Annotated in this window: 53 protein-coding genes, 2 tRNA genes and 1 riboswitch (1 of these 56 cut by a window edge); of the genes, 21 read left to right on the forward strand and 34 right to left on the reverse strand. The window is 27.1% G+C overall.

All coding sequences use genetic code 4. From position 1 onward, the window contains the following. Positions 1-148 precede the first annotated feature (148 nt). The 5 genes from JXZ91_RS00755 to JXZ91_RS00775 all read right to left on the reverse strand — a co-directional run bounded on the left by JXZ91_RS00755 (position 149) and on the right by JXZ91_RS00775 (position 8488). On the reverse strand, positions 149-4876 hold the full coding sequence (locus JXZ91_RS00755) for a hypothetical protein (protein WP_205851105.1): 4728 nt from the start codon (positions 4874-4876) through the stop codon (positions 149-151). A 224-nt stretch (positions 4877-5100) separates the two neighbouring features. Then, a complete protein-coding gene (locus JXZ91_RS00760; RefSeq protein ID WP_205851106.1) occupies positions 5101-5844 on the reverse strand; it encodes an ATP-binding cassette domain-containing protein in 744 nt (247 codons plus the stop codon). Positions 5845-5879: 35 nt separating this feature from the next. Then, positions 5880-6848, reverse strand: coding sequence for a lactate/malate family dehydrogenase (locus JXZ91_RS00765; protein ID WP_205851107.1), 969 nt, complete (start codon positions 6846-6848; stop codon positions 5880-5882). Beyond that, on the reverse strand, positions 6841-8163 hold the full coding sequence (locus JXZ91_RS00770) for a glucose-6-phosphate isomerase (protein ID WP_205851108.1): 1323 nt from the start codon (positions 8161-8163) through the stop codon (positions 6841-6843). The genes JXZ91_RS00765 and JXZ91_RS00770 overlap by 8 nt, the downstream gene beginning before the upstream one ends. Next, entirely contained in the window at positions 8153-8488 is a 336-nt protein-coding gene (locus tag JXZ91_RS00775) for a S1 domain-containing protein (RefSeq protein WP_205851109.1), read from the reverse strand. Before JXZ91_RS00775 ends, JXZ91_RS00770 begins: the two co-directional genes overlap by 11 nt. Positions 8489-8584: 96 nt before the next feature. Next, a riboswitch (TPP riboswitch) is annotated at positions 8585-8674 on the forward strand. Between the two features lie 37 nt (positions 8675-8711). Between JXZ91_RS00775 and cypl the strand changes: the two genes are divergently transcribed. Together cypl and JXZ91_RS00785 are read left to right on the forward strand one after the other, a co-directional pair. Next, a complete protein-coding gene (gene cypl, locus JXZ91_RS00780) occupies positions 8712-9821 on the forward strand; it encodes an ABC transporter thiamine pyrophosphate-binding lipoprotein p37/Cypl (protein WP_205851110.1) in 1110 nt (369 codons plus the stop codon). Between the two features lie 8 nt (positions 9822-9829). Then, positions 9830-11482 (forward strand): ABC transporter permease, encoded by a 1653-nt coding sequence (locus JXZ91_RS00785; protein ID WP_241006048.1) that lies wholly within the window; start codon positions 9830-9832, stop codon positions 11480-11482. Between the two features lie 50 nt (positions 11483-11532). On the opposite strand, the gene JXZ91_RS00790 is transcribed toward JXZ91_RS00785, so the two are convergent. From JXZ91_RS00790 to dnaA, 9 genes are all read right to left on the reverse strand, one after another. Beyond that, positions 11533-11608: transfer RNA gene (locus tag JXZ91_RS00790), tRNA-Lys, on the reverse strand. Between the two features lie 6 nt (positions 11609-11614). Beyond that, a tRNA-Leu gene (locus tag JXZ91_RS00795) sits at positions 11615-11701 on the reverse strand. Between the two features lie 109 nt (positions 11702-11810). Beyond that, positions 11811-12593 (reverse strand): 16S rRNA (adenine(1518)-N(6)/adenine(1519)-N(6))-dimethyltransferase RsmA, encoded by a 783-nt coding sequence (gene rsmA, locus JXZ91_RS00800; protein WP_205851112.1) that lies wholly within the window; start codon positions 12591-12593, stop codon positions 11811-11813. Position 12594: 1 nt separating this feature from the next. After that, positions 12595-13356 carry a TatD family hydrolase gene (locus JXZ91_RS00805; RefSeq protein ID WP_205851113.1) on the reverse strand — a complete coding sequence of 254 codons (762 nt, stop codon included), beginning with the start codon at positions 13354-13356 and terminating at the stop codon, positions 12595-12597. Continuing rightward, a complete protein-coding gene (mtnN, locus tag JXZ91_RS00810) occupies positions 13356-14051 on the reverse strand; it encodes a 5'-methylthioadenosine/S-adenosylhomocysteine nucleosidase (protein ID WP_205851114.1) in 696 nt (231 codons plus the stop codon). The genes JXZ91_RS00805 and mtnN overlap by 1 nt, the downstream gene beginning before the upstream one ends. Positions 14052-14180: 129 nt before the next feature. Continuing rightward, complete coding sequence (rpmB, locus tag JXZ91_RS00815) at positions 14181-14378, reverse strand: 50S ribosomal protein L28 (protein WP_205851115.1); 198 nt, start codon at positions 14376-14378, stop codon at positions 14181-14183. Between the two features lie 76 nt (positions 14379-14454). Then, positions 14455-14670 carry an RNA-binding S4 domain-containing protein gene (locus tag JXZ91_RS00820; RefSeq protein ID WP_205851116.1) on the reverse strand — a complete coding sequence of 72 codons (216 nt, stop codon included), beginning with the start codon at positions 14668-14670 and terminating at the stop codon, positions 14455-14457. Next, a complete protein-coding gene (dnaN, locus tag JXZ91_RS00825; RefSeq protein ID WP_205851117.1) occupies positions 14670-15767 on the reverse strand; it encodes a DNA polymerase III subunit beta in 1098 nt (365 codons plus the stop codon). The genes JXZ91_RS00820 and dnaN overlap by 1 nt, the downstream gene beginning before the upstream one ends. Positions 15768-15793: 26 nt before the next feature. Then, positions 15794-17155, reverse strand: a complete 1362-nt coding sequence (dnaA, locus tag JXZ91_RS00830) for a chromosomal replication initiator protein DnaA (protein ID WP_205851118.1) — start codon at positions 17153-17155, stop codon at positions 15794-15796. 351 nt (positions 17156-17506) lie between these two features. Between dnaA and rpmH the strand changes: the two genes are divergently transcribed. Genes rpmH through yidC form a run of 3 tightly spaced genes read left to right on the forward strand, consistent with a single transcriptional unit; the run spans position 17507 to position 20062 of the window. After that, positions 17507-17653, forward strand: coding sequence for a 50S ribosomal protein L34 (gene rpmH / locus JXZ91_RS00835; protein WP_205851119.1), 147 nt, complete (start codon positions 17507-17509; stop codon positions 17651-17653). A gap of 47 nt (positions 17654-17700) precedes the next feature. Continuing rightward, complete coding sequence (gene rnpA / locus JXZ91_RS03135; protein WP_205851120.1) at positions 17701-18030, forward strand: ribonuclease P protein component; 330 nt, start codon at positions 17701-17703, stop codon at positions 18028-18030. After that, complete coding sequence (gene yidC, locus JXZ91_RS00845) at positions 18017-20062, forward strand: membrane protein insertase YidC (protein WP_205851121.1); 2046 nt, start codon at positions 18017-18019, stop codon at positions 20060-20062. Before rnpA ends, yidC begins: the two co-directional genes overlap by 14 nt. 43 nt (positions 20063-20105) lie before the next feature. Here the strand turns inward: yidC and JXZ91_RS00850 are convergent, their stop codons facing one another. Next, a complete protein-coding gene (locus JXZ91_RS00850) occupies positions 20106-20519 on the reverse strand; it encodes a hypothetical protein (RefSeq protein ID WP_205851122.1) in 414 nt (137 codons plus the stop codon). A 95-nt stretch (positions 20520-20614) separates the two neighbouring features. On the opposite strand from JXZ91_RS00850, the gene JXZ91_RS00855 reads away from it, so the two are divergent. The 4 genes from JXZ91_RS00855 (at position 20615) to nrnA (JXZ91_RS03575) (ending at position 24424) form a co-directional block, all read left to right on the forward strand. Next, positions 20615-21619 carry a nicotinate phosphoribosyltransferase gene (locus JXZ91_RS00855; RefSeq protein ID WP_205851123.1) on the forward strand — a complete coding sequence of 335 codons (1005 nt, stop codon included), beginning with the start codon at positions 20615-20617 and terminating at the stop codon, positions 21617-21619. After that, complete coding sequence (locus JXZ91_RS00860; protein WP_205851124.1) at positions 21619-22269, forward strand: hypothetical protein; 651 nt, start codon at positions 21619-21621, stop codon at positions 22267-22269. The genes JXZ91_RS00855 and JXZ91_RS00860 overlap by 1 nt, the downstream gene beginning before the upstream one ends. Positions 22270-22473: 204 nt before the next feature. Continuing rightward, positions 22474-23451: a bifunctional oligoribonuclease/PAP phosphatase NrnA gene (gene nrnA, locus JXZ91_RS03570; protein ID WP_205851125.1), complete on the forward strand. Its 978-nt coding sequence runs from the start codon at positions 22474-22476 to the stop codon at positions 23449-23451. Then, positions 23438-24424, forward strand: coding sequence for a bifunctional oligoribonuclease/PAP phosphatase NrnA (gene nrnA, locus JXZ91_RS03575; RefSeq protein ID WP_205851126.1), 987 nt, complete (start codon positions 23438-23440; stop codon positions 24422-24424). Before nrnA (JXZ91_RS03570) ends, nrnA (JXZ91_RS03575) begins: the two co-directional genes overlap by 14 nt. A gap of 95 nt (positions 24425-24519) precedes the next feature. On the opposite strand, the gene JXZ91_RS00875 is transcribed toward nrnA (JXZ91_RS03575), so the two are convergent. Further along, entirely contained in the window at positions 24520-24750 is a 231-nt protein-coding gene (locus JXZ91_RS00875; protein WP_205851127.1) for a Smr/MutS family protein, read from the reverse strand. 2 nt (positions 24751-24752) lie between these two features. Beyond that, the gene (gene mutM, locus JXZ91_RS00880; RefSeq protein ID WP_205851128.1) at positions 24753-25577 is read right to left on the reverse strand and encodes a DNA-formamidopyrimidine glycosylase; all 825 of its coding nucleotides are present in this window, start codon (positions 25575-25577) and stop codon (positions 24753-24755) included. A gap of 43 nt (positions 25578-25620) precedes the next feature. On the opposite strand from mutM, the gene JXZ91_RS00885 reads away from it, so the two are divergent. Then, entirely contained in the window at positions 25621-26088 is a 468-nt protein-coding gene (locus tag JXZ91_RS00885; RefSeq protein WP_205851129.1) for an L-threonylcarbamoyladenylate synthase, read from the forward strand. A 1-nt stretch (position 26089) separates the two neighbouring features. Further along, complete coding sequence (locus JXZ91_RS00890; RefSeq protein ID WP_205851130.1) at positions 26090-26542, forward strand: RpiB/LacA/LacB family sugar-phosphate isomerase; 453 nt, start codon at positions 26090-26092, stop codon at positions 26540-26542. Positions 26543-26637: 95 nt separating this feature from the next. On the opposite strand, the gene JXZ91_RS00895 is transcribed toward JXZ91_RS00890, so the two are convergent. The 10 genes from JXZ91_RS00895 to gmk form a co-directional block, all read right to left on the reverse strand. Next, positions 26638-27915: a DUF2130 domain-containing protein gene (locus JXZ91_RS00895; RefSeq protein ID WP_205851131.1), complete on the reverse strand. Its 1278-nt coding sequence runs from the start codon at positions 27913-27915 to the stop codon at positions 26638-26640. Positions 27916-27935: 20 nt separating this feature from the next. Beyond that, positions 27936-29318: a DUF2179 domain-containing protein gene (locus JXZ91_RS00900; protein WP_205851132.1), complete on the reverse strand. Its 1383-nt coding sequence runs from the start codon at positions 29316-29318 to the stop codon at positions 27936-27938. Positions 29319-29434: 116 nt separating this feature from the next. Then, positions 29435-29797, reverse strand: a complete 363-nt coding sequence (gene rplT / locus JXZ91_RS00905; RefSeq protein WP_373422507.1) for a 50S ribosomal protein L20 — start codon at positions 29795-29797, stop codon at positions 29435-29437. 24 nt (positions 29798-29821) lie between these two features. Next, positions 29822-30010, reverse strand: coding sequence for a 50S ribosomal protein L35 (gene rpmI, locus JXZ91_RS00910; protein WP_205851134.1), 189 nt, complete (start codon positions 30008-30010; stop codon positions 29822-29824). A gap of 1 nt (position 30011) precedes the next feature. Beyond that, the gene (gene infC / locus JXZ91_RS00915) at positions 30012-30695 is read right to left on the reverse strand and encodes a translation initiation factor IF-3 (protein WP_241006051.1); all 684 of its coding nucleotides are present in this window, start codon (positions 30693-30695) and stop codon (positions 30012-30014) included. Positions 30696-30819: 124 nt separating this feature from the next. After that, entirely contained in the window at positions 30820-31467 is a 648-nt protein-coding gene (locus tag JXZ91_RS00920) for a ribulose-phosphate 3-epimerase (RefSeq protein WP_205851135.1), read from the reverse strand. Between the two features lie 8 nt (positions 31468-31475). Then, positions 31476-32324 (reverse strand): ribosome small subunit-dependent GTPase A, encoded by an 849-nt coding sequence (gene rsgA, locus JXZ91_RS00925; protein ID WP_205851136.1) that lies wholly within the window; start codon positions 32322-32324, stop codon positions 31476-31478. A 33-nt stretch (positions 32325-32357) separates the two neighbouring features. Further along, positions 32358-33368, reverse strand: coding sequence for a serine/threonine-protein kinase (locus tag JXZ91_RS00930; protein ID WP_205851137.1), 1011 nt, complete (start codon positions 33366-33368; stop codon positions 32358-32360). Between the two features lie 4 nt (positions 33369-33372). After that, positions 33373-34119 (reverse strand): PP2C family protein-serine/threonine phosphatase, encoded by a 747-nt coding sequence (locus JXZ91_RS00935; RefSeq protein ID WP_205851138.1) that lies wholly within the window; start codon positions 34117-34119, stop codon positions 33373-33375. Between the two features lie 6 nt (positions 34120-34125). Then, complete coding sequence (gene gmk / locus JXZ91_RS00940) at positions 34126-34749, reverse strand: guanylate kinase (protein WP_205851139.1); 624 nt, start codon at positions 34747-34749, stop codon at positions 34126-34128. A gap of 298 nt (positions 34750-35047) precedes the next feature. On the opposite strand from gmk, the gene JXZ91_RS00945 reads away from it, so the two are divergent. From JXZ91_RS00945 to JXZ91_RS00985, 9 genes are all read left to right on the forward strand, one after another. Then, entirely contained in the window at positions 35048-37105 is a 2058-nt protein-coding gene (locus JXZ91_RS00945; protein WP_205851140.1) for an MYPU_1760 family metalloprotease, read from the forward strand. 143 nt (positions 37106-37248) lie between these two features. Next, on the forward strand, positions 37249-38457 hold the full coding sequence (locus JXZ91_RS00950; RefSeq protein ID WP_205851141.1) for a hypothetical protein: 1209 nt from the start codon (positions 37249-37251) through the stop codon (positions 38455-38457). A 112-nt stretch (positions 38458-38569) separates the two neighbouring features. Beyond that, a complete protein-coding gene (fmt, locus tag JXZ91_RS03580) occupies positions 38570-39424 on the forward strand; it encodes a methionyl-tRNA formyltransferase (RefSeq protein ID WP_205851142.1) in 855 nt (284 codons plus the stop codon). After that, the gene (locus JXZ91_RS00960; protein WP_205851143.1) at positions 39414-40073 is read left to right on the forward strand and encodes a uracil-DNA glycosylase; all 660 of its coding nucleotides are present in this window, start codon (positions 39414-39416) and stop codon (positions 40071-40073) included. The genes fmt and JXZ91_RS00960 overlap by 11 nt, the downstream gene beginning before the upstream one ends. A gap of 208 nt (positions 40074-40281) precedes the next feature. Beyond that, positions 40282-41658 (forward strand): M17 family metallopeptidase, encoded by a 1377-nt coding sequence (locus JXZ91_RS00965; RefSeq protein ID WP_205851144.1) that lies wholly within the window; start codon positions 40282-40284, stop codon positions 41656-41658. A gap of 12 nt (positions 41659-41670) precedes the next feature. Then, positions 41671-43047, forward strand: a complete 1377-nt coding sequence (locus tag JXZ91_RS00970; RefSeq protein WP_205851145.1) for a M17 family metallopeptidase — start codon at positions 41671-41673, stop codon at positions 43045-43047. Positions 43048-43106: 59 nt separating this feature from the next. Next, positions 43107-44066, forward strand: a complete 960-nt coding sequence (locus JXZ91_RS00975; protein ID WP_205851146.1) for an ABC transporter ATP-binding protein — start codon at positions 43107-43109, stop codon at positions 44064-44066. Between the two features lie 7 nt (positions 44067-44073). Next, the gene (locus tag JXZ91_RS00980) at positions 44074-45951 is read left to right on the forward strand and encodes an ABC transporter permease (RefSeq protein WP_205851147.1); all 1878 of its coding nucleotides are present in this window, start codon (positions 44074-44076) and stop codon (positions 45949-45951) included. Positions 45952-46037: 86 nt separating this feature from the next. Then, positions 46038-46904 carry an ECF transporter S component gene (locus JXZ91_RS00985; RefSeq protein WP_241006053.1) on the forward strand — a complete coding sequence of 289 codons (867 nt, stop codon included), beginning with the start codon at positions 46038-46040 and terminating at the stop codon, positions 46902-46904. Between the two features lie 41 nt (positions 46905-46945). Here the strand turns inward: JXZ91_RS00985 and gyrA are convergent, their stop codons facing one another. Both gyrA and trmB read right to left on the reverse strand, forming a co-directional pair. Further along, positions 46946-49696, reverse strand: coding sequence for a DNA gyrase subunit A (gene gyrA, locus JXZ91_RS00990; RefSeq protein ID WP_205851148.1), 2751 nt, complete (start codon positions 49694-49696; stop codon positions 46946-46948). A 127-nt stretch (positions 49697-49823) separates the two neighbouring features. Next, a complete protein-coding gene (trmB, locus tag JXZ91_RS00995; RefSeq protein ID WP_205851149.1) occupies positions 49824-50429 on the reverse strand; it encodes a tRNA (guanosine(46)-N7)-methyltransferase TrmB in 606 nt (201 codons plus the stop codon). Positions 50430-50588: 159 nt separating this feature from the next. On the opposite strand from trmB, the gene JXZ91_RS03585 reads away from it, so the two are divergent. Beyond that, complete coding sequence (locus JXZ91_RS03585) at positions 50589-51203, forward strand: DUF402 domain-containing protein (RefSeq protein ID WP_205851150.1); 615 nt, start codon at positions 50589-50591, stop codon at positions 51201-51203. A 37-nt stretch (positions 51204-51240) separates the two neighbouring features. Here JXZ91_RS03585 and JXZ91_RS01005 read toward each other — a convergent pair whose 3' ends face one another. The 5 genes from JXZ91_RS01005 to JXZ91_RS03590 all read right to left on the reverse strand — a co-directional run. Beyond that, on the reverse strand, positions 51241-52263 hold the full coding sequence (locus JXZ91_RS01005) for a variable surface lipoprotein (protein ID WP_205851151.1): 1023 nt from the start codon (positions 52261-52263) through the stop codon (positions 51241-51243). Positions 52264-52422: 159 nt separating this feature from the next. After that, positions 52423-54618, reverse strand: a complete 2196-nt coding sequence (ftsH, locus tag JXZ91_RS01010; protein ID WP_205851152.1) for an ATP-dependent zinc metalloprotease FtsH — start codon at positions 54616-54618, stop codon at positions 52423-52425. Positions 54619-54696: 78 nt separating this feature from the next. Next, on the reverse strand, positions 54697-55635 hold the full coding sequence (tilS, locus tag JXZ91_RS01015; RefSeq protein ID WP_205851153.1) for a tRNA lysidine(34) synthetase TilS: 939 nt from the start codon (positions 55633-55635) through the stop codon (positions 54697-54699). A gap of 4 nt (positions 55636-55639) precedes the next feature. Then, positions 55640-56194, reverse strand: a complete 555-nt coding sequence (pth, locus tag JXZ91_RS01020; RefSeq protein WP_205851154.1) for an aminoacyl-tRNA hydrolase — start codon at positions 56192-56194, stop codon at positions 55640-55642. 1 nt (position 56195) lies between these two features. Then, positions 56196-57671: the 3' portion of an ATP-dependent DNA helicase gene (locus tag JXZ91_RS03590; protein WP_205851155.1), read on the reverse strand. The gene runs 795 nt beyond the window's last position; only the last 1476 of its 2271 coding nucleotides appear in the window; the start codon falls outside the window, past its right edge — the gene reads right to left on this strand; its stop codon occupies positions 56196-56198.

The raw sequence follows: 57671 nt of genomic DNA on the forward strand, positions 1-57671 counted from the left end.
AATAATTTTAGTATCTAAAATAAGTGTAATTTTAAACAAAATCAAAAACTACATATTTATGTAAATATTTTACTCTAAATATATTTTATTAGAAACCTAAACTAAAAATTGACCCAGTTAAACTGGATCAAAATTTATTAATTATAATTTAGACATTATATGTCTTGCCATTGTGAATAAAACTAATTCCTAGTTGATATAAATTATCTGAACTAGGTGCAAATTCTCGATGTATATTTTGTTTAATATCTTCCAGTATTTTTGCTTCAGCGGCTTTTTTGTCAGCATTAGATTTTTTGTTTCATTCAGTGTGGAATTTTGGTTTGTTTTTATTAAATCAATCTTTTAATTGTCTAATCATATAATCAAATTCAAATTTAGGACTTTCATTATCAATAATTCTATCAAATTCTTTTTCAGCATCAGGAACTACTTGTTTAATGATTTGTAAACTGTTGTAATATTTCATGAATTCATTTAAATTATTAAAGTCTATTAACTTAAGATTAAAATTATTTTGTTCTTTGGCAATTTGATATTTTAGTCCTTGTCTTCTTGATTTTAAAACATTAAGTGTTGCTTTATTAGCTGTTAATCTTAAATAATTAGCATCAGCAATAAATTTTTTGTTTTCAAAAATTAATAATTGTAAATCTTCTCAATTTCTATATGGCAATTTGTTTTCATTGTCTTCTGGATATTGTAAATATAAATGTGCTAAAATATGGTGTAAAAAATTATTTGAAGTCAAATTTCCAAATACTTGTGCTAAAAATTTATTATGAATATTATAGTTAATTGAACCCATAATTTGATAAACATCAATGTTTATATCTTTAGCTAAGCTCTTTAAATTATATCAAAAGATATTTATTGAATTCATGCCTTTAAAACCGTTGATTTTTCTTTCAATTTCTAATTTAAAGCCTTCAATACCAATATATAAAGTTAGTTCCCCTAATTTATCATCCGGATCCCAATCAGAAAAATTCATTTTAAATTTAGAATGTTGATTTTTAATTTCGATATTTTTCTTAATTGTTTCAGGACCATAATTTGAAGCGTAATTTTTAGGACCTTTTCAGGTTACTTGGACATTTTGTAATGAATCTACCATTTTAATAATATCTTCAATGTGTTCTAATAGTTCTTTTGTGCCAAGTTCAATATCTGCATGTTTTTGTTTCAAGTCATCAAAAGTTTTATATTCTTCTCTTGAAAGATTCAATTTTCCTTTAAAGGCATTTACCTTATCTCTTTGTTCGAAAACTTTAATCTTTAAAGTATCTTTTTTATCAATAGTAGTTTTAATTTCATTTAGTTTTTGTTTGTATATATCTAAATTGTTTTCAAGAACTCTGATCTCATTTCCAAGCTTTGCTTTAATTTTTTGGATTAAGGCATTATTATCATCAATTATTCCATTAATCTCTGTTGGAAGACTTTCTTTATCTAAAATTTCATTTATTTCTTGATTTGTTTCTTTTGATTTTTTGGTATCTTCAACAAATTTATTTCATTGTTTTAAAAGATTATCTAAATTTTGGTTTTTTGTTTCTAGTGCACTTTTATTATCAGATTGTCTTCCTAGATTACCAACTAATTGAGTCTTTATTTCAGCGATTTTATCTATAATTTTTTGTTTTAACGCATCAATTGTTTGTTTTAAAACAGTATTTAATTCTTGAATTTTTGCGTTTATTTTAGCAAATATTTCATTAATTTTATTTATACCCGAAGTATATTTGAAATTATTTAATTCGGTTTGTAGAGCTGTTGATTTTGCAGAATTACTTCGATATTGTTTTAAAGTTTCTAAACTCTCTTCCATTTTTTGAGAATTTTTTTGATTTAGTGCTTCAGTTGCTTGAGCAAGTTTTAAATTAACTTCTTTTTCAAAATTTTCAAGTGCTAAATCAAGTGCAGCCTTTTTATCATCATATTCTTTTTTAAAAATAGTATTTTGATTGTCAAAACCTAATAATTTAGTTTTAAAATCTTCAAATTTTTCATTAGCTTCAGAATTTTTTAGAATTGCATTAGTTTCATTATTAGTTTTAAAAGTGTTGGCATTATCAATTGCTTTTTTGAATGCTTCAATAGATTCTTCTCAAGCTTGCATTCCCAATGTTTTTTTGGCTTGAACATTATTTTGAGCATTAGTTAATTTTAGAAGTTCAGCATCAACTAAATTCTTAAAATCAGTTACATCTTGTTTTTCTTTTTCAAATTTATCATTAATGCCTTTTATTTTATCTGTGATTCTTCTTCTTATATCATTAGCCTCTTGAACTTTGGCTACATTATTATAAGATGTATTATTAATTTCAACTAAAGCTTCTTGAATTGTTTTTAAAGCTTCATTGTATTCATCTTTGGCTTGGTTTTGTTTAGTTTTATCAGTACCAGCTGCATCTAAAGTTTTATCAGCTGTCTCTTCTTGTTTTGTAGCAGCAGTCATTTTATTTATAATGCTTTGTTCAATGGCTTGTCTTTTAGCATCTGCTTGATCAGCTACATTTTCAGACTGTTCAATTAAGGTTTTAAGTTCGCTTAGTTTTCCTTTGATATTTATATTGCCTGCATAACCAGGGTTTGCTTTTTGGGTTTCGTATACAGTTTTGGCTCCTGGAATAGCATTTCTTAAGCGACTTGAATTTAGTTCATTATATTTTGTAGCCTTTTCAAGAGTCTCTTTTAAAGGTTTTAGAATATTTATTTGGTCTTGAAGAGCTTTTATAATTGTGCTTTCATTATTACCAACTAGTTTATTTTTAATTTTAGCTAAAGCTGCATCAATTAGCTTAATTAATGCATCTGAATCATCTTTAATTCTCTTATAATCGCTAAGCTCTGAAAAATTAAATGATTCTTGTGCTAATTTCTTTGTTTCTTCTAACTTATTTTTTAATTCATTAATGCTGCCATTGTCAGATGAATTAAGAATTTGATCAATTTTTGAATTATTCTTATTTCAATCATTATTAGCAGTGTTATATTTCAATTCTACTCGATCTCTTAAGTCCGAGTTATCTTTATTTAACTGCGCATATCAAAGTTCAGAAGAAGCAATTTTTTGATCTAAAATGTCCAGCTTATTTTTAACTGCAGCCGCTTCATTTCTTCAATCATTTTTTAGATTGCTTGATAACAATTTAGCATCTTTATTTACCTTGTCTAGGGTTGTTAATGCGGAAACAGAAGTATCATATTTTCCTTTTGCATTCATTGCAGCTGTTAAAGCTTTGTTTATTTTTTCAATCTCATCATCAATCGATTTAATGCTTTCTTTTTGAATACCTTCTAAAAGTTTTTTTAATTTTTTATCTAATTCAGCATCTTTTGTTTCTGCATCTTTGATTTTTGGTTTTAAATCTTTTGTTAAATCATCTGAGTTTTGATCTTTAGCTTCTTTTTCAATTTTTTTAGCTTCTTCTGTCGCTTTTTTAAGATTGTCTTTTGCATCTTTTACATCTTTGGCATCATTGCCTTTTAAAGCATCATTAGCTTTATCTAAAGCTTCCTTTAATTTTTCATCTGCTTGTTTAAGCTTATCTTTTAAATCTTTTTCTTTTTGTTCTTTATTTTTTAAATCTTCTTCAGCTGTTTTTAGAGTTTCCTTAGCTTCTTTTATTTTCTTAGATAAAGAATTGTTATCGTCTTTAAGATCTTTTTTATCTTTGTTTTTTTCAAGAAGTTCTTCTGATTTTTTAATTTCAGCATCTAAAGCGTCTTTAGCTTTTTTAATTTGTTCCTTATCTTTTGATTTCAAAGCATCTTGTGTATCTTTTTGGCTTTTATCTAATTTTTCAATTTGTTTTTTAATTTCTTCTTTTTGTTTCTTTAAATCTTCAAGTTTCTGTTTTAAAACTTCTTTGTGATTATTAAGATCAACTAGAGCTGCATCAATAATTCCTTTAGCCATAGGTAAGGATAATTCTTGCGCTCTTTTTGAATTTTTTAAACCTATTTTTTCTAATAAATCGATATCTCTTAAGGCTTCTTCTAATTCACTAATTGTATTTAAATCCTTAGTTCTATTAATAAGTTCTTCAACTTGTTTTTTGAATCTATTAGCAAAATCATTTAATTCCGCTTTTTCTTTAGCTTCATCTTTTGCAACTTCTAATTTTGCTTTAAGAGATTTGATTGCCTCTTTTGCTCTTTCGATTGCTTGATTTACTAAAGCTTCAGTTTCTTTATCATCTAAAGTTTTAAGTTTTTGAACTAAAACATTAGCCTTATCAACTAATTTTTCCAAAGCTTCAATAAATCCTTCAAGTTCTGCTTTTGTAATGGCACTCTTAGATTCTTCAATCTTTTTATCTATTTCTTTAATTAGTGCTTCAGCTTCTTTTTTAAGGTCAGCTTTTTGTTTATCTTTTTGCTCTTGTTTTGTTTTAGCTTGCTTTAAAGCTTCTTTGGCTTTATCTAAAGCATTTATTAGAACATTTTTATCAGATTTAAGTTGATCAACTTTAGCTTGGTTGTTATTAATGTTGACAATATTTTTGTCAACTATTAAAACTACTTTATCACCAATTGCAATGTGCTTTTCTAGTTTTTTGATTTCGTTTTGTAAATCATTATCACTTAAACTAGGGTCAAGCACATTTTTTGAACCAGCATCTAAAATCTTAATCAATTTTTCAATTAGTTTTCTAAGTGCTTTATAGTCTTCATCTTTATTAGCATCTAGTTTATCTAGGTCTTCAACTTCTTTATCAGTTATTTTGCCAGTGTCAGCATTTTTTTGGTTTTGCCTTGATTTTTCCTTATTTGACAAAATAATTTTGGTTACTACAGCTGTTACTAATGCTGAAGTAACAATTGTACCTAGCGCTATTGCTATTTTTATTTTTTTTGAACTATCCATAATTTTCTCCATATTCGTAATTTATAAGTTTATATTATAGCGCTTTTCATATATATATATATATATATATTGGGCATTTTGGGACAATTTCTGTAAATATTTTGCTTTTTTGAGATATTTTTGGATATTTTTTATGAAATAGAACAAAAAATAAACACATCCCTTAATTAGTAAAATAGCACTATAAAGGATGTGTGCACTAATAAAAAGACATGTTTTATAATTTATGATTCGTATAGTTTTTCAATTTGCTTCTGACTTAAACTTTTCGGGTTTCCAATTTTTAATATTTTGCCTTCTTTTATAAAAATATAAGTGTCGAAAAATTTTTGAATAATATTTAAATCATGTATATTAACTAAAACTGTTGTTTTAAAGTCTTTATTTATTTCTTTTAAAAGGCTCATTATATCTTTAGACGTTTTGATATCTAGATTAGACGTGGGTTCATCTGCTAAAATCAATTTCACATTTTTTAATAATAGTTTTGCAATTTCTACTCTTTGTTTTTGACCACCAGAAAGTTCAGAAATTTTTGTATATGCTTTATTTAATAAATTTAATTTATCCAAAACTAAAAAAATTTCTTCTTTCTGTTTTTTTGATAATAATTTAAAAAAACTTAAAAAAGCATTTTTATATTTTGGATAAAAATGTAAGATGTTTTCATAAACATTTAAATAATCAATTAAATTTGGTTCTTGTGATAGATAACCTGTGTTTAAAAGTTGATTTTTTCATTCTTTTTTAGTATAGTCATCTATATTTGTATCATTAATTAATAGTGAGCCATTCTTAGTTTCTAATTGTTTTAATATAGCATTAAAAATGGTGGTTTTTCCTGCCCCTGATTTTCCGATTATAGCTATCATTTGACCAGGTTCAATTGTAAGTGAAACATTATCTAAAATTAGTTTACTATCTTTTTTATAAGTAGCTGAATAGTCTTTAAATTCAATTTTAGTCATAGCTAAAATTATAATATAAAAAAATAAGCATATGCTTATTTAAAATCGGGTTTTATTTCTAGATTCTTTAAAACTTGAATAACTGTTTCTTTCATTTCTTTTGAATAACTATCAAAAATTATTTGTTCATCTAATTCTAGTCTTATTTTAGGCAAATGTCTATAGCCATTTTTTCCTAAAATCACAGGTAAACCAAAATATATACCGTGGTTTGAATACTCTTCAGGTAATCTAACCCCCAAAGAATAAACAGCTTGTCTATCTGTTAAAATTGCTTGTGTAATTTCTGCTAAATTCTCACCAATTCCAAAGTTTGTAATACCTTTACCCGTAATTATTTCAAATGCTTCGTCTTTTACTTTCTGATTTAAATTGTCTAATCATTCCCTTGTGATAGTTCCATTAGCTAATCAGTCTTTTAATGACCCTAAACCTATACGCATTTTTGAAAATGGTATTAAACATCTTGAACCATGTTCACCAATTACAAATCCTGTAATTGAACCAGCTTTAACATTTATTTTTTCAGATAAAAATTTCTTCATTCTTGCTGTTTCTAAAATGGTTCCTGAAGAAATAACTTTTGATGCTTCAAATTTTGTTACTTGTTGATAAACTGATGCCATAATATCTACAGGATTAGAAGCAATAATTGTAACCCCTTTAAAGCCTGAGTTTTTAACATCTAAGGCAATTTGTTTAATTAATTTTGCATTATCTGTTAATAATTCTAATCTATCCTTTAGTACACCTTCCTTTGGTTTTACTGAAGCTGTAATAACAATTATTTCTGCATCACTTAAATCTTTATATGTACCCGCTTTAAAAGTTGAACCATTATTTGTCATTGAACACGCTGCATCGCTTAAATCCTTGGCTTGTGCTTTAGCATAATCAACAAAAGCATCAACTAGAATGTAATCAGCTTCTATTCATTTGTTTAATGAAGCATATAAAAATGCTGATCCTACTGCTCCAACTCCTATAATTCCAATTTTAGTCATTCTTTTTTCCTCCCATTAGTTCTGTAAATTTCTTAGATAATTCAATATTGTAAGTTCTTAGTCCATCATCTTCGAATGGATCTATTTCCATTAAATATGCCGACATGATTGCAGCACGGTGAATAAATGTAACTAATCATCCTAAGGTTTTTGCTTCTGTATCTTGAATGTATATTTTAATATTAGGGACTTCATATGTAAAATGGTTATCTGAAACTACTTTATTTAAAGTATTGCCAATTTGATTATATGTTTGTTTAACCAAATAACTAAATTCATCATCCTCAAAATTATTATGAAAAGCAATACTGTAATCTATTAAAGAGTTTTTTAAAAGTATTTGAGTTTCAATAATCTTGCCTTCTTTTTCAGAAAAAAAGTGTGAATTAATTTTTGCATCAGAAGGGTATACACTATTTCTGACAATTAAACCTCTATTTTTTCGATAAGAAGTTGCATTTAAATACATTGCAAATAGTCTTGATAAATCACAATGACTGTTTGAATTAACTACAATATTTTCATATTTCCATTGTGCTTTTTTAAGTGCCAACCTTGCCACAGCATAAAAGTAAGCAGAATTATTTTTATTTAATGGCATTGTTGAATAGAATTCATTAGCTTCCTTAGCTCCATCTAAATAGGCTTCTCAATCAATTTTTGCACATGCCAAAGGTAATAAAACAGCGGCTGAAAAATTTAAAAACTTTTCTGGAGTATTGTCTAATAAAACGAGGTGGTTATATTTCTTGGTTTGTACTGTTTGAAATAATTGACCATAATTATTATTTGTTGTAACAAATATATATTGATTAGCATTTTTAGGACCTAGTTGTTCAATTAGCATTAACACAAGTTCTCGAAAAATTAGTAATGATTCAATATTATCTCCTGTCTTGCTAATAACGTTGATTGCGAACCGCTTTGTTTCTAAATATTGACACAACTGTGCCATTTCTTGACCATTAATATTCTCATCAACATAAAGAAGTTTCAATTTGGTTTTATGGTTAAATTTACCATAAACAAAATTGATTATTGCTTCTGATTGTAAACATATATATTTAGGCGCAACAATAACAAATACTTCAATGCTTTCTGATTCTAAAAAATTAACAATCTTTTTTATATTTTGAATGTCATCACTTTGAATGTTTTTACCAATTTCAAAAAAACCTAGATACTTTTGACCTAAAGCTTCTTTAGAGTTAATTTTTGCATTTAGCTGAGATACAATTTCCAAGTATTTTTCTTCTATTACTTTAGGTTGCATTATCATTGAGCAATCTATTTCTATTCTATTTTTAATCGCCATAATCAATTCCTTTATTTGTAAATTCTAATAAAGCATCAAAATTTGTGTTTTTGGTATCTAACTTAAATTTAAATGGGTTTCGTAATTCTTTAGGATGTATTTGTTTATATGAAACAACCAATGACTTATTGGGCATTATTTCTAAAATTAACAGTTCCTTTATATCATCAACTTTAAACATCATTTTCAAGTCATTAATATAATAATCGCTAACTTCATTAATACTCAAAAAGCATTTGATAGCATCTTTAGTTAATAGAGTAATTACATTTTTAGATACTCTTTGAACTTTTGCTTTAATTATCTTACCTACTGTATATTCCATAAACCCTCTTAAAAATATGTACTATTTAATTATATAATTAATAAATTTTTGTTGCCTATTTTAATATATAATGTAATAATTATAAATATTATAATTACAAAAGAACAGGGGTGCCATTAGGCTGAGAGAATACCCTCATTAACTGATCTAGTTAATACTAGCGTAGTGAGTTTCTTATTTTTTTACTCCCTCTCTTTTAAATATAAAAGGAGATTTAAAATATATGAAAAGACTTAATTTATTTCTAAGTGGAACTATTCCTTTTAGCATTCCATTGACGGCAATTTCTTGTCAAACAGAAAGATTATCGTTTAGCGTTAATCAACCTTGAAATGGAAAAAGACCTAGAGGCTTTTTTGAAGCTATTGTTGATAGTTTTCAAAAATCAACAAATGAAAAAAGGGTCTCATACAAAATTAATTTTATTGAAGAAAATAATGATTCTATTTCACTTTTAAAAAAGGGTTCAACTAATATAGCAATAGTTACAACACCTCTTTTTATTCAACAAAGAGATAGAAATATAGTTCCTATTATTCAAACAATGACAAGAGCTTTTAAATTTGATTTAAACATAAACGACTTATATAGTGATGGAACTAATGCTGATAGACTTAGAATAATCGCTAAAAATGCTCAGGATTTATTTGCCAAAAAACCTTATAAAGAATGAACAAATGATGGCTACAAATGAAATGGTAGCATCTACGAGTATTTTTATGACACAAAAAATGTTGAATACTATCGGGGCTTAATTATGATCCAAGGGACAGGCAAACAAAGGAAGAAGATTAAAGAAGCCTGAGAAAATAAAGACTGAAATAGCTTTAGAAATTTTGGTATTGTAACTGGAAAAGAAACCAGTGGATCTAAATATATTTTGCAAGAAGCTTTGTTTAAAAAGCATTTTAACAAGAAGGACAATTCTTTTCAATCTTTCGCAATTGACAAAAAAAATAATTCTGAAAAATATACAACTGGAAGACCTAGGGATATAGGTAAGGGTTCATTAAAAAAATATCATATTGTTTTTGATGAATTAGGATCTTTTGGATATACACATAACAAAAAAAACAATGATAAGTATTCACCTGAAGATAAGGATTCAAAAATTGAATTTTTAACAGTAACTGAACCTTTAAAATACAATGTAATAGCGGTTAGCAAAAAAAGCTTCTTTGATAATGAAATTACAATTCTAAAAAATGCTATTATTGATGTTTGAAAACATAAAAAAGATAACTATGGACCATTAGTTGGTTTTAATGAATATAAAGCAATTGAAGACATTCAAAAAGAAGTTATTGATCCTTATGAAAAAATTTTTAAATAATAATGTATTTGTCTAATAGTTTTTTTAAAGAGCAAATTGTTTCTGACCAAAAACAAATTATTAAAAAAGGACCATTAAGGTTAGTTTGAAAAATTATTTTGGCTTGTATAATAATTGCTTTTATTATAAGTTCAATTTTCATAATCAATTTTAGTTTTGCTAGAAATGGTTGAGGTTTATTTTGATCAGGCATCAAAGATTTTTTTAGCCCTAATTCATATAGCAATTTATGAGGTGAAAATTTATTTTTATTGTCTTTAAAGTTCTTGTGGAATAGTATTAAAATAGTTCTCTTAAGTACATCTTTAGGTTTTGTTTTAGCTTTTATTAGTGCTTATTTTTCAAACTATAAAATGAATTCTAAATATGTAGCAATACCAGTTAAATTTTTAGTAATATTTCTAAGAATATTTCCTGAGTTATTTTTCATATATTTATTTAAAATTTCTTTTGATAAAGAATTAAGTATTTATTTTATTTTATCTTGATTTAGTTGGCTATGATTACATGAATATTTTTCACAAACTATTGAAAATGTTAATTTTAATATTTTTTATCATTTAACCAAAACAAAGTATTCAAAATTTAGAGCATTTTGAATTGAAATATGACCACAAATTAGAAAGAAAATTACAGGATATTTTTTCTATGCCTTTGAATCTAATATTAGATGAACAACAATTTTAGCTAATCTTGGTTTTTTAGGAATTGGAATTCTAACAAACCCTCAAAACAACCCTTTAGATTACACTCAACTTTTAATTCCTTTATTAGTGCTTGTTATTTTTCTTTTTTTAGTTGAACTTGTTTCTTTAAATATGAATAAATTATTTTTTGAAAATAAAACAACTAATGTTATAAACCAAAAGAAATATAGCCAAAAAAAGATAACTAAAAAAATTATAGGTTTAATAATTGTTTTAAGTCTTGTAATTATTTGTATTTTCGGTATTAGTTCAATTGCAGGTAAGAAATTTTATGCCTCGGGCGCTTCTAGTTATTTTAAAGAGATGTTTAATGGAAAATGAAGTGCAATAAATCTTAGTTTTCAAGAAAATGGAATTTTTTATATGCTAATTGAATTTGGAGTACTAATTTTTATTACATGATGTTTAGTTTATTTAATTTCTTATTTTAAAGTTTTAATTATGACTAGGTCATTAGTTGGTCTAAAAACAAGTTTAATATTTAAGTATATAAATATGTTTATTAGAGCGATACCAATAGTTACCATATTTTTGATATTTTCAAATCTATTTAATGGTTTTTCTGCTGCATTTGTTATTGCTTTTGGTATCCATAGTGCTTCTTCACTATCTAGAAACTTAGCACTTAACACAAATGCTTTAAATCAAGAAAAAATAGACGCTCTAAAGAAAATGAAATATAGTAGTTTTTGAATTTATCGCAACTATGTGCGTCCAATGATTAAATTAGAATTTATTACTCTAGCCAGTTTTGAAATTGAAAAACTTGTTCGAAATTTTATAACTTATGGATATTTATCATCATCTCTGCTAGGTCAACATGCAGCTCAAAAAAAACATCAAGAAATTTCTGACGTAGCTCCTTATTTATGAATTGGTTTAATTATTATTGCTACCGTTAGTTTAGTTTCATATTTAATTAGACTAAAATATACAAAACAAAAATGAAAATAAAATCAGAAGCAATTAAAAGCTCCTGATTTTTTAATGTCAGTTTCCTGAAATGGTACGCCCTAGGGGATTCGAACCTCTGACCCAATGGTTAAAAGCCATTTGCTCTACCTTCTGAGCTAAGGGCGCATAATATGGTGCCCAGAACTGGACTTGAACCAGCACGACCGTTACAGTCAACGGATTTTAAGTCCGTAGCGTCTACCATTCCGCCACCTGGGCATTAATAATTTAATGCTATATAATTATAATACTTTTTTGCCAAAATGGCAATTTTTATATCATTTTTTTAGCATTAAACATTTTAAGCAAATATGCGCTTAAAATAAGATTATTTTTTTATAGTTGACTTAGTTTTTTCGAACAGTTCTATATATTGTTTGACCGATAATTCTTCTGGTCTTGAATTTAGATTAATAGACATATTATTTAGAATATTTTGAATATCTTTTTTATCAAAAGTATTAATAAGATTATTAATTAATGTTTTTCTTTTAAACTGAAAACATATTGATATAAATTTTAAATAAGATTCTAAATCTTTTATGATTGGAATATTTTTTTTAAAATCAATTCTAATAACCATTGAATCTACTTTAGGAACAGGTATAAAATTTTGGGCTTTCACAGTCACAATTTTATGAATATCAGCCATTGTTTGAATAGATACACTTAACTTGCCATATTCCTTAGTGCATGGTTTAGCAATTAATCTTTCTGCTACTTCTTTTTGAATCATTAGTGTTGCTCTTTTAATGAAATGTAGTTCATTAATTAATTTAAAAAGTATTAATGAAGTTATGTTATATGGAATGTTTCCTATCACTACTTTTTTAGTTTCAGAGGCTAAATTTGCTTTTAAAAAATCTTCATTTATAAAAGTTATATTATCTGGAATTTCTTTGTTTTGCCAATATTCATATATTTCATTATCCACTTCATAAGCACAAAGGCTTTTTACTTTAGGAATCATCAAATTAGTTAGAGCTCCCAAACCTGGTCCTATTTCAATAACTTCTTCATTATTAACTTCGGCAGCATCTACAATTTTTTGTTGTATTTGTTTATTGACTAAAAAATTTTGACCAAAACGTTTTTTAGGTTTAATGTTCATTTTAAACTCCAAAAACTTTCTTGACATTTTGCCTTACTTGTTCAACTAAGACACTTTCTTCTATACCTTTAAGATTAGCAATAAATCTATAAACATATTCTACATAAGGACTAATATTAGGTTTGCCTCTCATTGGAGTTGGTGCTAAATAAGGTGTATCAGTTTCGCAAAATATTCTATCAATCGGCACTTCTAAACAAGCTTCTTGCAAATCTTTGGCATTTTTAAAAGTTACTACACCAGAGAAAGAAAAATAAAAGTTATCATGCTTTATACATTTTTTTGCAAATTCTTTGTTGCCACTAAAAGAATGAAAAACAAATTTAGTATTTTTATATTCCGGCTTAGAAATAATGTCATATGCATCTTCTAATGCATCACGAATATGCATAACTACAACAATATTATGTTTTTGAGCAACTTCTATTTGTGATATAAAACCTTCTTTTTGAATTTCTTTTGAAGGTGAGTCATCATAATGATAATCTAAGCCAATCTCGCCAATTCCTATTACATCATTTGTTATTATTGATTCAAGATATTTACCATCATTAGAACCTTCAGATAGTGTTGGATGTATTCCAATTATTGGATATAAATATTTTTCTTTAGCGCATAATTCCAACAGTTCTGCTGAATCTTCTTTAGAGGTACCGTTTACAAACATTAATTCCATGTTGTCCTGGTGTCATGACTTAACCACATCATGAGGGTTTTCATAATATTCTTTAAAGGGGTGTGTATGTATATCAATATATTTCATTAATCTAACCTTTCTAAAATTTTCATTATTATGTCATTAATTTTATTGCTTACAATTTGAGTATTATTTTTATATTCATCTGAATTACTTGGATTAATAAGATTGTCAGAAATTACTTTAATAACTGAAATTGGTTTTTTATAAAAATTAGCTGTATGAATTAAAGCGCCAGCTTCCATATCAACACTATAAATATCGTCAAAGTTATTATCAATAATTTCAATATCACTTTGAGTTGAAAATCTATCAGCTGTGGCATTATTGACTTCATCTAAATTTAAAAAAGCATTAATTCTTTTATTTAATGAAAAATCAGTTTTAAATTCTTTAATGTTGTTTGGTAATTGACCCAAACTATAATTAGGCAAGCAAGTTAAATTTACATCATAATAGTAACTATTTTTAATTAAATAAGCTTGAGAAATATTTGAATCTTTCAAACCTCCAGCTGAGCCAATATTAATAATGTAATCTATTTCAAATTTTTCATTTGCTAAAATTCAAGATAAAAATAAAGCACTATTTACCTTGCCCACTCCACAATGAACTACATAAAATTCTTTATTTTTATATTCACACAATAATAATTCTTGGTATTTAGAATAATCATTATCTAATGTTATTGTTTTCTTAACTTTTATTGATTTTAATATATCAACACTTTCTTGTTCTTCAGCAAATATTATTAGTTTCATATACACTAATCCCTTCAATGATAAATATAAATAATATTATATATTTATTAACTAAATTTAAATTGAACTAAAAATTAGAAATAAAAAAGCGGAATATATTTCCACTCAATATTATCAATTATAAAATTATTAGGCTACTAAACCATATTTTTTTAAGGTTCTTGCATTTTTAACAGTTACTCTAAGAGTTTTTTTAGAACCATTGTCTGTTTTAACAGTTACTTTTTGCAAGTTAAGGTCAAATTTTCTTCTTGTGGCATTTAAAGCATGTGATCTCTTATTTCCACTTAAAGCTTTCTGACCGGTTAATTGATCTCTTCCTGGCATTTTTTCTCCTTAATCTTTGTAAACAATATGTTAATATTTTATATTAAATTTATTTTTTTTAAGTTTTTTAGGTTTTTTATTCTTCAGCCGCTTTGATGATATATAGTTCATCATCTATTCAGACTGTGTCGCCAACTCTAATTTTTGCATTGCGACCTTCAGGAACGCGGTCATTAATTTTGATTTTATGAACACTTAAAAAGAATTTAGCCATTCCACCAGTACGGCAAATACCAGCTTTTTTTAGGAATTGAGCTAATTTAATCTCGTTGCCTTTAATTTCTACTTTCATTAGAAGCCTCTCTGTGGTGTAATTAAATGAAATAAATTAGGATTCGATTCTGAAGTTATTACAATTCGCATCTTATCTGGAGTAAAAGAAAGTTTAATTTTATCTTCAAAACTTTGGATTGCTTCTTTTAAGAATCTAGAATTTAAAGCTAATTTTAACTCTGAATCTGAATAACTAAATTTATTTGATTTAATTTCAGCGTTAGCCATTTCTTCTCTAGTTGAAGAAATAGTTAAAACCTGATCTTGAATTTGTACTCTAATTTTGTTGTAATTTTCACTAATTATTACTGAAGCTTTGTTCAATAAATTATTTAGTTCTCTTTTAGATATCTCTAAAGTATGCTCAAAGTTTTTAGGAATAATTTTAGATACATCTAAATAGACTTGATCAACTACTTTAGATTCAATAATTGTACCGTCAATTTGGAATAAAATCTTTTGATCAGAAACATTTAAAACTACATCGCCACTATGTTCAAAGTTTAAAAGGTCTTTGATGTTCTTAGCTAATATTGAAATATTGAAGTTAACATCGTCTTCAATTTCCACAATTTCTTCAGCATATCTATATTTATCAGTTGCAACAAATTTAAGTTTGTTGTTTTGTGCTGAAATATTAATACAGCATAAAATAATGTTAGTTTCTAGTGTTGAAGCTGCCACTCCTACGTTTCTAATAACATTCTTAAGTACGTTTCAATTAATTTTAACTTTATCACCATAAACAGAAAAATCAATTGGTGGATAATCATAGGCACTATATAGATTTAAAGTAAATCGATCATTTTCAGATAAAACTTCCAAACTGTTTTCTTTTACTTTTAATAAAATATCATTTTCAAGTTTTTTAATAATATTTCTAAATAAAAATAAATCCACCAAAATTACTCCGGGAACAATGATTTCAGCATCAAGACTTGCTGGTATTTCATGTCTAATGCTTATTGCTCCGTTTGAACCTATTAAAACAATTTTGTTTCCTTCAGCTTCAATTCTAATTCCTTTCAATTCTGGTATAAAAGGATTAGAATCAATTGCCTTAGCCACTTTTTCAATTGCAGAATCCAGTAATAATTTATTAATCTTTAATTCCATGTTATATCTCCTTGCTTAAAAGTTATTTAGACAACTTTTTTAAATGAAAGTTGAATTTTTTCTATTGCTGTACGCAAAGCAGCATTTTTTTTCATATTATTTTTAATTCATGTCAACGAAGCAATAATTGTTGAATGTGCTTGGTCTCCAACCATTTTTCCAATTTCTTGCAATGTCATATCAAAATTATTTCGAATTAAATAGATTGCAATTTTTCTTGGAATAACCACTTCCTTAGACCTACTAATACTTTTAATTTGTTTTTTTTCAATTCCATAATATTTGCAAACTGTTTCAAGTATTTTTTCTGGTGTAATATTTTCTTCCGTTTTAGTTACATTTTTGAATATATTTTGAATGGTTCTTAAATCATATGTAAAAAAATCATCACCCTCTGCAAATAATTTTATTCTACTAATTGCTCCTTCAATAGCTCTAATTGAAGTAGAAAAATTTCGCCCAATATATCTTAATGATTCTTCTTCTCATAATTCTGGATCAATTCCATTTTCAGAAAGCTTAAATTTAAGAACTGAAATAACATCATCCATTTGTAGCTTATTAATTTCAATAATTAAGCCGCCTTGAAATCTAGTAATGAATCTTTGTTCAAACCCACCTAAATCTGAAGGTTCTTTATCAGCACAAAATATAATTTGTTTACCATTTGTTTTCATTGTATTAATGACATTGAACAAAACATTCAGTGTGCTTTCTTTATTACCATATTGCTGAACATCATCAAACATCAAACAATCGTAAGAAGTTAAATGATCTACAATTTTATTAATCTGTTCCTGATTTTTAGATTTTAGTTGCTCTACTAATTGCCGTGTTAAATTATCAGGATTAATATATAAACACTTCTTATTTTGGTTGTTTAATTCATTACCAATGGCATGTAATAAATGTGTTTTTCCTAATCCACTATTTGAATGAATAAATAAAGGGTTGGAAATATCTTCATAGTTCACACAAATTTTTTTTGCTGCCTTTAAAGCCATTTTATTAAAATTACCTGTAGCATAATTACTAAAAGTTAAATCATCTTTTACATTACTTTTAGTTGATTCTGTAATCATTTTTTCTGTTTTTTTCTTATCAATTACTTGAGCTATTTCATCCAAAGAAGAAATCAAAATTAAATTAATCTTTCTTTCTAAACTATTTGATACAGCTCTTTGAATTGTTTGAAAAAAATTTGTTTTAACATATTCAATAATTGATGGTCAACATTGAATATATGCCGAGTTTTTATCAACATGAACTAGCCTTAAATCAGAAAAAAAGTTATTGTATATCATGCGGTCACTTGCAGTATTTTTTAGTTCTGTTTGTAAAATACCATTACTAACACTTAGATTAATTTCTTTTTCTTCATATTTCATATTTAGAATTATATTTTAATAAAAAAATATTTCTGGAATTAATGAAAATAAAACTGATTTTTAAAAATTTATTGACATTTTATTGACATAATCCTTTCAATAAAATAAGGTTAATTTAAGACTAAAATGTAATGAATTTTGTTTATTGACATTATTTTTTTATCAAAATTTTTCTTGTCAATAAAGCTAAAAAATACCTTAAAATTCAATGTTTTTAGACAATATGATTTCAAAATTTCAGTAGTGAATTTCGTTATTAATTTTAATTAATAATATAGCCGAAAAATTTTATTTTTTTTGGTAAAATATATTCTAGTATTTTTAGACACTTATAAAAAGGAGAAATTATTTATGAAAAGAACATATCAACCTAAAAAACGTAAACATATTAAAGTTCATGGATTTATGGCTAGAATGCAAACTAAAAATGGTCGTAAAATTTTAGCAGCAAGACGTGCTAAAGGAAGACATAGACTAACTGTATCAGATGAAAAATAATTTTGATGCTTTTTTTATGTATTAAATTTTTAACAAATAAATAAAATATGAATAAAAAAAATACTGTTAAAAAAAATTGAGAATTTCAAAAAATTCTTGATACCCGAAGCCAAGTCATTTCTCGAAATTTGATTATTTATTTTACTAAGTCTAATTACTTTAGAGTAGGAATTTCAATACCTAAGCAATTTGCGAATGCCGTTAAAAGAAATCATTATCGAAATCAAATTAGATCAATTCTTAGAAAAATGGATACTAGTAAGATTAATTATGACACAATACTGATAGCTAGAAAAAGTTTTTTTGCTCTTACGTGAGAACAAAAAAAAGAAGCTATTTATAAAATATATGAAAGGATAACAGATGGCAAAGAATAATAGTTCTAAACATTATGATGCATTTAGAATGAATCAAACGCCACAAGCAAAGAATCCCAAATCTGTAATGAAGCAAGTTTGGAAATGAATTAAAATTGTTTTAATTATTTTCTTTGTTGGAATTGGTTTAGTAGGCTGTATTCAGTCAGTTGCAACCAAATCTGGGGTTAAAGTCGGTTCAGGGCAAGAAGTTTTAACTAAAAAAGATTATATTTCACCCAATATAGTTACATTAAGATGAAACAAATTTAAAAACGAATTCGAAAATGTTAACTTGCAAAAAGATAGTGGTATTGCCGCAAACACTTATTTAGGTCTTGATGACCCTGAACAAATTAAAGCTCTAAGGGACCAAGATGATAAAACAGGTGGACAATATGGAATTTATGGCGGTTCATCTTTTGCTTTACAACTTCAAAAACAAAAAGAAAATATAAAAAATCCAAGTTCTAATTCAGCAGATTGACAAAATATTTCAAATATTGAAATTAAAAATGAGCCTGGTAAAAAAGGTGTTGTATATGGAAATGGTAAAAGACACATTTATGTTAACTTTGGTGATGGCAAAGGCAACGGAAAAACAAAAATTTACAATCCTGTTAATAAATTAAGTGATATATATGTGCCAATTAATTTATTATTTGAATCTTACCAAAAATGACCAAAGAGCGGAAAAGACTCTATAACTCATCATGACTACACACACATCAAATCATTGGAAGTGGCTAAAGTATCTTTAGCTGCAACAAGTAATTCTGATATTTATAATCTCTTGTTATCTGATATTTTAACTAGTTTAATAATTGAAACATTTAATACTTGATTAAATGATAAAAATAATAGTTCAATGTTTGGTCAAACAATAGCAAAGAGAAATGCTAAAACTATTGAACAACTAAAAGCACTACCTAGAGAACAATTAATAGATGAATGAAATAAATATATTCTTTCTTTCAAAAACTCTGTAGGTCCTGGAACTCTTACTTTTACTGAAGAAGAAGGCAAAGCATTAAATGTATTATTCTCTAGTGCTTCAAAAATGATGAAAAGCTATTTATCAATGACATCTTTTGTCAAAACAAACCGCCCTTCAAATGATCTCGATTTTGGAAAAGATATTAACCATTATTATGTAAGTTCAATTAATGAAGCTGGTAACTATAAGCCTGATCATTGAAAATTTAAATTATTTAACTCAGATGCTTTGGTTCCACATAAACCAATAAGTACTTATAAAGAATTCTGAAACCATGGACCATTTTATGGAATCTTTGTTCATCCATTTACACACTTTATGAATTCAATCATAAGGTCTCTTGGAACAACAGGTTGAAGTGTTATATTAGCTTTAGTTGTTACTGTAATTATTGTTAGATTGGTAACATTCTTCCTATCAGCTAAAAGTATTTTTAGTGCTAATAAAATGGAAGAATTAAATCAAAAGAAAGCAAAAATTGAAGCTAAATATGAAGCTTACAAATATGATAAGCAAATGCAACAACGTAAGCAAATGGAAATAAGTGAATTATATAAAAAGGAAAAAATTTCTCCTGTTGCACAATTTGTAAGTTCACTTATAACATTACCAATTTTAATTGTGGTATTTAGAATTGTATCTACTTCTCCAGAAATCAAACAAGTTACTTTATATACAATTCAACTTTCTGCAACTTCAGTTTCTAGAATTTTTAGAGCCAAAGAAATGCAGTACTTGCCGATAGTTTTACTCTCAACTGGAGTTCAACTACTCGCTCAATTTATGCCTAAAATACTCAAGATGCGGAAGAAAAAATCGCTTCGAGCCGATGCATATCAGCAAGCTGCAATGAAAAAATCAAATAAAAAGGCAATGATAATCCCAATTGTATTTGTATTTATAGGTCTATTCTTTAGTGCTGGATTACAAATATATTGAGTAATTGGTGGACTATTTACTATATGTCAACATATTGCAGTTCACTATATCCAAAAAACCAAATGATACAAACACAAATTGGAACCATGATTATTTAAAAAAGAAGCTACTGCTTAATAATGCAAACATAAAAATCAAGTGCGCTTAATCACTTGATTTTTTAGTTAACTTTGTTTTTAGATTTTTTAGGCTTCTTAGGTTTTGGCAATAATTTTTCCTTTAAAAGTGTTGCTGAAGCAAATATTGAATATAGTGATAAAAATGGAATAATAAATATAATTGAAAAAATAAAATATTTAGAGAGTTTTTTATCGTTCATTTCTTTAGCTAATTTAAAACCAAAAGCTGAATTTAGAATAATAGCAAAAATAATTCCAGCAAATAGGATGGCAATAAAAATATAACTAAAATTAGAAGTTCATGATTTATTAATCTCAAAATCTGGTAAATAAATTGCTAACAATACACCTATAAAAGCACTTAAAATAACTAAAAAAGAAGCACCTAAAATGTATTGATTGTAGCATATTTTTCTCATTTTAGCACAAGGATCAACTATTACATCTTTTTTCACATTACTCTCCAGATAACATAATATTTATTATGATATATAATTTTATTATATTAAGCAAAATGCTTTTGTTTTTTAAATCAAAATAAGGAAAAAAGATGAAATTAAAAGACTACATATCAATATATTTTTTTAAAACTAAAAAAATTGCTCAAAAGTATCGTAAGAATGATATTGTAACTTTGCAATTTTTCCAACGCCACAATAATATTAAATTATGTGGAATTAATGAAGTTTTAAAACTATTATGTAAAAACACAGATACTTCAAAATATATAATTCGTTACCTACCTGAAGGTTCCATTATTCACAATCGTGAAGTAGTTTTAGAATTGGAAGGACGCTATTATGATTTTGGTATTTGAGAAGGTATGATTGATGGAATTTTAGCAAGACAAACTTCTATTGCCACTAATGCTTATAATGTTATAAAAGCTGCTAATGGAAAAACAGTAGTAAGTATGGCAGATCGAGCAGACCATTATATTAACCAACCAAATGATGCTTATGCTCTTAAGGTTGGTGGAATTCAAAATCATTCCACTTTATTAAGCTCAAACTATGATTTGGCTAGAACGTTTGGCAGTATGCCGCATGCGCTAATTCAAATGTTCAAAGGAGATGTAGTAAAAGCCACAGAGGCATATCATAAAGCTTTTCCTAATGATAACCTTTATGCATTAGTAGATTTCCATAATGATGTTATTTCTGATTCGTTAGCTTGTTTAAAAAAATTTGGAAGCACTCTAAAAGCAGTTCGAATTGACACATCAAAAGCACTGATTGATAAAATGTTTACCGAAGGGGAAGCAGAATACGGAGTAACACCTACTCAAGTAAAACGATTGAGAGAAGCTTTGGATGCTAATAATGGCAAACATGTAAAAATAACTGTTTCTAGTGGTTTTAATGCTAAAAGAATTAAAGAGTTTGAAGAAGAAAATACGCCAGTTGACACATATGGAGTCGGAGCTTCATTGCTAAAAATTTGAGTTAATTTTAGCGCAGATGCTACGAAATTAAATGATAAATTAATTGCTAAAGAAGGTCGAGGTTATTTAAAAAATGATAAACTTAAACAATTCAAGGGAGAAATTTTATAATGCAAGATCAAAAAATAAAAAAACAAGAGATCAAAGATAAAATATTTAATGTCCTAGGGTTTATTGTAATCTTTGCCTTTTTGGTTATTGGAATTTTATTATACTTGGCAGCAAACAAGGTATTAGGCAAAATAAACAAAGCTGGCATAATTTCTTGTTACGTATTTGGAACCATATTTTTAGTCTTATTTATTTTAATAATTATTAAAATTATACTTATTTTAAGGTCTGAAAACAAATATGCCAAAAGTGCTGTTGACGTTAGCAAAGTATTTGAAAATTCTGAACTTGATGAAGAACAAAAACAAACAAATGACCTTTTTAATGAACAATATTCAAATCAAATATCAAGTCTAAATATTTATTTTGGTGTATTTGCTGCTATTGAATGTAAATACTACAAAAAAGACGTTGATATAAATAGTCCTGTTGTTAGGATGTTAATTCAAAAAATGATAATTGAAACAACAAAAGAATTTGGCATCTTTGATGTTTACTTAGCTATTGATTTTTCAAAAAATTTAAATCGTAAATTAGTTTGAAAAAACGATTTAAAGAGATATAAAACATATTTTAATTACATTAGAGAAATTTTTCATGCAGCTGATGATTATATTTATGATAAATATTTCATCACTAAAAAGAAATAGAATTTATAAATAAATTGAAAGTATTTTAATTTAAGAAGAGCCTCATTAATTTATGAGGCTTTTTTACTAACTTTAAATCTCTTATAGCTCACGCTATATTGTCATTTTAGGTTTTTAAGTATTATAATAATTATGTTATATATATAAATAATTAAACAATTATTATTAATTTAAGAATAATATTATTTTATTGAGGAGAATAAAATGGCAAAAAATACTTGAGTAATTGCTAAAGATGCAATTGAAGCACATGATAATATTTTTATATTTCATCACATTAGACCTGATGGAGACTGTTTAGGATCTCAATTTGGTTTAAGAGAATTAATCAAAACTAATTATCCCAACAAAAATGTTTATGTTTTCGGAGATGCAATTGGAAGTTTTCCATTTATGAAATGAGATTTTGATAAATTTGAAGATGTTCCTAAAAAACATTTTGAAAATTCATTAGGGGTTGTAGTTGATGCAAACTCTTCAAATCGTATACAATTTGCAAACTACATTTTAGAAAAAAACTTTAGTCATATGTTAAGAATTGACCACCATCCTGTGGATCCAGATATAAATTATGATTACACATGAGAAGATGCAACATATGCTGCTGCTGCTGAACAAATTGGTTATATCGCAATGAAAATGAAATGAGAAGTAACAAAAAAGGCTGCAGAATATATTTATTTAGGAATTAATACCGATTCCGGAAGATTTCAATATGAATATGTTGTTCAAAGAACTTTTGATGTTATGTCATATTTACACAAAAATAATGATTTCAAGGTTTGAGATGTTAATTTTCAATTATCAAAAAGAGATGAAAGAAAAGTTCGTTTTGCAGCTTATGTTTTATCTAAATATAAATCTGAAAACAAGGTGTTATATTTTCATGTAACTAAGAAAATTCAAAAGAAATTTAGTTTATCTGAAAATGAAGCAAATGATGTAAATATTTTAGCAAATATTGGAGATTGTAGAGTTTGAGTATTCTTCATTGATATGGAAGACGGAACTATTAGAACTCGTGTTAGATCTAACAGTGTTTGAATTAATCACATATGTGCTAAATACAAGCCTGGAGGAGGACATGAAGTGGCCGCAGGTGCTACATGCCGCTCAAAAACAGATATGAAATCAATAATTAATGAACTTAAAGCTGAGGTTGCTAAATATGATAAAAATTAATGATGAAAGAATGGCAATTTTTAAAGACATAGAGCAAAAGATTAAAAACCGTAAAAATGTTGTCATATTTCACCATATAAGACCTGATGGAGACTGTTTGGGTTCTCAATTTGGGCTAAAGAATTTAATTCAAGAAAACTGACCTGATAAGAATGTTTATGCAATAGGAGATTCAAAAGATAGCTATTCTTATTTAGATTTTAGCATGGACAAATTAGAAAAGAAACCTTTAGATGACTCTATTGCAATTATAGTAGATGCTAATTTTAAAGAACGTATAGAATGTCGTGATTATTTAGATGAAAAATTATTCAGCGAAGTTATAAGAATAGATCATCACCCTAATGATGACGATTTAGAATCTTCATTATCTTGAGTTGATCCTATGTCACCTGCTGCTGCACAACAAATAGCAGAAATGGCATATGGTTTAAACTGAAGAGTTAATGCTAAAGCTGCAACTTATTTATTTTTAGGAATTTATACAGACTCAGTAAGATTAACAACCAACTTAGTTGATGATAAAACAATGCACTTAGTTGCTTGATTATATTCAAAAGGAGCAAAAAAAGATTTAATCCACTATGAAATGGCTAAAAAATCTTTAGTTGACATTAAAATTAATTCATTTATTCAACAAAATATGAACATTAACAATGAAGTAGTTTCTTTTTATTTCAAACTTGAGGACCAACATAGATTAGGAATACTAGACCCTTTGAAAGCTAATAGACCTTTTACATTAGCTAACATTGATGATAATAAAGCTTGGGTATTTTTTACTGAAGAAGATAAAAACCAAATTAGATGTGAATTTAGATCCACAGGAGCATGTGTTAGAAATGTTGCTGTTAAATGAGGTGGTGGTGGTCATCACAGGGCTTCAGGGGCGCAAATTCATGATGAAAGTTTAATTCCACAAATTGTTAAAGACTTAGAACAAGAAGTTACAATTCTAGAAAATTATGATTAACAAAAAGCCGCAAATTTGCCGGCTTTTTTAAAATGAATTATTAAGTGTTTAGTGGCGATTACAGTGTTTTGTATAAAATAGCTGTAATTAAGTTTTTATCTTTTATATACTCTTATCAATGCTTGTCTAGGATTAGGGAATTCATAACGCTTGCCATGTTGTTCAATAATATCTATAACAGTGTGCTTTATAATTCCTTGACCATTACCCACAATTATGTCAACATACTCATATCAACCGCTTTGTTCTAGGCTAAATAAAGCGTTTTCTACTTTAAGTGTTGCTTCTATTGAATCTTTGCCATGTAAATCAATTTCAAATCCCATATTTAATATTCCTTTTGACAATTAGAACATAAATATGTTCCTCTGCCATTTATTTTAATTTTTGTTGTTTCATTTTTACAAATTAAACAATTTTTAATTTTGTCACTATGAATTTGCAAGTAGTTTTGATATGAACCAATTTGTTTATTTAGACTTTCATAACTATGGATAGTTGTTCCACCAAATTGATAGCTTTTTTCCATAATCTTAGCACCATTATCAATTATTTCTTTCAGCTTTGTTATAGGTATATTTTTGGCCTTAGTAGCTGGATGGATCTTAGAGGCAAAAAGAGCTTCATCAACATATATATTACCTAATCCTGCCACTAATGTTTGGTCTAATAATTTTGTTTTAATAGCAGTTGTAGATTTAGAAATTTCTTTATATAAGTCTTCAATATTTATTTGAGAAGGCTCAGGTGCTAATTTAGATAGTGGTAAAGTTGCATTTCAGTTTATATTGTTTCTTAAATATAATGTCCCAAACATTCTACTATCTAAATAGTGTAATTCAGTTCCATCATTAAAGATAAATTTTGCCATTGTGTGTTTGTGGTTTTTAGTCTTTTGTTCAAAGAATCGGTATTTACCCTCCATTCGAAGATGAGATATTAAAACACCATCATTATTAAAATGAAAAATGATGTATTTACCCTTATTTTCAATGTTTTTTATAGTTGAATTAATTAATTTTTGTCTAAAAGTTTCAATTGGTTTTTCTTTAAATAATTTAGGCTTTAAAATTTCTAATTCAGCAATAGTCTTATTTAAAATTTTTTCTTTCAGGGCTTTAATAACAACTCTAACTTCTGGTAATTCTGGCATAGTATTATTATATATCTTTTTAGTATATTGGTATAATAAGAATATGACTAAGAAGTACAATAAATTGTTTATTTCAACCACTGATACCGTGCTAGGAATTGGTGGTCCTGTAAATAAAGAAACAGAAGATTTAATATATCAAATCAAGGGTAGAGATCGTAATAAAAAACTAATTATTTTAGTGGCTACAATTAAACAAGCACGTCAATTTAAACAATGAAATTCTAAGGCTGAAGAATATGCTAAAAAACATTGACCTGGAGCTATTACACTTGTTGTAAATGACCAGGGTTTTAGAATGCCAAACCAAAAGGAATTACTAAGTTTTTTAGAGAAAAATGGGCCTGTTTATATGTCTAGTTGCAACCTATCAAATGCACCTATATGTAAATCAATTGAAAATGCTAAAGTTATTTTTCCAGAAATAACTCAAGTATACAATTTTGGCGAAATGTCACAAGTACCAAGTCAAATTATTAGAGTAGAAGATGGAGAAGTATTAAGGAGTTAATATGATAGTTAAAATAACTAGTGACCATGGTGGACATGAAGCCAAAATAAAATTAGCAAAACATTTAAAAGATAATGGTTATCAGGTTGAATTATTTGGTTCAAACGATTCAAGTACATCTATATCATATGCTGATGTAGGAATTGAATTTGCTAATGAAGTAAAAAAATCACCAGAAGCAAGCAATATCAAATATGTTGCTTTTTGTGGTTCAGGAATTGGAATATCAATTGCTTTAAATAGATTTAAACATATTCGTTGTGCACGGGTGTCCAATGAAGAAGAAGCTAGACTAGCAAAAGCACATAACAATGCTAATATTCTTTGTATGAGTGGCCGTTTATTAGATGATAAGAGTGTTCAAAATATGTTTCACGCTTGAGAAAAAGAAGTATTTGAAGAGGGAAGACACATTCCTAGAATAGAAAAATTAAAGGAAGTTGGTGAAGAGTAGCATTTGCTACTTTTTTTACTGCAAAATAAAATTTTATATTTGAATTTTGACATAAAAAATATCTATTGCTTTGGTTTTACAATAGATATTTTGGATTATTTTTTGTCTGCTTGTTTAATTAATTCTGCTATTGAAGGAGCGTTTTTTGTAAGTTTTCTAACGGTGATGTCGTCAACTTTATTATTAGCAGTAGACAGTTGTTTTTTTGTTTTTAAAAGGCCTTCTCTTGTTGCTTCTAGATCCTTAATTGACTTATCAATTTTATCAATAACATTATCAAAGTGTTTGTTGGCTAACTCTACGTTTTTTGAAAAACCTTCTTTAGCAGCTGCTAAATTTTCAGAGAAATTTGCAAAGTCTAAATTTGCTCGCTTATTTTCAATAATTTCTCTTTTATCATCAATGGATTTTAGACCAATATTTCTTAATAAATTAATTAGAGCGATAAAGTTATTAGGTCTTATTACATATAAGTTTGGCATGTCTTTTGTTGAAGCATCATAAATTCCACTATTATATGTATCATTTTCTGGTTCTAGCATTGAAACTAAAACTGCATATTCACAACGCTTTTTATCTCTATCATTTGAAAGCTTTCTGAAGAAGTCCTCATTTTTCTTTTTATTAGTACTATTTTCACTTTCATTTTTCATTTCAAACATGATAGAAACAAATTCTATACCATCATCTGTTGTTTCTCTAAAAACAAAATCACCTTTAGTCCCTTCTAAAACATCATTGTCTTTTGCAAATATTGCATTTTTAAGATTGGGTCTTAAATATTGGTTGTAAGTATTTAAACAATGTTGTTCTAAATCTTCACCAATTAGTTTTATAGAAAGAGAAAGTTTGTGTTCTCTTAATCTAGCAAGTTCTTTTTCTAAATCTTCTTTTTCTTGTTTAGATTTTTCTTTAATAGCATTAAATTCTGACTTAAGTTCATTATATTTTTGAATCTGAATATTTATTTGACTGTCAATTTCCAATTTCTTAGAATCATCATAGTTTTTTAGTTTTGATTCTAGGTTTTGAATTTTTGTTTGTTTTTCTAAAATTTGACCATTAAATTCTTTTTCTTGAGCATTTAATAATTTTTCTTGCTCTAGTCTTAAGTTTTCTCTGGTTGTTTTAAGTTGTAATTGAAGATCATTAATGATATTTTGATATTCACTTTTAATTTCTTGTTTAGTAGCAGCTATATTATTTTGGTTTTCTTGTTTTAAAAGTTCAATTGCTCTTCGGTGGTTTTGTGCTTCTTCATCTATGATTTCTTGTTTAAAAGTTTTAGAAACCTGTGAAACAATAGATTCATAATGATCTTGAGTGATTTCAAATTCTTCTTGACATTTTGGACATTTTATTTTTCTATTCATCTTAACTCCTTATTTTTATTTTAAGATTCAACTTTAGAAGTATTAAATTTACCAATAATATTATGTACTCTTGTTACAGTAATTCAAGCTTCTAAATCGGCTAGTAAAATCTCGTTTTTAATCATATTCTGTTCAAGATAAAGGGCAAATGTCTCAATTTTATAAGTATCAGTATTAGTATATCCACCAGTTATTTTAGCAATATTGTAACCATGTCAGTATTGAATATTCTTAAAGTGTTGGATGATTTTGTCAGGGTTTTTGGTATATATTGAAATTTTTATTTTTCTATATTTAGGGAAGATTAGTTCTATAAATGAAGTGTACATAAATACATATGCTACTGAACATAAAATTCTTAGTAATAATGAAGCTACATTTAAAGGTCTATCAGCTTTAATTCCAGCTATTTCAACAGCTGTTATAACTAGAATTGAAAATGCTCCGAAACATAAAGCCACTATTGTTGAAATGCTTCCGACACTTTTTTGTTTAACACGTGAAATATAATAAACTATAAAATCTCCTCCTGCTGTAGAAGCCGAATTTTTTCAAGCTATTCCACCTGCTATACCTGCCATAGAAGCTCCTATAATTGTATAAACTATAATTGGTCATGTAGGATTTGGAAAACCAGATTGAACTGCAGTATAGAATTTTTTAAGTTGGTCCAATTGGATTTGATTTATTACCTTAATCATACCTAATTCATGGCTCACATTAGCACTTAAGATATATATTCCGCTTGGATTTGAAGGATTTGTTTCAATTCATTTAAATAATTCTTTATATGTTGTTGAATAACTACCGTAAACATCTCAAGGCACTAAAACTTTAAAACTATTAGCCCCATCTTTTACAGGTGAATATCAGTTAACATAGTATATTGATATTTTTTGGAAAAAGAACCCGGCAGGTCCAATTAATAATATTGATTGAAATAATACTTGTCATAATAATCAATAAGTAGTAAGAATCATGAAGAGTCTGGAGTTCTTTTTTCAAAAGAAAATAATCAATGGTAAATTAATTGCAAAATAAATATAAGCAAAATATGGTGCTGTTGCAGACACTGTAAAAGTTAATGATTGAACAATAGCTGAAACTCCAGTGGCAACAGTAGCTGCTTTTGCTAGAAATGTGGCAATAGCTACGTTATATAAGATAGCTGAAATAAACACCATAAGCATTTTTTTAGGAAACTTTTTTCAGACATTAAAAAAGTTAACTCCATATCTATTTAACTCAGTAATTGGTGTAGCTTTTTTCCCGCTAGCTTTTCTAATTTTTCTTTGTTTAACTAAGGCTCGATATTCTTCTGTTTTGATTTGATTTTGTGTATCTGTACCAATATTAACTGGTACTTCAGTTTTTAGTTCTTTATCATCTTTTTTATCACTCATAAACCCTCCATTTGATTAATCTATGAAAATAATAGCAAAATTTTATTTTTTATTTTTATTATCTTAATTTTTGACATAAAAAAGCGACTGTGCTAATTTTTCAGTCGCTATTTTGATTATTTTGATGATAAAGCTTTCTTAGCAGATTCAACGATTGTTGCAAATGAAGTTGGGTAATTAATTGCTAATTCTGAAAGCATTTTTCTGTTTATATTAATATTTGCTGCTTTTAAGCCTTCGATTAATCTTGAGTATGTAATACCGTTGATTCTTGATGCAGCATTAATACGTGCGATTCAAAGTTTTCGAAATTCACGTTTTAGTTGTTTTCTATCTCTAAAAGCATATGTTCATGACTTAACAACAGCTTGCTTAGCTACTTTGTAACCAATTGATTTGTGTCCTCAGTAACCTTTAGCTAATTTTAGTCATTTTCCACGTCTTTTTCTTGTAACTGTTCCACCTCTTGTACGCATAATAATTCCTTTCTATTTAATGATTAATTAAATTAATTCTTTATATCTTTTGAAATCAGATGCTGAAAGCTTTGAAGATTTACGAGATTGACGTTTTTGTTTTGTTGTTTTATTTTGAGCTAAATGTGAACGATATGCATTTCCACGTTTTACTTTACCGGTAGCGGTTATTTTAATCCTTTTCTTTAAACCGCTTTTGGTTTTCATTTTTGGCATGTTATTCTCCTTGTTTGTCTGAAGGTTCGTTATTTTGTTTGTTTAAAGCATCAACTTTACGCTTGTCTTTTTCAATATACATATCTAAAAAACGTTCATTAACTAAAGTTGCTTCTTTTGAAATCTTTGCTATATCTTCAACCAGGGCATAGAATTTTCGAAGTATTTCTTCGCCTAATTCAATTCTTGCACGTTCTCTTCCTCTAAATTTAACAGAAATTTTGATTCTGTTACCTTCTAATATAAATTCACGAGTTTTACGTGCTTTTGTTTCTAAATCATGATCCCCAATAAGTGGAGTTAATCTAATTTCACGATTTATTGTTTTTGATTGCTTTTCCTTAACTTCTTTTTGTTTTTTCTTACGGTCATATTTAAATTTTCCATAATCCAATATTCTTGTAATTGGCTTATTGTTTTCAATCGAAATAAGAACCAAATCCATATTATATTCAGCTGCTTTATCCAATGCTTCTGCTTTGGTTAAAACACCTATTTTTTCATTTTCTGGCCCTAAAACAAAAACTTTCTTGTAAGGAATAGCATTGTTTACAACGTGCTCTGATTTTGGTCTTCTGTTTTGATTACCTGCAAAGTTTGAGTTATTTTGTGATATAACTTCCTCCTTAAATAAAATAAAAAAGTGGTTTATCCACTTCCCTAAACTACAAAATAAACATATCAAGATCTTTATGTGTAGCGACCCAGCAAAAAATCACTTAGGTGAGAAATGAATCTTCTTATTGCTATTAAAAGCATTTAAATTATATCTTATTTTTTTTATTTGTTGTTTTTATTATTAATAATTTCTAATCAAGTAATTCTTCAACAGTTTTTTTTGAAAAATTGTTAACTAAATATGAACCAACTACAGCCACATCAACACCTGCTTCAAAGCATTTTTTGATGTTGTGTTGCTTAACACCGCCATCAACTTCTATGATTGTTTTTAGGTTGTTTTTATCTATATATTTTCTTAAATTTGAAATTTTATTATATGAATCTTCAATAAAACTTTGGCCACCTAAACCTGGATTTACACTCATAACTAAAATTAGTGATAAATCTTTTAGATAATTTATTATTTCTTTTTCATTAGTATTAGGATTAATTGCTAATCCCAACTTTACATTATCATGTTTAGCTTTATTAATTAATTCTTCCAATGTTTGTTTATTCATTGCTTCATAATGAAAAATTAATAAGCCTTTATGTTTTGAATAAATGTTGTAATATTGGAAAACATCTTTAACCATTAAATGAAATTCAATTTCATGTTTTTTAGCTTTGCTAATAGTTTCAAGAATTAAATTTTCTGGAATACCCTTATTTGGAACAAAACAACCATCCATTACATCATAATGGATTCTTTTGACACCTCAGTCAACAAGGGTATTAATATAATCTAAAAATTCTTCATGTTTTACATCTAAAACTGAAGGACTAATTTGTTTCATGTTTCTCCTTAATAAAGTGGACCTATCATTCTTTCTAGGAAACTGACATAGTTAGCATATCTTTCTTTCTTAATTTTGCCAGATTCAACTTGTTTTTTAACTTCACAGTCTTCTAATTTTTCATGATGATGTCTACAACTACGATATTTGCAATCTAACGATGCTTTTCTAAAAGCACTAAAGGCAGTGGGCATTTCGTCTATTGTCAAATCGAATTCAATTGAAGAAAATCCAGGAGTATCAATAATTTCTCCTCCATTAAAATCAATTAAACTAACTTCTCGCGTAGTGTGTTTTCCTCTATTTAAAGCTTTTGAAATTGCTTGTGTTTCAAAATTTGTATTGGCCAAATAATTTATTAGAGTTGTTTTACCAACACCTGTTTGACCTACAAAAAAACTAGTTTTGTGCTTAAAAATTTCTTTTAAACCTTCAAAGCCATCTTGAGTTTCATAGTTGATTTCAAAAACTTTATACCCTTGGTCTTTATAAAAATTAATTTTTGAATTTGAGGTTAAATCTTTTTTGGTTAAAACAATTATTGGCTCTACTCCCTTGCTTTCAATGATAATTAAAAATTTATCAACCAACAAGGAACTAAAATCAGGTTCAACTAATGACATGACAACAATTGCTTGATCCACATTGGCAATTTTAGGTCTTATAAAGAAATTTTTTCTTCCCAGAATTCGATGAATAAAACTTCCTTTTTCAAATTCTACATTGTCGCCCACAATGGGTTTCATGTCTAAAAGTCTTAGTTTGCCACTACCACGAACACGATATACTTTTTTGTCTTCAAAAGATTTTATGTCATAAAATCCCGCGACTGATTTGACGATTTTTCCTACTTCCATATTCCTACCTTAAATAATTTAAATATTATTTAATTATATTATACCTTTGATAACTAATACTAATATGGTAGTAACAATTGCTAAAGTTAAGACAACAATTATTGAAATTGTCACCTTTGCTGATAATTTTTTTGACTTTTTAGAACCAGCATTTTTGCCGTCCTTATCAAGTCTAAGTCTTTTTTCTAAACTTGCTTGCGGACTTAAACACTTATTTAAATCTTTTAAAATCTCAACACAATTGTTATATCTTAAATTAGGATCTTTAGCTGTACAACGAATGATTATGTTTTCAACAGCTTGAGGAATTGAAGAACCAACACCTTCCAAAGGAGGAATTTTTTGGTTAACTTGTAAATATAAAATTGATTGCTCTTCTGAACCTTGAAATGGCGGATGTCCAGCTAACATTTCATACATGATAATACCAAACGAATATATATCGCTTTTAACTGAAGCTCTGGCAGTACGGGTCAAAAGTTCAGGCGCGATATATTGAATTGAACCTACAACTTTGTTATCAGCTGTAACACGTACACTTTCATCGGCAATAGAAATACCAAAGTCAATTAGTTTAACGGTATTAGTAATATTTTGAATTAAAACATTACTTGGTTTCAAGTCACGATGAATAACATTTGCATTATGGATATCAATTAGCCCTTGGCAAATTTCTTTTAAAATTCTAATAGCTTCATCAATTGGAATTTTTGTATTTTTAGCTATCAAGCTTTTTAAGTCTATTCCTTTAATTAATTCCATTGCATAATATGATTCATTTTCACTAACATAGTAGCCTAACATACGCACAACATTATTTGATCTAATTTTTTGCAAGACATTACATTCATTTTTGAAACGAATTTGATTAGTGGCTTTTTTAGTTGCATCTGGGACCGTTAAAATCTTAACGGCAACTTTTTTGTTTGTACCATTATTAATATAACTGGCTGAATATACTTCACCATATCCGCCTCTTCCTATCAGCTCAAAATTTTCAAAATGCTGATTAACATTTTTATATTTTTTTAATTTCTTCTCCATAATACTAAATCTCCACTATCACTACTGTTAAGTTGTCTTTTGATGCATTCTTTTTAGCAACACTAATTAATTTATTTGCTTTTTTTTCTAAGTCTAGTTTTTCGTCTTGCAAAATTTGTTCCATGGCTGGTTTTTCCATATAATCATGTATACCATCGGAAGTAAGCACAAAGTATTTAACATCCTCGCTACCTTTAAGTAAAAAACCATCACATTTTGGTTTTTTATTAGGTCCTAGGCAACTGACCAATTTATCAGCATCAGGATGTAATTTAGCTAAATCAGGTGAAACTATTTTATATCTCATTAATTCGTGTAATAAGTTTTGGTCAGTTGTAACTTGATATAAAAAACCATTATATGCATATGTTCTTGAATCGCCTATATTAAAAATATAGGTTTGCTTATTTAAATTGAAAATTAGGGCAGCTGTAAGTGTAGTGCCCATATCTTGCAACTCTTCATTTTCTTTAACTATTTCCTGAAGTGATTTTTTAATAAAACTAATTGCATTGTTAAATCATTTACTAATGTATTTTCGATTATTAAAATCAACATTTACATCAAATTTTGTTTGAAAATATTCAAACAGAAATTCAATTGATTTTGTTGAACAAATTGAACCGCCAAAATGTCCACCCATTCCATCACATAATACAGCTAATGTTCAGTCTCCTAAAAAAGAAATTGAAGCACTATCTTGGTTTTCTGATCGATATTTTCCTTTATCACTTTTAACAATGTATTTCATTAAAAATTATGCCTTTCTGCCAGCTTCGCCTTTATTTTTTTCATATATAATGTTTGAAAAATTTTCTTTTATTATTGCTGTTATTTTACTTAGTGTTTCTTCTACAGAATTATTAACAACAACATAATCAAAAAGATTAGATAAAGCAATTTCTTCTCTTGCTTTTTTTAGTCTTTTAGTAATTAATTCTTCAGTTTCTGTTTTTCTGCCTTCAATTCTTCTTTCTAGTTCAGATAATGATGGAGGCATCAAGAATATTGAACAAATTTCATGCTCTCTTTTTTCTTGTTTATATTTTTCAAGAATTTGTTTAGCACCGTTTGTTTCAATTTCTAAAAAAGGAATTTTACCTGATTCATAAATGTGTGCAATTTCAGAACGCAGTGTTCCATAATAATTATCAAAATGTTTAGAATGTTCTAATAATCTTTCTTCTGCAACAAATGTTTGAAACATATCATTAGAAATAAAATAATAATGAACTCCATCAATTTCTGATTCTCTTGGAGGTCTTGTTGTTATTGAAACAGAAAGTTTGAGTTTTAATTCCTTATTATCAAATAAAGATTTTTCTATCGTGCCTTTTCCCACACCACTTGGACCTGTAAATATTATTAATTTTTTATCCATAATGCTTATCTCCTTTACAAATTTATTTTTAAAAGTCATAATTTAAGTCAAATTAGTTTATTAATTATAAACCAAATTAACACTTAATAATTTAGTAAATATAATTTTAACTTATTATGTATATAATAGCTTTTATTTAGTGTCATAAAATTAATTCTAACTAAGCATTTTGTTGAACACAGGGTCTTTAACAGTCTCTAATTTTTAGTAAATGGAAAGCAAACTTAAGTACTTGTGTTTAAAATAAAATAACAATAGTATAATTGTGACATAAATTTTATAAGCATGAAAGGATAATATGGAACCAAAGAGAAGCAGAAGCATAGTTGGAAAAGTATTTTTAACACTTTTTATTACTATCATTACTTTAATAGGAATTTCAGTAGGCATTTATTATGGCTACAAGCATATAAGTTCATTAACACAAAATAATCAAAATAACCAAAATAGTCAAAAAAAGGAACCTGATTATTGAGAAGAATCTGAACATAGAAAAGGAATGATAAAGATCTTTAAAGATGAAGATGAAGTAATACATTTTAATGATAAAAAAATCAAAGGAAAGCAAGCTATAAATCCTGATTTTCAATATGGTAATTTAAGTATTAAAGAAAATCCTTTCATTTTTAAATACCCAGATGGCAAGACAGAAAAATTTTATTTTCTTGGAGAAGAAGGTATAACCATATTAAACAATATGTTTATCAAAAGAGGTATCTATGGTCCAGAAATTAATGCTCTAAAAAATGTATACATAAATTTTGAAACTCAAGGTTCTGGCAATGCAAATGGTCTATATTATACTGGAAAACAAGAAATGTACATTTTCCCAAAACTTTTTGTAGAAAATAATGCTATTCAAATCAAAAATACTACTGTTGGTAAAAGAGTAGAAATGGTTTTTGGAACTTTAATGCATGAATATGCACACCACATTGATAATATTTACAACAGATCAACCAAAAAAAATGATATTTTTGCTAATGATGATTTAGTTGAAAACGAGTTAAAAGATGGTCATGATCATGGTGGTAGTTCAAATGGCAAAAGAATAAATAACAATAAATTTATTAATGAATTTAGAGCTAATCTAAATTATCATGACATTAATGACTCTGAACGTTATAAATATATGCGAAACAAAAATGATTTTGAACATTCATCTAACAAAATCCCTGTATATAAAGACATTAGTTCAAATGATTTATTTAGATTAGTTAACTTAAATATTTCTCCTTATGAAAAAAGTCAAATTGAATCTAAACTATATGATGGTAAACATTATTTTACTAATAACTCTAGACAAAAGATTACATACACTGCTCCTGTAGATAAAAAATCAATTGATTATTTATTTTCAATGGCTGAATTATTTCCAAGAGAATTAATAAAACTATCATTAGGTCCAAATGGTGCGTTTTATGATATAAGAAAACCTGAAGAAAACTTCTTATATTTTAAAACTGAAATAAGAAATAATGGTTTTAAAGCGCATTTTAGTGCCATTGGTGATGATGCCCTAAAAACAATTTCATTTTGAAAAAACACATCAGATTGAAACTATATAAATGCGTATGCTCCTAATTGAGTTTTTAAAAATCAAATTGAGCATTTTGTTAGTCAACAAATAAATCACTTAAGTGGTGAATATATTAAACCTTTTCAAGGTGTTGGAGATAAATTTCATAAAGGTCTTTTTAAAGCTTATATAGATTTAATGGGTTGAGGACAATTAATTAGTTTTGCTCATTACAATTTAAATAATAGTAATAGTAATGAAATAAATCTAGGTGGTTATTTCCAATTACCTAAACAAAAAAACATCTACAAAAATAAAGAAGTGGCTTTAATTTTTGTAGCTAAAAACGATCCTACAAATTTCATTAAAAATAATATTGTTTTACAAGATTACAACTTTATAGCTAAAAAACAATGAAATTCAATATACGATGGCTGATCTAAAAAAAATGAACAAGCTAATTATTGAACAGAAAAATGAATATATGGCAATTTATTTAAAGAAGACAGTGAATATGTTTCTTATATAGCTAGAAATATAAATTCTACAGAATTAAACAATAAATTTAAAAACAAACAGTTTGATGTAAAACTATGAATTGATTTTAATGATGATAAAAAATATGATTTAAATGATTCAAGTGAGGTGTTTTCATTATTGAATGATAATAAATATAACAATTTAGGAAATAATTTCTTACAAAAACATAATAATGATAAAAGAGTAATATCACCTTATAGACATTTTGGTACAAAACTGCTTGGTCAAATATATGAAAAATTTGAACTTAGCAAAGATATAGATGGAAAATATTATTACACTTTATTAGAATATTAGTTAACCTATTGGTTAACTTTTTTTAATCCTAAAAAGGCTATAGTTTAGTTATAAACTAAAAACGTTTATAGCAACCTTTTCTTTAATGTTAAAATTTAGATAAAAGAATGTATTTAAATTAATTTGTATGAGCTAAGGAGTATATGAATCAACAATTAAAACAAAATATTGAAGATGCTAAAACAATTCTTTTCAAGAAAACTAAAAATGGTAGAGTCCTTTTATCAAAATTAGTTACTTGAAACTTTCTAACGATTACTTTTAGTGCTATATTAGTAATGGGAATAGTTTTACTAATTGGTAACAAAATAGATGTTAACTATAGAATTCTATTAATTACTTCATTTCTAATAATTTTAAATTTTTATTTTCCTTTGAAGATTATTTTCCTCAAAAAAATAATTCTTTATAAAGACATTAATAATTACAAATTTTTAAAATATTTGGTTCCTTATTTTTATGTTTCATTTCAATATTCATACATAAAAGAAATAAGAAAAAGTATTCTTGAATCAAAAATTGATAAAAGTACTGAACCAAAAATTTTACATATTGCTAAATATTTTGATTATTACAATATATTGGATTATAAATTGACATTATTACATTTTGAAAAAAATAATATACCAATAAATAAATATACCGTTTTGACATACCTAATAAAACAATATAAATTTGATAAAAATTTTGAGGCTTTAAACGTCTTTCTTTCAATAAACAAGTTGAAAAAATCTGAATTAACAAGTATTTTAAAAAATAATAAATTATCAACTTTTTCAATTGCTGAAACAAAAATGGAATATATTTTTTCAATGATGAAAGTCTGTTCTGAAATGAAAGAAAAATCAAAAAAGAATGCCAGGTTTGATGTTATTATTTCAAATGTATTTTCAATTATAAGTCAGCCTCTTTATTACATGATTACAATAATTTATATTTTCTTGTTTATGATTAGATCCTCGAGTCAATTTGCGCGACTCGATGGAACAGAATATGGACCAACTTATATTATTTATCAATATATAATTTTTAAACTTATTTGATTGTCATTAATAATAATTTCAGCAATTGCTTTTTTCATAGTTTTAAAACATTGACAAATGGATAAAAAAACTAAAACAATTTATATGTCTACTTTCATAACACTGCTGTTATTCAATTTGGTCATAACAACATTATTTTGAGTTACATATAATTTAAATTTAAGCAGTAACGTAGAAGCCATATTGACTTTTTTGAGTTTGTTTTGAATTTTGATAATATCTGTCCCTTTTGCTTTTTATTTAAACGCACTAATAAGAATAAATGTTGATTGATATCAAAATTACTACAATATTGAATCAAAAAAATAGGTCAAAATGCAGAGCTTGAGCCAATTAAGCTTTGCATTTTTTTAGTTAAACAAAGGTGCTATTAATTAGTAGATTAGAACTATATTTTGACAATATATAATATAATTTTTTTATGTCAAAAATAAAATTGGTTTTGGCTGGTACAGCCTCTTTTTCTAAAACAATTTTTGAATCACTAATTGAAGATTCAAGATTTGAAGTATGTGCCTTGATAAGCCAACCTAATAAAAAATTATCTCGAGATAAAAAAATCATTGAAACTGAAGTAGCTTCTTTAGCTAAAAAATATAATATTCAATTGTTTCAACCTAATAAAATTAATGAAATTTATGAAGATCTAAAAAATATGCGCTTTGATTTTTTTATAACCGCTAGTTTTGGTCAGTTTGTACCAAATAATATTTTAGAACTAGCTAAAAATTCAAGTCTTAATGTTCATGGTAGTTTATTAGAAAAATATCGAGGGGCAGCACCAATTCAGCATGCTTTATTAAACAATGAAGCTAAAACCGGAATTTCATTAATTTATATGATTAATAAAATGGACGCTGGAGATATTCTTTTTTCACAACAGATTGAAATAAAAAAACATGATACAGCTTTGGAAATATTTGATAAATTAGCACAATTAGCATCTTTAAATCTTGGTAATTGATTAATCAAAATTTATAATGGTGATTTTAAAGCAAAGAAACAAAATGAAGATTTGGTTACTTTTGCACCTAAAATAAAAAATGAAGATGCTGAATTATTTTTAAATGATTCAAAAGAAAAAGCCTTGGCAAAAATTAGAGCATTCAATGACCAACCTGGAGCTTTTATATTTTTTCAAAATAAACGTCTAAAAATTTTTAGAGCTTCAATTGAAAAAATTAGCAGTCCTATATCAATTGATTTTAGTAATGGAAAACTTTATTTAATCGAATATCAATTCGAAGGCAAAAAAAGAGTTAAACATGAATTTTAATTTTCAAGAATTTTTAAAACAAGAAAGTCAAAAAGATTATTTTAAGACTTTATCAAACAAGTTAAAAACTATAGGCTACAACAAAATTTTTCCAAAACAAGAAGAAATTTTTTCGGCTTATGAAAATTTTGATTTTGATAACTTAAAAGTAATTATTATCGGTCAAGACCCTTATCCAACAAAAGGAGTTGCAAATGGTCTGGCATTTTCTACAAATAGAACTAACACTAAAACTCCAGCTTCATTAAAAAATATTTTTAAAGAAATTAAAAATTCATATCCTAAATCATTATTTTTAGTAAATGATTTAAGCTATTGAAAAAGTCAAGGTGTTTTATTGATTAATAACATTCTAACTGTCGAAGAATCAAAACCTTTAGCACACAAAAATTTTGGTTGAGAAATATTTAATCATAATTTCTTAAAAACTATAAGTGGTATTAAAAAGAACATTATATTTTTGATAATGGGTGAATATGCTAATGGTGTTATAAAAAATATTGATTTGTCTAATCATATAGTATTTAAAACTTCTCATCCTTCTCCTTTAAGTTGCAGCCGAAACTTTTTAAACACTAATGTATTTTTAAAGATAAATGAAAAACTTAAAAAGTTAAGTAAGAAAGAAATTGATTGAAATACCAAATAATCATTTATTACAAATGTTCTTTTAAAAACAAAGAATTATTACCTAAGTTTATTTGAATTGCATATCAGGCAAATTACAAAATTGTGCTTGGTATTTTTAATTATTTTTAAGGTTTTTTTGATTTTGTTTAAAGCTAAAAAATTAAAGTTTCTATAAATTATAATTAAAGATTATAATAATAACAATTACAAAATAAAGAAAGGACCATATGAGTATAAAATATAATAATGTTCGTGATAAAAATATGCTTTTAAGAGCTGCATTTGAAACCAAAGAAATGTGTTCAAGTGTTGCTAAAAAAGATAATTTTATAACCGAATATTTTGATAAAAATGAAGCTTATATTTTTATATCAAAAGAAATAAAAAATTACTATCATTTTTTAAAAGTTGTTGATTCAATAATATTATCAAAAAGAAGAAGTTATCAAATTGACATTGCTTCATTTGCTAATGAAAATATTTCAATTGAAGAAGTGCTAAGAGCATTTATAACAAGATTAGCTTTTCATGAAGCTAAATTATTTAGTTTAAAAGACCAAAAAAAATCAACTAAAAAAGATAAGGAAGAAAAAGTAGAAATATCTCTATTTTTAGAAGATAAAAGTTACACAAAATTTGTTAAAAAATTAACAGTGATTTCAGAATGCGTTTCAAAAGCGCGTGATCTTCAAATTACTCCACCAAATATTGCTACAAGTGAATGAATTGCAAAAGAAATTAAAAAAGATTTTGCTGAAGTTAATGGTTTAAGTATTAATGTATTAAATAAATCTGAAATTGAAAAATTAGGAATGGGTTTATTATTAGCAGTTAATGCTGGCTCTTCACACCAACCTAGAGTTGTTGTTATTCAATATAATGGAAATCCAAAAAGCAAAGAAAAATTTGTTTATGTAGGTAAGGGTATTACATTTGATACTGGAGGTTATAACACCAAGGGATATCACATGGACGGTATGAAATTTGATATGTCAGGTTCTGCTATCGTGGCATATGCAATTAAAGCAATAGCACAATTAGAAATTAAAGCTAATGTGGCAGCAGTAATGATGTTAACTGACAATGCAATCGATACACATGCAACAGTTCCTGAATCAGTTGTTAAATCTATGAGTGGAAAAACTGTAGAAATTACCGACACTGATGCTGAAGGTCGTTTAGTATTAGGTGATGGTCTATATTATGGTGTTAAAAAATTAAATGCAACTTTATTGGTTGATGTGGCTACCTTAACAGGTGCTATGGTTAAAGCATTAGGTGAAACTTATTCTGGAATTTTTGCAACTAAAGATGAAAGATGAGAACTTTTTGAAGAAGCAGCTTGTGTTGCTCATGAAAAAGTATGAAGATTACCATTACATGAAAACTTTCACAAAACAAACAAAGATTCTTTAGTGGCTGATTTAAAAAATTACAATTCAGCTGCCAAAGCTGATTCTAATGCAGCTGCAATGTTTTTAAAAGAATTTACAAATGATGTTGATTTTATTCACTGTGATGTTGCTGGTACTGCAGATAAAAAAGGTATGGGTTTAGGTATATTAGTGTCAACTTTAGTAGAATTAGCAGAAAGACAAAAATAGAAAGGAAACATTATGGAATTAATTAAACAACTTGAAACAAGACGTAATGCTTCAACTTTACTAAAAGCTATTTTTAAGGAAGATAAATTACCACTAAACCTAGTTCAAAAACAAAATGCAATTACCGAGTATATCTCAGAAAATGTAGCTTATGTGTACATGGGTAAAAAAGAAGACATCAAATATGATTCTATTTATGATTTAGCTATAAATTTAGGTCTAAATGCTGCTCGCGATTACCAAATCGACCTAGAATCTTTTGCAGTTGAAAAGAAAATTTGTATCTACAGTGTTACAGATGCTTTTACAAAAGGTATTAACTTTTCAGCAGCTAAATTATTTAACAAAAAAACTGTATACAAAAAAGAAAACAAAAATCAATTATCTTTATACATAAAAGAAACAAACAAAGAATTAATTAACACTTTTGAAAAAGCAAAAATATTAGTAGAAGCTCAAAACTGAGCAAGAAACTTAGGTTTAACACCTCCTAACGAACTAAACTCTGAACAATTAGCAGAAATAACTGAAAAAGAACTAAGACAATACAAAAACCTTTCAATTAATGTTTTAACAAAAAAAGAAATTGAAAAATTAGGAATGGGACTTCTACTTTCAGTTAATAGAGGTTCAACATTTGAACCTAGAGTTGTAGTAATTGAATACACTGGAAATAAAGCATCAAAAGAAAAAACAGTTTTAATTGGTAAGGGTATTACATTTGACTCTGGCGGATATAACATTAAAACTGGCAGATACATGAATGGAATGAAATATGACATGAGTGGTTCTGCAGTAGTTGCTGCAGTAATGAAAGTTGTTGCACAACTTAAACCTAACACAAATGTATCTGCTGTAATGTGTATTACAGATAATAGAGTTAATGGAGATGCATCATTACCTGATTCAGTTTGAACTTCAATGAGCGGAAAAACTGTAGAAGTAAACAACACCGATGCTGAGGGTCGTCTAGTAATGGCCGATGGTTTATATTATGGAGCAACTCATTTAAATGCTACTAGATTAATTGATGTGGCTACATTAACAGGTGCTATGATTATGGCTTTAGGTGATACATACACAGGTGTATGATCAACAAGCGATAAAGGATGACAAGATGTTAAAAGTGCAGCTAAAATTCAAAATGAATTAGTTTGAAGAATGCCTTTAGATGATGAGTATCTAGAATACATGAAAGGTTCATTAGTTGCTGATTTAAAAAACACTGATTTTACAGGAAAAGCTGGTTCTTCATCTGCCGCAATGTTTTTAAAAGAATTTACAAATGGTGTTGAACATATACACTTTGATATTGCAGGAACATGTGATGTTGATGAACAACCTATGTTTGCAATGGTTAAGACAATTTCGGAATTAGTTTTAAAATAATTTTAAAGTCGCCTTTGAGTTTAACGAGGTGACTTTTTATTTTTTGTTACAATTTTGTTATGAAAGAACATGAAAAAATTTTAGAAAATGAAGATTTGGTTATACAAATAACCAATTTTTCCAAGAAATTTAAGAAATTTGAAGCTATTAAAGACATCAGTTTTAATATTGAGCGAGGTAGCATTCATGGTTTCATTGGACCTAATGGTTCAGGTAAGACAACAACTATAAAATCTATTATTGGAGCATATAGATCAAAGCCTGGTCAAATTAAAATTTTAAATTGGAAGCCAGGAAGTGAAAAGGCAAACCGATTAATTGGTTATATACCTGAGAAAGCCAGTTTTCCTAAACACCTAAACACAATTGAATATTTAACAACAATGGCAACTTTTAGTGGTATTAAATTAAAAGAAGCTAAAATCAAAGCATTAGAAATACTAAAAAGTATTGGACTAGAAGAACATAAAAAAAGAAATCCTAATGATTTTTCTAGTGGAATGAAGAAAAAAATATTGTTGGCTCAGGCGCTAATTATTAATCCAACTATCTTAATATTAGATGAACCTGCTGCCAACTTGGATCCTGTAGCTAGAAAAGAACTATTTGATAATTTAGTAGAACTACGAAAACAAGGTAAATCTATTTTTATCTCATCACACATCCTTAGTGAATTAGAAAGAATAATTGATAGTGCAACTTTTATACATAATGGAAAAATACTATTTTCAGGAAGAATAGATGATGTATCTAAAAATAAAAATCACTTATATATAAAAACTTCTAATAATCGCAAAACTAAATCTTTAATAAAAACTGAACTAAACATTGAAGTTGAAGGTGATTTAAAATCAGAATTAATAATTAAAAATGTTAATGAAGAAGTTAAGAAAAACATTATTAAATTGATTATGGAAAATAAAATAACATTGCATTCATTAAGACACAATGACCTACAATCATTTTATGATAGTTTATTAGAAAACAATAGAAAGGAACAAGATGTCAGTGATATATAGAGATCAGATGATCAAATATTTAAAGTCTATATCTACATGAGTTACGACAGCTGTAGGTATTTTAATCATTGGACTTCTTGCGGCTTTAATACCTAATTTAGCTATCAAAGTGAATAGTCCTAATGCTGAAATAAAATACTTAAATGCAGTTAGTTTCATTCCTTCAGTTATATTGTCATACCTAACTGGTTTTGTGACAATATATTCAGGAATTAAAGCTTCTTCCATGTGTAAGGATGAAATTGAAAATGGAAGTTTTCTTTCAATATTAGCTAAGCCTATATCAAGAACCAAAATTATAGTTAGCAAATGATTCGCTTTACTAACCATTATTATCCTTCACTTATTTTTATTAATTTTAAGTTACATAATTTTTATATATGCTACTGATGTTGGAAAAAATTTTAAACCACAACTTGAAATTATCAATAAAAAAACATTAACTGATAATGTATGAAGAGACGGTGGAGAAATATTTGGAATTTTAATTCTTTTATCTTTACTTTTTAGTTCAATTACACTTTTAATTACAACTAAAGCTTCTCTTTCAGCTTCGATAGCTGCTACTGTATTTATTGGGGTAATCATTCCAGTTAGTTCTGTTTTTGGTTCATTTACTCAAAAAGAAACATACAGAAAAATAAACGGTAGATATTTAGATAATATTAAATTACTTATTTCAACAACTAATAAACAACTTGAAAAGGAAAATATAGGTTTTGACAAAAATTCTGAAATTTTTAGCACATTTAAAAATTTAGATGAAGCCATTAATGAATACAAAATTATTGAAAAGAAACATTTAAAAGATAATCTGGCAGAAGTAGGCTTTTTTACAAATGAAAAAAATCCTTTCCATTTTACTAAATTTTTAGACCTTAATTATCAAAATAAAGTTTTAATAAGTGCTTCTCATTCTGGAGAGACATTTGGAGCATCATCTGTCATCGACAATTTTAGAGAAGCATTTGAAGTAAAAAATTATTATTATAAACCTATGCAAGATGATAGTTTATACAAATCCCGTGACCTAGAAATTACTGAAAAAGATAAAGTTTTCAAAGAAAAATTGATTACTAGTCTTAAAGATTTGGAAGGTGTTAGAGATAGTGGTTTTAAATTACTATACAATGTAATTAATGAATTCAAAAAACAAATTGATAAAGTTCCAGGAACTGCAAGTTTAGTAAAATTAAATTTTGAAAGAAAAGACTTATTATTAATAGCTGCAATTATTGAAACATACAAAAATTTAGCAACTAATGCTGCTTTAACAACTGCTTTAGGCAATATTAAAAATAGTGCTAAAACTGATAATATTATTTCTTTAGATAATTTCTTACCTGTGGTATCAGTATTTATTGAAAGTTATAATACTAAAACAAAAAATTTAAATCAATATTTAAAGAACGTTCATGAAAATAATGAATTAGATTCAACTGCTATATTTTTAATTCTATTAAATAACGTTTTTAAAAATAATAAAAACTTGCTAAATGAACTAGAGAAACGAAAAAAAGATAAAAAAATTAAAGTTGATCAAAATATGATTAAAGGTTTATTTAGTGCATATTACAATTTAGAATCACCAATCGCAGGAATTTTATTTAATGATTTTGCTATTGAAGCTATCACTAAAACTTACAAAATTAAGAGTGAAAAGCATTCATTTGGCAAAAAAATTGGTGATTTTGAAATAACAGCTAAAGATAGTGAAGCCTTAGATAAAGTTTATTCTTTATATAAAGCTAAAAATCATCACTTAGCAAAATTAACAAGAGTCCCATATATGGACAGAAGAGCTAATATAGCATTTTATTCATTGTTAACAATAATTTTAACATTTACAAGTGTCTATATACTAACTAAACAAGATTTTAGATAAAAGTCTTAACTAGCCTTAAAGGGCTAGTTTTTTTATAAAAAGTATATAATTTCTTATAATTCAAATTTGAAGGGTGGTGATAGCAAATGATTTTAAATTTTTTTCAAAAAATAAATCGAGATATTAAAATGAAATCCTATCGATTTTCAATTTTTGAAATTTCATTATTTGGCTTATTATTAGCACTTTATATGATTGCTGCAGTAGCTGAAAAATATATTTTTGTGGGGGCGTTCAGAATTAGTATCACTTATGCCTTATTTGTTATATTTGGACTAGCCTTAGGACCTTGAAGAGGGGCGTTTTTAGGTATCTTATCAGATACTCTTAATCAAGTTATATTTGGTGTAAGCACATGAATGATTGAATATGCAATTATACCTGTGGCTATAGCATTTTTATCAGGTTTTATCTTTGTAATCCTAACCAAAAAAGATAAGTTTACTTGAATATTTGGTTTATTATTTCTAAGCATTTTGACAATTATTTTTGTTAGTGTAATGGCTACACAATATGATTCATTACCAATTGGTGAAACTTCCATAAAGCGTTCTAAAAAGTTTACAACAGCAGCTATTTTAGCCATTGGTTCAATTGGCATATTATTAATGTGAATTAGTTCAATAACATTTTTATGTTTATACTTAAAAACTAGAAATGTTAAAACTAAATTCTCAACTCAATTACTATTTAGTGTTTTATTAACTGTATTTGCAATTTTAATTTTAACTAGATGATTGTGAGGACCTTTTGCTTATATAAATTATTACAATCGTTTTAGAGGTGGAAATTGAACATATTCTCAATACTATTTCTTTTTTATGATTCCTATTATTTTTAAGAGTTTAATTGAAATTCCAATTTATACTTTAATCATTTTTGCTATTTATCCAGTCATTGTTTTAATTAGACAAAAAGTTGCATTCGCTTCAAAAAAAGAAAGTGCATATTAAAAAATGGAACTTACTAGTTTTTATTAGTAAGTCCATATTTTTTATTCTTCTTCGTTTTGAATATCTAAATCATCTTCGATTGATTCTAAATTATATTCTTTAGTAATTTCTTCAAACTCAGTTGGAGTAAGTTCACGGTCTTCTTTTTCTTCTGATTCATCATTAATTTTAGCTACACCAACAATTGAAGCGGTTCTCTTTTTTAAATTAACAAGTTTAACACCCTTAGTGTTTCTTCCTGTTATATTAACTTGACTTAATGAAAATCTAATTGTTAGACCATCATCAGTAATAATAATTAAGCTTTCATTACCCTTTACTACTCCTGAATAAGCTAGTTCACCAGCTTTAGATTCATTAAGCGCAATAACACCACGAGAATTTCTTCTTGTTTTTCTAAAATCAGTTGCAAGTGATAATTTACCAAACCCATTAGCACCTAAACTGAACATGTATTTACCTTCAGCTGAAGTTGACACCGATACAACACGATCATTGTCATTTAGTTTAATTCCAATAACCCCTGAAGCCCTTCTGCTTTGAGCTGTAATGTCCGAAATATCAAATCTACATACTTTAGAATTATTGGCTGCGATATATATTTCTTCATCATTAGTTGCAACTAGTGCATCCACTAATGAATCGTTTTCTTTTAGACCAAAAGCAAATTTACCATTTCTATTAATTGATTTATATTGGTTAAGTTTTGTTTTCTTAACAATACCATTTTTAGTTACAGTTAATAAATATTTATCTTGATCATATTCATCATCGTCAATACTTAGGATTTTAATTATTTTTTCGTCTTTTTCTATTGAACTAATGATATTTACAATTGGAACACCTTTTGATTGTTTTGTTCCAATTGGAATTTCATATCCTCTAACTCTATATACTCTTGCATTTGAACTAAAAATTAATAAATCAGTATGAGTATTAGCTACAAGAATATCTTGAATATCATCGTCTTGATAGGTTTTAGCTGTAGAAACTCCAATTCCACCACGTGATTGTTCTTTATATTCGTTTATATCAAGTCTTTTTAAATAACCCTTTGAAGTAATTGTAATTACGACATCTTTTTTTGGTATTAAATCTTCATTATCAATATCTGACATTTCATCTCAGTTGATTTCTGATCTTCGTTTATCACCAAAAGTAGCTTTTATTTCTTGAAGTTCGCTAATAATTAAGTCAATTAAAGCATCTTTATTGCCTAATATTCTTCTATATTCTGCTATTCTTTTATTAACTTCTTCTAATTCATCATTCATTTTTTCAATTGCTAAACCAGTTAGTCTACCTAATCTCATATCAACAATTGCTTTAGTTTGAATTTCAGTTAATTTAAATTCTTTTCCAAGTGTTGCTTGAGCTTCAGCATCTGTTTTTGAACTCTTAATAATAGCAATTACACGATCAATATTTTCGACACAAATTTTTAGACCTTCTAATATATGAGCACGAGCTAAGTCTTTGTCTAAATCAAATTGTAATCTTCTTGTAACAACATTAATTTGGTGTTTTAAATAAACTTCTAGCGCTGTTTTTAAATTTAGTCTTTGCGGCTCATTATTTACAAGGGCAACCATATTAAACGAAAATCTAGTTTGAAATTCTGTTAATTTAAAAATCTTATTTAATATAACTTCAGGAACGTATGTCTTTTTAACTTCAATAACAACTCTAATACCATCACGGTTAGATTCGTCTCTAAAGTCTGAAATTCCTTCAATTTTCTTATCTTTTACTAGATTACTTACACTTTCAATTAAGGTTGATTTATTTTTACCATAAGGTATTTCTGTAATTATTATTCTAGACTTGCCATTGCTTAATTCTTGAATATTTGCTTTTGATCTAATCGTTACTCTACCAGAACCGGTTTCATAAGCTTTAATTAGACCTTCTTTGTCAAAAATTGTTCCACCAGTAGGAAAATCTGGTGCTTGAACATATTCCATTAATTCAGCTATTGTAATATCAGGTTTTTTAGCCAAAGCACAAACCCCATCAATAACTTCACCTAAATTGTGAGGTGGTATGCTAGTTGCCATACCAACTGCAATACCAACAGAACCAGAAACTAAAAGGTTAGGAAATCTTGATGGTAAAACAACAGGTTCTTTTTCAGTTCCATCATAGTTATCAATAAAATCGACTGTATCTTTTTTAATACCATCTACCATTGCTCCCGCAATTTTTGACATTCTAGCCTCTGTATAACGCATTGCAGCAGCAGAATCCCCATCTATTGACCCAAAGTTACCATGTCCGTCAATTAGTGGGTAACGTAATGAAAAATCTTGTGCCATTCTAACCATAGCTTCATAAACTGAACTATCACCATGTGGGTGATACTTACCTAAAACATCCCCAACTATACGAGCTGATTTTTTATGTTGCACATTGTGAAACATTCCTAGTTCACTCATGCCATATAATATTCTTCTATGTACAGGTTTAAGTCCATCACGTGCATCTGGAAGAGCACGTGCAACTATTACGCTCATTGCATATTCTAAAAATGAGCCCTTCATAACTGTGGCAAGATCAGCTGGTTTTAAACCGTTTTTTTCACTGTCTAATACTTGGTTTTCAAGAATGTAACCTTCTTTTTCTTGGGGTATATCTTCATCGTCGTCATCTTCTTCAACAATTACAGTTGATTCATCATTAAAAACTCTGTTGATTTCTTCGTCCACTTGATAATAAATACTATCATCGTCACTAGTATTTTTATCTTCAATTTCCTTGTCTAGTTCCTTGTCTTTTTCGTCATCGAAAAGCATAAAGCCTCCTAAAAATAATATATTACAAAAGTAATATATTAATTATAGCAAAAAATTGTTTAACTCTACATTAAACATTTATACATTTTTTTAAAAAATAATCTGATTTCGAAAAGAAAAATAATAATTAAAATCTAAAAGCTATAAAATAAATATTTTTACCTTCATTCTTAAATTTTAGTTCATAATCTGTAAAAAAATTCTCATTTAAATAGTTAGAATTATGAAAATCATTTGTGTGAAATAAAATTTCAGCTCCAAAGTTTTGAATTTCTTCTAAAGCAAAATCATATAGTATTTGATTATCACTTTTAAAATAAACTAATCCATCAGTCGACAATATTTTTTGATATTGTTTTAAAAAATCTCTATAAACTAAGCGTCTTTTGTAATGTCTTTTTTTGGGTCAAGGATCAGAAAAGGTTAATCATATTGTTTTGATTTTTCCATCAAAAATACTCTCTAAATTGATAGCATCAGCAACTATAATTTTCATATTAGATATTTCTCTTTCATTTATTTTTTTAAGTGCCAAAAGAGCTGGAGTTGAATACTTTTCAATTCCAATATAATTATTTTTAGGATGTGATTGGGCCATTTCAGATAACATTTTTCCTTTTCCCATACCAATTTCTAAAATGGTGTTTTTGGAAACTTTGTAAGGAAAATCATTAATGAAAAATTCGCTTTTTTTCAAAATATCAAGGGCGTTTTTATTATGTCTAAGTCTCATAACTAATAATTTTATATTACTTAGTAATTTAAATACAATTAATTTTAATGATTATTTACGATGGCGCGCCTTTAGTTTATAATTAAATTAGTAATTAATTAAAAAAAGCAATTAATTGATTATTAAAAGTAATTTATTTATTTAAATATATGGAGAAACATGAATTCCGATAAACCAATTAGAAGTTTTCATGATTTAATTGAACAAGAGTCATTAGAAAAAAAGGAAACCCGAAAGCCGCGTAAATTATTTGAGATGGGTCAAATAACGGCCATTCAGGCTTTCAAATATGATGGCACATTATATCGACAATATGAAGGTTGCAAGATTGTTGCCAACTTGGATGATTTTGTTGTTGCGTTATTAATGAAAACAAAAGTGCAAGAAACTGATTTAAATTGGGTAGTATCTACACCAATGTTATTTTTCTTTGCTAAAAATAAGTTTTATAATGCTTCTATTACACTTTATCCTAATAATCAAAATCACATTTATGTGAATTTAGCTAGTCCTTTTTATATTGATAATGGAACCATTAAATACATAGATTTTGATTTAGATATAAAGTGTTATTCAGATGGAGATTTTAATGTTATAGATTGACCTGATTTCAAGAATTCAATTGAGGCCTATAATTATCCCTTGAAATTAATATATAGAATTTATACTGAACTTGATTTTTTAGAAGAACAATGAAGACTAAAACGTGGTATTTTTTCTAAAAAACTTATTCAAGATCTTAAGGATATGCTAATTAATTTAGGAGATATATAATTGAAATAAAAACCTCACGAGTGTGTGAGGTTTATTATTATAATAAAATTTCAATTTCGCCTGATTCTGAAGATATGATTGGGTCTGCACCCTTATTATAAATAGCAAATTTATAAATTAAAACTAATGTTTTTTCTGGACCGTTGACTTTAATTTTGTAACTTATTTGTGAATTAATTGAGGTTTGTCCTTTACTATTTTTGTATGTAGGTTTAGTAGGGTGCGCTAATTGAACTTGGTGTCCATTAACAACTAGTAATTCAGGTTTTGAAGGTGATATAATTTTGTGACCTGCAGGAAGGTTTTTTCAATCTGGTCTTTTATCTTTTTCAGTAATTACAATTGAATGGTCTTTGTAATCATATCATAAACTGATTTCTCACTTTTCAAGACGTTCAATAAGTTTTTTATAGCGAGCAGCTTCGATTCTATTAAAATCAAATATCTTTTCTTTTGATAATTTGGTTTTTAAATCAGCAAAATTTACATCTCAAACTTCGATTTCAGCACTCTTAATTTTAGTTTCTAGTTCTGTTTTTAAGGCTTTTAATTCTTCAAGTGTTTTTTTGGTTTTTAGTTGTTCTTTAGCTCAAGTAACTATACTTTTAAATTTTGCTTTTAAAGCTGGACTTATTTTTGCATCAGTATCTTTTTTTTCAAGTGAACTTATAATATTGCTTACTTCTTTTAGTTTTGCTTCAGGAGTTTCAGTTTCTTTATCCCCAGGTTTATCTTCGGGTTTATCCTCTGGTTTTTTTTCTGGAGTTTTTGGTTTTTTGATTTCTTCAATTTTTTTAATTAATTCTTCTCTGATTTTTTTAATATCTTCATCAGTTTTAGCGGCTTTTTGTTTAGTTTCAGCTTCTGTAATAGCTTCATTAATTTTTAAAACTTGTTCAGCACTTAGTTTTTTATCAGCATTTTTAGCTAAATTTTTAGCGTTTGTAATTTCTGTAGCTAATTTTTTAGGTTCTGATTCTTGACATGAAGCAGAAATGAGTGGTGTCGCAATTGCTGCTACACTAGCTATTGGTAATAAAAATTTTAAACTTTTTTTCATATTTTTTTCCTCACAATATATTTTATATATAACACCAATTATATAACATTAATTTCTAAACGTGTCTATGTTGGTCTATTTAATAATTAAAAAGATTAAATTTAAGACTTTTAAGGGTATTAAAAAACTTATGCTATTAAAAGCATAAGTATATTTAAATTATTTAGTTTCAGGTTCATCTTCTTGTTTAGAATCAATATCGTGTTTCTTTAATTCTTTATCTAGATCATTTTTATATTTGTCTTTTGAAATTTGTTTTTGACCAGATACTTCATTAAATAAGGTTTCAAAATCTTGTTTTGAATATTCTTCTTTTAGAGTTTCTTTGGTTTTGGTTATCGCTTCTGGAAGTTTCATATTTTTAGCAATATATTCAATTTCTTCAGCAACAATTGTTTCTCTAATAATTAAAGCATCTTTAATTAATTCTAGTAATTCACGATTTTCTGAAATTATTTTATGTGCATTTTTTTCTGCAGTTAAAATAATTTTTCTAATTTCTTCATCAATTTCTTGACCTACTTTGCTTGAAAATGATGCGTTTTTCATATAATCACGACCTAAGAATGGGTTTGAAGAATCTTCTTCATACTTAATTGGACCTAAGTCTGATAAACCTCATTCGGTTACCATTCTTCTAGCAATTGTTGTAGCTTTAGCAATGTCATCACTTGCACCAGTAGAAACATTATCTTTACCATAAATAATGGCTTCAGCTACTCTACCGCCCATGAATGATGTTATTATTGCAATTAATTCTGATTTAGAACGATTGTATTTTTCTTCTTCAGGCATCATTAAGTTATAACCACCTGCTTGACCACGAGGGATAATGGTAATTTTTTGAACTTTATTACCACCTTTTAGTTTTAAACCAACAACAGCATGCCCGGCTTCATGATATGCTACAGCTATATTTTCTTTTTCAGAAATTGTTCTTGATTTCTTAGCAGGTCCTGACATTACACGGTCAATTGCTTCATCAATTTGTTCAATAGTTATAAACTTAGTGTTTTCTCTAACACTTAATAATGAAGCTTCATTGATTACGTTTTCAAGTTGAGCACCTGAAAAACCAGGAGTTCTTCTTGCCACTTGTGAGAAGTTAATTTTAGGATCAATTTGTTTTCCACGTGAATGTAATTTTAAAATTGATTCTCTTTCTTTTATATCAGGTAAGCCAACAGTGATAATTCTATCAAAACGACCTGGTCTTAATAAAGCAGGATCTAAAACGTCAGTTCTGTTTGTAGCTGCCATAATTAGAATTCCGCTATTTTCTTTAATTCCATCCATTTCAACTAATAGTTGATTTAAAGTTTGTTCTCTTTCATCGTTTCCTCCACCAATACCGGCTCCACGAGATCTTCCTACAGCATCTAATTCATCAATAAAGATAATGGCTGGAGAATTCTTTCTTGCTTCTTCAAACATTTCTCTAACACGTTTAGCACCTAAACCTACAAACATTTCAACAAAGTTAGAAGCAGAAATGAAATAAAATGGAACATTAGCTTCACCAGCAGTTGCTTTAGCTATTAAGGTTTTTCCTGTTCCGGGAGGGCCTCCTAGTAAAATTCCTTTTGGAATTCTAGCTCCAGCTGCATCATATTTTTTAGGATTTTTTAAATAATCCACTAATTCCATTACTTCTTCTTTTACTTCCTCATTTCCAGCAACGTCTGAAAACTTTTTGTTTGTATAAACTCTTTGAGCTATTGTTCGAGAACCAAAACCAGATATTTCACCACCTAGTCCTCTTTTTGTATACATTCTTAAGGTAAAAGTAATTGATAGTACTAAAACACCAATAAATATTACATTTAATGCAGGGCTAATAAATCTATTAAATATACCTGGTCTTGGGGCTGGTACAGAAGAAATTCTACCAACTGTTCCTATATCAGTAGCTGCACTAGTAATGATTGAAATATAATCAAGTCCTGCTACAGAAGTCCCATCTGCTCATTTTTTTATTGCTTCTGGTAGTTGTCTTTGTAATAAACCACTCACATTAACAGTAAAATCATATGAGGTTCTTGAAAAGTTTGATGCTCCCAATAAATCTCGCAAGACATTTGCGGGTGCTTGAATTGTGACTGAAATAGTATCAGAATATGGATTTTCAACCCAATTTGATATATATATGCCATCATTAGAACCTTTTAATGATTCTTTAACAACTTTTTCTAAAAAACTAAGGTCTTGATATCTAATTGATGCTGCTCTAATTTGATCCACAGCAATCATAATTAAAACAATTAGAGCCACAATACCAATAAATATTCCAACTATGGCAAAAGGCCCAAGTTTTTTACGTTCTTTTGGCTGATTTGTTTTGTTGTTCTTGTCCATGACTTAGTCTCCTTTCATGAGATTATATAGTTTATAAACTATACCAAAAAAATTAATAGTTAAATTATAAATAAAAAATTATGTTTCTTTAATTTTTAATATGCCGTTTTGCTTAATAAGCGAAATATTGTTTGATATCTTAAAAGATTTGAAATTTTTTTGTGATAAAACAAATACATGTAATGATTGAAGTTTTGCATAAGATATTTTTGCATTAGGTATATTCCTATGAACAAATTGAAACATAACCTCAGGACCACACATATGAATAAAGTGAAAATTTTCCTTCAATCATTTATAGGCAAATTGTTTTTTTTCTAGTTCTTCATATAATTCTTCTGCCACTGAAAATTTCACTAAATTTATCTGAGTTTCTATTCTAATTTTTTTATGGACCCTGTTTTTTTGGTCTAAACTCATTTTCTTTAATTTTAGTCTAATTTTGTTTCTAGTATATATAGGTTGTTCATTTGAAGAATCTATAGCATAAGGAACATTATTTTGAGTGCAAAATTTTTCAATTTCATCCTTAAATCATAAATTTACCATTGGCCTAAAAACTTTCATTCCATTAATATTAACTAATGAAGGTATGCCAAAAATTCTTGGCTTTCGTTTGGTTTCTTTTTGAAATAAATAAGTTTCAATTGAATCATCTTTGTGGTGTGCTAATACTAAGTATTTAGCTTTGTATTTATCATACAATTTTTTATAAAAATCATATCTTTGTTCTCTGGCAATTTTTTGAAAATTACCTTCATATTTGTAGTCTTTATCAATAGATAAAATTTCATATTTAATGTTGTGTTGTTTGCAAAAATTTTCAACTATTTGCTGATCTTTTCAAGAATCTTCTCTTTTGTTGTAATTAACTGTTGCCACCACTATATCTAAATCTTTCATTAAATATAGCATTCACATTGAATCAGGTCCACCACTAACACCTAAAATAAATCTTGATTTTAAACCAATTCTTTTAACTATAAATTCATATTCAAATTTTTCATCTAAGCTCATAATTCTACTTACTGTAATTTTTGTTTGAATATTTATTCATTACATATCTAATATCATTATTTATAAACTGAATTAAAGCATCAGAAGCTTCTTCGATAACATTTTCTATTATCTTGGAGTCTTCAAAACTAAATTTACCTAAAACAAAATTTACTAAATTTTCGTCTCGGCCAATTCCCACCTTAAGGCGTTTGATTTCGTTGGTGTCTAAATGATTAATAATGCTTTTCATACCATTATGTCCTCCAGCAGAACCTTTTTGGCGAATAATAACTTTACCCAATTCAGTGTCAATATCGTCATATACAATGATAATATCATCAATATTAATGTTGTAATAGTCTACAATAGCTCTAACAAATTCTCCGCTGTTATTCATATATGTTAATGGTTTGGCAATTATTAATTCTTTATCTTTAAAATAAATACCATTAAACTTTTTAGTATTTAAGGGTGCTACTAATTTCTTAGATAAACTGTCAATTATCATAAAACCAACATTATGTCTAGTTTTTTCATATTCTTTTCCAGGATTACCTAAACCTACAATTAATTTCATATTATTTCCTTTTTTGTCACAAGTATTTTATATTTGTGATTCGATTTGAATCATCATCTTTTTCAATGCCGTATTTAAGTGCGCTTTTTTCACCAATAATAACACTATATTGTTTTGCTCGAGTGATAGCTGTATATATTAGTTTCTTGGACAATAATTTTTTAGCCTCAGAAAATAGTACTACAATTACAGCCTTGCATTCACTTCCTTGATATTTGTGCACACTAGTACAATATGCTGGATAAGTGTTTTCTAAAAAATCTGCTCTTGAATAAACTACACTTTTTTCATCATTTTCAAAATCAACAGTAATATGTGTTAACTTTTTATCCTTTGTAGAATTACTCTTAGCAAAAGTAAATCTAGATATATAACCTATTTCGCCGTTGAATACTTTATTTTTTGAATCATTAATCAAATTAATTACTTTATCACCTATTGCAAAACTATGTTCTTTATACTTAATAACTTCCGCTTGTTCGAGAGAACGATAATAATTATTTAAGGCTACATTAAGCTCATCTATACCAGTGTCATATTTATACATTGGACTTAAGACTGCTATTTCTTTTTTGCTGTAGCCTTGTGCTCTAAGCTCTTCTATTTTATTAATTAAATATTCTTGAAGATTAGCTCTTTTACATTCAATCATTTGAGAATTAGCATCTTCAAAAAGTGGCATTTTGCTTTCATTAATTTTTAGGGCATCACGGATAATTTCAAAATTATCTGCTTGACGATAAATTTTAGTTAAAGCAATTGTTTTAAAAATATTTGATTCAATAAAATCTTTGATTAAATACCCACTTCCAATTGCTGGTAGTTGGTCTTTATCTCCTACCAAGATAATTTTTTTCAATGATTTTCTTGTAATTCCTCTTAATAAAGAATAAAAAAGTTCTAAAGGCACCATTGAAAATTCATCAATAATTAAACATTCAACTGAAATAGGGTTTTTGTCATTAACATAAAATTTATTATTTTCAGGATCTCATTGCAACAAACTATGAATAGTTTGAGCTTTAGTGTTATTTTGCTTTGCATTAATATTTATAGTAGCTCTTCCTGTGGGTGTTAAAATTGCTATGTCATTTTTGTGATATTTCTGCAATAAGGTATTAATAATCTCATTAGTTATAAGTGTCTTGCCTGTTCCAGGATTACCGGTAATTAATACAAGTTTTTCATTTAAGGCCGCTTCGATGGCTTCTAATTGGGTCTTATGGAAATTCATTGAAGGTGAATATTTAATATCAAATGAAATATTTAGATCATTTATATGGCCCAATCTTTTAATGACATATTGTTCCATATATATTGAATCTCTTGTAGTAATAAACACTTCATTTTCATAATTTAGATGGATTAAATATCTTTGTTCTAATAATTCTTCTTTAGCTAAATTAAAAAGATTTTCATCGCGCTCTAAATTGTTATCAAATGTAAAAGTAGAAATTGTTTTAAACAATTCACTTTC

The organism is Mycoplasma enhydrae (genome assembly GCF_017116825.1).
GTDB classification, from domain to species: Bacteria; Bacillota_I; Bacilli_A; order Mycoplasmatales; family Metamycoplasmataceae; genus Metamycoplasma; species Metamycoplasma enhydrae.